This window comes from Peribacillus butanolivorans (assembly GCF_001273755.1).
In the GTDB taxonomy this organism is placed as follows: domain Bacteria; phylum Bacillota; class Bacilli; order Bacillales; family DSM-1321; genus Peribacillus; species Peribacillus butanolivorans.
In genome coordinates, this window is record NZ_LGYA01000001.1 from 2,155,432 (window position 1) to 2,213,102 (window position 57,671).

51 protein-coding genes, 1 other RNA gene and 4 pseudogenes (2 of these 56 only partly in view) are annotated in these 57,671 nt (G+C 33.8%); 47 read left to right on the forward strand and 9 right to left on the reverse strand.

The window, feature by feature from the left end:
- The 10 genes from AKG34_RS10050 to AKG34_RS10090 all read left to right on the forward strand — a co-directional run.
- On the forward strand, positions 1 to 720 hold the 3' portion of the coding sequence (locus AKG34_RS10050) for an enoyl-CoA hydratase (protein ID WP_053345957.1). 63 nt of this gene lie to the left of the window's left edge; 720 of the gene's 783 nt are visible here — the last part of the coding sequence; its start codon lies off the left edge, out of view; it ends in the stop codon at positions 718 to 720.
- Between the two features lie 23 nt (positions 721 to 743).
- On the forward strand, positions 744 to 2,273 hold the full coding sequence (locus AKG34_RS10055; RefSeq protein WP_053345958.1) for an acyl-CoA carboxylase subunit beta: 1,530 nt from the start codon (positions 744 to 746) through the stop codon (positions 2,271 to 2,273).
- A gap of 100 nt (positions 2,274 to 2,373) precedes the next feature.
- Entirely contained in the window at positions 2,374 to 2,670 is a 297-nt protein-coding gene (locus AKG34_RS10060) for a transposase (RefSeq protein WP_053345528.1), read from the forward strand.
- A gap of 8 nt (positions 2,671 to 2,678) precedes the next feature.
- Positions 2,679 to 3,560: an IS3 family transposase gene (locus tag AKG34_RS10065; RefSeq protein WP_053345959.1), complete on the forward strand. Its 882-nt coding sequence runs from the start codon at positions 2,679 to 2,681 to the stop codon at positions 3,558 to 3,560.
- Positions 3,561 to 3,782: 222 nt separating this feature from the next.
- Positions 3,783 to 4,547 (forward strand): NUDIX domain-containing protein, encoded by a 765-nt coding sequence (locus AKG34_RS10070; protein ID WP_053345960.1) that lies wholly within the window; start codon positions 3,783 to 3,785, stop codon positions 4,545 to 4,547.
- Between the two features lie 14 nt (positions 4,548 to 4,561).
- The gene (locus tag AKG34_RS10075) at positions 4,562 to 5,113 is read left to right on the forward strand and encodes a cysteine hydrolase family protein (RefSeq protein WP_053345961.1); all 552 of its coding nucleotides are present in this window, start codon (positions 4,562 to 4,564) and stop codon (positions 5,111 to 5,113) included.
- A 61-nt stretch (positions 5,114 to 5,174) separates the two neighbouring features.
- Positions 5,175 to 6,644 carry a nicotinate phosphoribosyltransferase gene (locus AKG34_RS10080; RefSeq protein ID WP_053345962.1) on the forward strand — a complete coding sequence of 490 codons (1,470 nt, stop codon included), beginning with the start codon at positions 5,175 to 5,177 and terminating at the stop codon, positions 6,642 to 6,644.
- 35 nt (positions 6,645 to 6,679) lie between these two features.
- Complete coding sequence (gene nadE, locus AKG34_RS10085) at positions 6,680 to 7,510, forward strand: NAD(+) synthase (protein WP_053345963.1); 831 nt, start codon at positions 6,680 to 6,682, stop codon at positions 7,508 to 7,510.
- 488 nt (positions 7,511 to 7,998) lie between these two features.
- A complete protein-coding gene (locus AKG34_RS27470; protein WP_152952267.1) occupies positions 7,999 to 8,160 on the forward strand; it encodes an AMP-binding enzyme in 162 nt (53 codons plus the stop codon).
- Between the two features lie 508 nt (positions 8,161 to 8,668).
- Positions 8,669 to 8,908 carry a hypothetical protein gene (locus tag AKG34_RS10090; protein ID WP_152952268.1) on the forward strand — a complete coding sequence of 80 codons (240 nt, stop codon included), beginning with the start codon at positions 8,669 to 8,671 and terminating at the stop codon, positions 8,906 to 8,908.
- Positions 8,909 to 9,091: 183 nt separating this feature from the next.
- On the opposite strand, the gene AKG34_RS10095 is transcribed toward AKG34_RS10090, so the two are convergent.
- Positions 9,092 to 9,502 carry a hypothetical protein gene (locus AKG34_RS10095; protein WP_053345965.1) on the reverse strand — a complete coding sequence of 137 codons (411 nt, stop codon included), beginning with the start codon at positions 9,500 to 9,502 and terminating at the stop codon, positions 9,092 to 9,094.
- A 513-nt stretch (positions 9,503 to 10,015) separates the two neighbouring features.
- Here AKG34_RS10095 and AKG34_RS10100 point away from each other — a divergent pair.
- The 7 genes and pseudogenes from AKG34_RS10100 to AKG34_RS10130 all read left to right on the forward strand — a co-directional run bounded on the left by AKG34_RS10100 (position 10,016) and on the right by AKG34_RS10130 (position 15,075).
- Entirely contained in the window at positions 10,016 to 10,264 is a 249-nt protein-coding gene (locus AKG34_RS10100; RefSeq protein WP_053345966.1) for a hypothetical protein, read from the forward strand.
- Positions 10,265 to 10,638: 374 nt separating this feature from the next.
- Positions 10,639 to 11,067 carry a YwqH-like family protein gene (locus tag AKG34_RS10105; RefSeq protein ID WP_053345967.1) on the forward strand — a complete coding sequence of 143 codons (429 nt, stop codon included), beginning with the start codon at positions 10,639 to 10,641 and terminating at the stop codon, positions 11,065 to 11,067.
- Complete coding sequence (locus tag AKG34_RS10110; RefSeq protein WP_053345968.1) at positions 11,067 to 11,357, forward strand: YwqI/YxiC family protein; 291 nt, start codon at positions 11,067 to 11,069, stop codon at positions 11,355 to 11,357. The genes AKG34_RS10105 and AKG34_RS10110 overlap by 1 nt, the downstream gene beginning before the upstream one ends.
- A gap of 78 nt (positions 11,358 to 11,435) precedes the next feature.
- Positions 11,436 to 12,095, forward strand: coding sequence for a T7SS effector LXG polymorphic toxin (locus AKG34_RS10115; protein WP_083450738.1), 660 nt, complete (start codon positions 11,436 to 11,438; stop codon positions 12,093 to 12,095).
- A 28-nt stretch (positions 12,096 to 12,123) separates the two neighbouring features.
- Positions 12,124 to 12,462: pseudogene (locus AKG34_RS10120) on the forward strand (pre-toxin TG domain-containing protein); the annotation flags it as partial.
- Positions 12,463 to 13,720: 1,258 nt separating this feature from the next.
- The gene (locus AKG34_RS10125) at positions 13,721 to 13,915 is read left to right on the forward strand and encodes a hypothetical protein (RefSeq protein ID WP_053345971.1); all 195 of its coding nucleotides are present in this window, start codon (positions 13,721 to 13,723) and stop codon (positions 13,913 to 13,915) included.
- A 263-nt stretch (positions 13,916 to 14,178) separates the two neighbouring features.
- Positions 14,179 to 15,075, forward strand: a complete 897-nt coding sequence (locus AKG34_RS10130) for a peptidoglycan-binding protein (protein ID WP_053345972.1) — start codon at positions 14,179 to 14,181, stop codon at positions 15,073 to 15,075.
- Positions 15,076 to 15,191: 116 nt separating this feature from the next.
- Here the strand turns inward: AKG34_RS10130 and AKG34_RS10135 are convergent, their stop codons facing one another.
- Positions 15,192 to 16,154, reverse strand: a complete 963-nt coding sequence (locus AKG34_RS10135) for a helveticin J family class III bacteriocin (protein WP_053345973.1) — start codon at positions 16,152 to 16,154, stop codon at positions 15,192 to 15,194.
- A gap of 525 nt (positions 16,155 to 16,679) precedes the next feature.
- Between AKG34_RS10135 and AKG34_RS10140 the strand changes: the two genes are divergently transcribed.
- The 10 genes from AKG34_RS10140 to AKG34_RS10190 all read left to right on the forward strand — a co-directional run bounded on the left by AKG34_RS10140 (position 16,680) and on the right by AKG34_RS10190 (position 25,983).
- Positions 16,680 to 17,192 (forward strand): DUF3189 family protein, encoded by a 513-nt coding sequence (locus AKG34_RS10140; RefSeq protein WP_053345974.1) that lies wholly within the window; start codon positions 16,680 to 16,682, stop codon positions 17,190 to 17,192.
- A gap of 295 nt (positions 17,193 to 17,487) precedes the next feature.
- Positions 17,488 to 17,679 (forward strand): hypothetical protein, encoded by a 192-nt coding sequence (locus AKG34_RS10145; RefSeq protein ID WP_053345975.1) that lies wholly within the window; start codon positions 17,488 to 17,490, stop codon positions 17,677 to 17,679.
- Between the two features lie 701 nt (positions 17,680 to 18,380).
- Complete coding sequence (locus tag AKG34_RS10150; RefSeq protein WP_053345976.1) at positions 18,381 to 18,665, forward strand: YjcQ family protein; 285 nt, start codon at positions 18,381 to 18,383, stop codon at positions 18,663 to 18,665.
- A 100-nt stretch (positions 18,666 to 18,765) separates the two neighbouring features.
- A complete protein-coding gene (locus tag AKG34_RS10155) occupies positions 18,766 to 19,110 on the forward strand; it encodes a YolD-like family protein (protein ID WP_053345977.1) in 345 nt (114 codons plus the stop codon).
- A 745-nt stretch (positions 19,111 to 19,855) separates the two neighbouring features.
- On the forward strand, positions 19,856 to 20,896 hold the full coding sequence (locus AKG34_RS10160) for an Ig-like domain-containing protein (RefSeq protein ID WP_269083731.1): 1,041 nt from the start codon (positions 19,856 to 19,858) through the stop codon (positions 20,894 to 20,896).
- A gap of 7 nt (positions 20,897 to 20,903) precedes the next feature.
- Positions 20,904 to 21,245, forward strand: a complete 342-nt coding sequence (locus AKG34_RS28740; protein ID WP_269083732.1) for an Ig-like domain-containing protein — start codon at positions 20,904 to 20,906, stop codon at positions 21,243 to 21,245.
- Between the two features lie 124 nt (positions 21,246 to 21,369).
- Positions 21,370 to 21,606, forward strand: a complete 237-nt coding sequence (locus tag AKG34_RS10165; RefSeq protein WP_053345978.1) for a hypothetical protein — start codon at positions 21,370 to 21,372, stop codon at positions 21,604 to 21,606.
- A gap of 2,115 nt (positions 21,607 to 23,721) precedes the next feature.
- Positions 23,722 to 24,147: a hypothetical protein gene (locus AKG34_RS10185; protein ID WP_152952269.1), complete on the forward strand. Its 426-nt coding sequence runs from the start codon at positions 23,722 to 23,724 to the stop codon at positions 24,145 to 24,147.
- Positions 24,148 to 24,361: 214 nt separating this feature from the next.
- Entirely contained in the window at positions 24,362 to 24,520 is a 159-nt protein-coding gene (locus AKG34_RS27940; protein WP_161804919.1) for a hypothetical protein, read from the forward strand.
- A 539-nt stretch (positions 24,521 to 25,059) separates the two neighbouring features.
- The gene (locus AKG34_RS10190) at positions 25,060 to 25,983 is read left to right on the forward strand and encodes an HNH endonuclease (protein ID WP_053345983.1); all 924 of its coding nucleotides are present in this window, start codon (positions 25,060 to 25,062) and stop codon (positions 25,981 to 25,983) included.
- A gap of 421 nt (positions 25,984 to 26,404) precedes the next feature.
- Here AKG34_RS10190 and AKG34_RS10195 read toward each other — a convergent pair.
- Both AKG34_RS10195 and AKG34_RS10200 read right to left on the reverse strand, forming a co-directional pair.
- Positions 26,405 to 26,950, reverse strand: a pseudogene (locus AKG34_RS10195) (DUF3898 domain-containing protein); the annotation flags it as partial.
- A gap of 49 nt (positions 26,951 to 26,999) precedes the next feature.
- Positions 27,000 to 28,130 carry a site-specific integrase gene (locus tag AKG34_RS10200; RefSeq protein WP_053345984.1) on the reverse strand — a complete coding sequence of 377 codons (1,131 nt, stop codon included), beginning with the start codon at positions 28,128 to 28,130 and terminating at the stop codon, positions 27,000 to 27,002.
- Between the two features lie 140 nt (positions 28,131 to 28,270).
- Here AKG34_RS10200 and AKG34_RS29440 point away from each other — a divergent pair.
- From AKG34_RS29440 to AKG34_RS10215, 4 genes and pseudogenes are all read left to right on the forward strand, one after another.
- Positions 28,271 to 28,486: pseudogene (locus AKG34_RS29440) on the forward strand (hypothetical protein); the annotation flags it as partial.
- A 282-nt stretch (positions 28,487 to 28,768) separates the two neighbouring features.
- Positions 28,769 to 29,287, forward strand: coding sequence for a DUF1643 domain-containing protein (locus tag AKG34_RS10205; protein ID WP_053345985.1), 519 nt, complete (start codon positions 28,769 to 28,771; stop codon positions 29,285 to 29,287).
- Positions 29,288 to 29,463: 176 nt separating this feature from the next.
- Positions 29,464 to 30,564 carry a type I restriction endonuclease gene (locus AKG34_RS10210; protein WP_053345986.1) on the forward strand — a complete coding sequence of 367 codons (1,101 nt, stop codon included), beginning with the start codon at positions 29,464 to 29,466 and terminating at the stop codon, positions 30,562 to 30,564.
- Between the two features lie 491 nt (positions 30,565 to 31,055).
- On the forward strand, positions 31,056 to 32,309 hold the full coding sequence (locus AKG34_RS10215) for a hypothetical protein (protein WP_053345987.1): 1,254 nt from the start codon (positions 31,056 to 31,058) through the stop codon (positions 32,307 to 32,309).
- Positions 32,310 to 33,263: 954 nt separating this feature from the next.
- Here AKG34_RS10215 and AKG34_RS10220 read toward each other — a convergent pair.
- Together AKG34_RS10220 and AKG34_RS10225 are read right to left on the reverse strand one after the other, a co-directional pair.
- Positions 33,264 to 34,442 carry a hypothetical protein gene (locus AKG34_RS10220; RefSeq protein ID WP_236694919.1) on the reverse strand — a complete coding sequence of 393 codons (1,179 nt, stop codon included), beginning with the start codon at positions 34,440 to 34,442 and terminating at the stop codon, positions 33,264 to 33,266.
- A 165-nt stretch (positions 34,443 to 34,607) separates the two neighbouring features.
- Positions 34,608 to 34,859 carry a hypothetical protein gene (locus tag AKG34_RS10225; RefSeq protein ID WP_053345989.1) on the reverse strand — a complete coding sequence of 84 codons (252 nt, stop codon included), beginning with the start codon at positions 34,857 to 34,859 and terminating at the stop codon, positions 34,608 to 34,610.
- A gap of 537 nt (positions 34,860 to 35,396) precedes the next feature.
- On the opposite strand from AKG34_RS10225, the gene AKG34_RS10230 reads away from it, so the two are divergent.
- From AKG34_RS10230 to AKG34_RS10275, 10 genes are all read left to right on the forward strand, one after another.
- On the forward strand, positions 35,397 to 36,383 hold the full coding sequence (locus AKG34_RS10230) for a site-specific integrase (RefSeq protein ID WP_053345990.1): 987 nt from the start codon (positions 35,397 to 35,399) through the stop codon (positions 36,381 to 36,383).
- Between the two features lie 430 nt (positions 36,384 to 36,813).
- The gene (locus tag AKG34_RS10235; protein WP_053345991.1) at positions 36,814 to 37,392 is read left to right on the forward strand and encodes a site-specific integrase; all 579 of its coding nucleotides are present in this window, start codon (positions 36,814 to 36,816) and stop codon (positions 37,390 to 37,392) included.
- A 105-nt stretch (positions 37,393 to 37,497) separates the two neighbouring features.
- Positions 37,498 to 39,486: a hypothetical protein gene (locus AKG34_RS10240; RefSeq protein WP_053345992.1), complete on the forward strand. Its 1,989-nt coding sequence runs from the start codon at positions 37,498 to 37,500 to the stop codon at positions 39,484 to 39,486.
- Between the two features lie 641 nt (positions 39,487 to 40,127).
- Positions 40,128 to 41,237 carry an MrcB family domain-containing protein gene (locus AKG34_RS10245; protein ID WP_053345993.1) on the forward strand — a complete coding sequence of 370 codons (1,110 nt, stop codon included), beginning with the start codon at positions 40,128 to 40,130 and terminating at the stop codon, positions 41,235 to 41,237.
- Between the two features lie 45 nt (positions 41,238 to 41,282).
- Complete coding sequence (locus AKG34_RS10250) at positions 41,283 to 41,576, forward strand: hypothetical protein (RefSeq protein ID WP_053345994.1); 294 nt, start codon at positions 41,283 to 41,285, stop codon at positions 41,574 to 41,576.
- Positions 41,577 to 41,924: 348 nt separating this feature from the next.
- Positions 41,925 to 43,061, forward strand: coding sequence for a hypothetical protein (locus AKG34_RS10255; RefSeq protein WP_053345995.1), 1,137 nt, complete (start codon positions 41,925 to 41,927; stop codon positions 43,059 to 43,061).
- A gap of 456 nt (positions 43,062 to 43,517) precedes the next feature.
- Positions 43,518 to 43,964: a hypothetical protein gene (locus AKG34_RS10260; protein WP_152952271.1), complete on the forward strand. Its 447-nt coding sequence runs from the start codon at positions 43,518 to 43,520 to the stop codon at positions 43,962 to 43,964.
- Positions 43,965 to 44,277: 313 nt separating this feature from the next.
- A complete protein-coding gene (locus AKG34_RS28745) occupies positions 44,278 to 44,514 on the forward strand; it encodes a recombinase family protein (RefSeq protein ID WP_053345997.1) in 237 nt (78 codons plus the stop codon).
- 85 nt (positions 44,515 to 44,599) lie between these two features.
- Positions 44,600 to 45,979, forward strand: a complete 1,380-nt coding sequence (locus AKG34_RS10270; protein ID WP_053345998.1) for a hypothetical protein — start codon at positions 44,600 to 44,602, stop codon at positions 45,977 to 45,979.
- Positions 45,980 to 47,188 carry a TOPRIM nucleotidyl transferase/hydrolase domain-containing protein gene (locus AKG34_RS10275; protein WP_053345999.1) on the forward strand — a complete coding sequence of 403 codons (1,209 nt, stop codon included), beginning with the start codon at positions 45,980 to 45,982 and terminating at the stop codon, positions 47,186 to 47,188.
- Between the two features lie 594 nt (positions 47,189 to 47,782).
- On the opposite strand, the pseudogene AKG34_RS10280 reads toward AKG34_RS10275, so the two are convergent.
- Positions 47,783 to 48,848, reverse strand: a pseudogene (locus AKG34_RS10280) (DUF3900 domain-containing protein).
- Positions 48,849 to 49,394: 546 nt separating this feature from the next.
- Here AKG34_RS10280 and AKG34_RS10285 point away from each other — a divergent pair.
- Entirely contained in the window at positions 49,395 to 50,801 is a 1,407-nt protein-coding gene (locus AKG34_RS10285) for a branched-chain amino acid transporter BcaP (protein ID WP_053346000.1), read from the forward strand.
- 645 nt (positions 50,802 to 51,446) lie between these two features.
- Here AKG34_RS10285 and AKG34_RS10290 read toward each other — a convergent pair.
- Positions 51,447 to 51,653 carry a twin-arginine translocase TatA/TatE family subunit gene (locus AKG34_RS10290; RefSeq protein WP_053346001.1) on the reverse strand — a complete coding sequence of 69 codons (207 nt, stop codon included), beginning with the start codon at positions 51,651 to 51,653 and terminating at the stop codon, positions 51,447 to 51,449.
- Positions 51,654 to 52,033: 380 nt separating this feature from the next.
- On the opposite strand from AKG34_RS10290, the gene ssrS reads away from it, so the two are divergent.
- The 4 genes from ssrS to AKG34_RS10305 all read left to right on the forward strand — a co-directional run bounded on the left by ssrS (position 52,034) and on the right by AKG34_RS10305 (position 56,336).
- Positions 52,034 to 52,224, forward strand: a non-coding RNA gene (gene ssrS / locus AKG34_RS26805) — 6S RNA.
- 408 nt (positions 52,225 to 52,632) lie between these two features.
- Complete coding sequence (locus tag AKG34_RS10295) at positions 52,633 to 54,000, forward strand: MFS transporter (RefSeq protein ID WP_053346002.1); 1,368 nt, start codon at positions 52,633 to 52,635, stop codon at positions 53,998 to 54,000.
- Positions 54,001 to 54,535: 535 nt separating this feature from the next.
- The gene (locus tag AKG34_RS10300; protein ID WP_053346003.1) at positions 54,536 to 54,727 is read left to right on the forward strand and encodes a hypothetical protein; all 192 of its coding nucleotides are present in this window, start codon (positions 54,536 to 54,538) and stop codon (positions 54,725 to 54,727) included.
- Between the two features lie 265 nt (positions 54,728 to 54,992).
- Positions 54,993 to 56,336 (forward strand): MFS transporter, encoded by a 1,344-nt coding sequence (locus AKG34_RS10305; protein ID WP_053346004.1) that lies wholly within the window; start codon positions 54,993 to 54,995, stop codon positions 56,334 to 56,336.
- A gap of 154 nt (positions 56,337 to 56,490) precedes the next feature.
- Here AKG34_RS10305 and AKG34_RS10310 read toward each other — a convergent pair whose 3' ends face one another.
- Positions 56,491 to 56,817, reverse strand: a complete 327-nt coding sequence (locus AKG34_RS10310; RefSeq protein WP_053346005.1) for a YnfA family protein — start codon at positions 56,815 to 56,817, stop codon at positions 56,491 to 56,493.
- Between the two features lie 841 nt (positions 56,818 to 57,658).
- Between AKG34_RS10310 and AKG34_RS10315 the strand changes: the two genes are divergently transcribed.
- Positions 57,659 to 57,671: the 5' end (the start) of a DMT family transporter gene (locus AKG34_RS10315; protein ID WP_053346006.1), read on the forward strand. 938 nt of this gene lie beyond the right edge of the window; 13 of the gene's 951 nt are visible here — the first part of the coding sequence; its start codon is at positions 57,659 to 57,661; the stop codon falls past the right edge of the window.

The following is a 57,671-nucleotide window of genomic DNA, read 5'->3' on the forward strand; positions in this document are numbered from 1 at the left end:
CCGGATGCTGCCAATGCGTTATCCACAGAACTACTTCATTGCTTATACGAAGGACTGAATGAATTGAAATTACAGTCTAATCTGCGGACAGTCATACTAACAGGAGCTGGAGAAAAGGCATTTTGTGCAGGTGCAGATCTAAAGGAACGAGCAGGGATGAATGACGAGAAAGTCAGGGAGACATTAAAGCTAATTGGTGACACGATTACAGCGGTTGAAAATCTTCCAGTTCCAGTCATTGCTGCAATTAATGGCTCCGCTTTTGGCGGAGGACTTGAGCTGGCTCTTGCCTGTGACATTCGCATCGCATCTGAAACGGCAAAGATGGGACTGACTGAAACTGCGCTTGGAATAATACCAGGCGGTGGAGGTACTCAGCGGTTGCCGCGGATTGTCGGAATGGCGACTGCGAAAGAACTGATTTATACGGCAAGGAGACTGGACGCTAAAACGGCACATGCCATGCAAATCATCAGCCATATGTACCCGCCTCAACATCTGCTTGAGGAAGCGAAAAACCTGGCTGGAGAAATTGCTGTCAATGCCCCTTTAGCACTAAGAGCGGCAAAAGCTGCCATGAATCAAGGGGCAGATACAGACTTGAAAACTGGATTGCAAATCGAGAAGGACTGCTATCAGACAACACTGCAAACCCGTGACCGACTGGAGGGTCTGTCAGCATTCAAGGAAAAACGCAAACCGGTATTTACGGGTAATTGATTTCAATTGAAGGAGGAACATAGATGGTAACGACGGATAAACTTACAGAAACGGTAGAAACGATAAAAAAAGGCGGCTTAGAAAAATATCATCAAAAAAATGCTGAAAAAGGGAAGCTTTTCGTACGTGATCGGCTACAGCTTCTATTTGACGAAGGAGTTGAAATCGAGGACGCCTTCTTCGCAAATTGTGCGAGTGATGGGCTGCCTGCAGACGGTGTCGTTACAGGCATCGGCAAAATCAACGGACAGAGAGTCTGTGTCATGGCCAATGATTCGACTGTAAAAGCAGGTTCTTGGGGAGCGAGGACTGTAGAGAAAATCATCCGCATTCAGGAAACCGCTGATAAGTTACAATTGCCACTACTATATTTAGTCGATTCAGCCGGTGCCCGCATAACGGATCAAGTCGAAATGTTTCCTGGACGCCGTGGGGCAGGCCGGATCTTTTACAACCAAGTGAAGCTATCTGGAAAAGTGCCTCAAATCTGTCTATTGTTCGGTCCTTCCGCAGCAGGTGGGGCATATATCCCTGCTTTTTGCGATATTGTTGTTATGGTTGATGGAAATGCATCCATGTATTTAGGTTCACCGAGGATGGCCGAAATGGTCATTGGCGAAAAAGTGACCGAAGAGGAAATGGGTGGAGCGAAAATGCATTGTTCCGTTTCAGGATGTGGTGATGTACTCGTTAAATCAGAAGAAGAATCCATTGCCTTTGCTCGCCGATACTTAAGCTATTTTCCAGGAAATTATCAACAAAAGCCGAAAGCTACCAAACCTGAGCTACCTGCTGAATTTGAAAAAACGCTGGAAGAGCTGATTCCAAAAAATCAAAATGCTGCCTTTAATATGTATGACCTAATCGACAGGATTATAGACCGTAATTCATTTTGTGAAATCAAAAAATTATTTGCCCCTGAATTGATTACTGGTCTTGCACGGTTAAATGGCCAAACGATTGGAATTATAGCCAACCAGCCGCGTGTCAAAGGGGGGGTTCTGTTCCATGATTCTGCTGACAAGGCCGCCAAGTTCATCAATTTATGTGATGCTTTCCATATCCCACTTTTGTTCCTAGCGGATATTCCAGGATTTATGATTGGAACTAAGGTCGAACAGGCGGGCATTATTCGCCATGGTGCGAAAATGATATCAGCAATGAGCGAAGCCACGGTTCCCAAAATTTCTGTCGTTGTTCGTAAGGCTTATGGTGCCGGATTATACGCGATGGCAGGTCCTGCTTTTGAACCGGATTGCGTTCTGGCCTTACCAACTGCTTTGATTGCTGTTATGGGTGCGGAAGCAGCGGTTAACGCAGTCTATGCTAACAAAATCAGTGCAATGGATGCAGTAGAACGACCTGCTTTCATTGAGCAGAAGCGAAATGAATATAATGAAGATATTGATATTTACCGCTTAGCCTCAGAGATGATTGTGGATGCTATTATCCAGCCAAATGACCTGCGTGATGAATTGAGCGCTCGGTTTGAAGCGTATAGTAGCAAGCAAATGACATTTACTGAGCGTAAACACGGAGTATATCCCGTATAATAAATAAAATAAACAGCCCGGTCATGTTGATATGATCCCCTTTTAGTAGACAGAAAAAAGAAAGCACACTAATCTGTCTATATATGGAGGGGATTTTTCTATGGGTAATATTAAAAGAACGTTTGATAAAGCATTCAAAAAGCAGGCCGTTGATTTATACCTTAATGGAGATATGAGTTATCAATCGGTCGCTGATAAATTAGAAATTGATAAAAATCAAGTCCGCCGCTGGGTTAAGTACTTTGAAGATGAAGGCATACTGGGTTTGGAAGAGAAACGAGGGAAAGCGAAGGGTCTTGGTAAGGGCAGACCAAGAACAGCTCCGGAGGATCCTGAAGAAAAAATCAGACGTTTAGAGGCGGAGAACGAAATGCTAAAAAAGCTCTTAAAGATGTAAAAGGGGGAATGGAGGCAGTAACGACAAGGAAAAAGTATGAGGTAATTAGGGAAATGTCCAAGGAACACTACCCTATTCAATTATTATGCGAAATTGCACATGTATCAAGAAGTGGATACTACAAATGGTTAAAACGTAAAATATCCCCTTCTGAAAAGCAACTGGAGGATGAAGAGATTCAGAAAAAAATTATAGGATGCTACAATAAACTCAAAGGAATCTATGGGTATCGAAGAGTAAAGGTATGGCTGGATAAAACCTACGGTTTAAACCTGAACCACAAGCGTGTCCAGCGTCTTATGCGGGAGCTAGGGTTAAAGTCCCTGATTCGGAAGAGGAAACCTTATTACGGGAAGAAAGAAGCATATGTCATTTCTAAAAACCTTCTTAATAGGGATTTTCATGCATCCGGACCTAATGAGAAATGGGTAACTGACATTACATATTTGATTTTTAATGGACAGAGACTTTACCTATCCGCCATAAAAGACCTCTATAACAATGAAATCGTTTCTTATCAAGTCAGCCGGAGAAACGACTTAAAACTTGTAATAGATACAATAAAAAAAGCAAAGAAAAAACGGAATGTTAAAGGAATTCTTCTGCATAGCGACCAGGGGTACCAATATACTTCCCACCAATATAATAACCTATTGAAAAAATATAAGATGCAATCCAATATGTCAAGAAAGGGAAACTGCTGGGATAACGCTTGTATGGAGAATTTCTTCAGCCACTTTAAATCGGAGTGTTTCTATATGAACTCCTTCCGAACCTCTGAAGAGGTTAGAGGTGCTGTAAGTATGTATATTCGATTCTATAACCATCATCGCTTCCAGAAAAAATTAAACAACCTGAGTCCATATCAATATAGAACTCAGGCTGCTTAATTGGTCTTTTTTATTTCTGTCTATTTGACAGGGGTCACTCCATGTTGAACGGGCTATTTATTTTGCAGTACGGAAGAATATGATGAATGATTTTTCTAATAATATGAAAATTTTACTAAGTTAAGTATTGCAATATTAACCAAGGAAGAGTACTATAATTAGTAATTAATGATTTACTAATTACTATATTTTCAGTCTTAGTAAAAGAAAGTGAGAGTTGCCATGGTTCAGCAGGAAAAAAAGAAATATATTACTCCAGATGGATACACAGCAGATATTGCGATCTTTACGATTACCACCAAGAAGACGGCCGAGAAAGCCCCGCCTGAAATGTTATTAAAGCTATTATTAATCAAACGTGCTGCAATAGATAGGGAAGGAAGTCCGAATGTTGAAGGTGATAAATGGGCTTTACCCGGTGGCTTTGTGAATGCTGGCGAGACAGCCTATGAGGCAGCCAAACGAGAATTAAAAGAAGAAACAGGTGTGACAGGATTTCATGTGAAGCATTTTGGTGTATATGACCATCCGGGACGTGATCAGAGAGGATGGATTATCTCTAATGCTTTTTATGCAATTGTTCAGGAAGAATTTCTTCATCAAAGAAAAGCGAATGACGATGCAGCTGAGGTGGAATTGTTCACGATACAGGAAGCTTTAAAATTAGAACTTGCTTTTGATCATTATACAATTATTAATGAAGCGATAAATTTAATGAAAAAAGATATGGTGCAAACAACGATAGCTCAAAAGTTTTTACCAGAAGAATTTACACTTTCAGAACTCCAACGGGTTTTACTAACAGTTAGGGATGATGCGAAAATCAGTGCAGATTCACTTTTTTTTGCAAAAGCCCCAAAGCTCCCGTTCTTGGAGAAAGTATTGGATGAAAAGGGCTTACAGAAGAAAACTAAACGTAATTCATTTCGGCCTTCACAACTTTACCGATTTAATGCAGAGATTGTCATGGACTCTATTTATTATTAGGAGGAATGAGTGAAATGGGTAAAAAGGCTTTAATCAATATTGATTATACATATGACTTCGTGGCAGACGGCGGTGCATTGACATGTGGAAAGCCTGGACAGGAAATCGAAGATACACTGGTCGGTATAACTAAGGAATTTATCAAGCAAGGGGAATACACGGTATTTGCGATTGATCTTCATGTAGAAGGAGACCGCTTACATCCTGAAACGAAATTGTTTCCACCACATAATATTAGCGGTACAATGGGTAGAGACCTATATGGTACGTTAAAAGAGGAATATGAAACAAATAAAAATCTAAAGAATGTTTATTATATAGATAAAACACGTTATTCGGCTTTTGCAGGAACGGACCTTGATATCAGACTTAGGGAACGGGACATTACCGACGTATATTTAGTCGGTGTTTGTACCGATATCTGCATATTACATACTGCAATTGACGCTTACAATTTAGGCTATAAAATCTTTGTTTACGAAAATGCAGTGGCCTCATTCAATAGTGCCGGTCACGAATGGGCACTTACACATTTTAAAGGATCACTTGGAGCAACCATTCTTTAATATCTATTCACGCAACAGAATAGAAGAGAGGCGGCCGCTTCTCTTTTGGGAGGAACTATCCATGGAAAAAAAGTACAACGACGACAGTTACGCACTACACACAGATCTTTACCAAATCAATATGGCTCAAACTTATTGGCAAGACAACACACATAACCGAAAGGCCGTTTTCGAGGTTTTTTTCAGAAAGCTTCCATTTAACAGCGGATATGCAATTTTTGCAGGACTAGAGAAAATTGTTCATTACCTACAGAACTTTTGCTTTTCAGAAAGTGATATCAACTATTTAAAATCGGAATTGCATTACGATGATGAATTTTTGGATTATTTGCAGAATGTCCGTTTTACTGGAACGATTCGTTGCATGAAAGAGGGCGAGCTTGTTTTTGGCAACGAACCGATTTTACGTGTAGAGGCACCCCTTGGTGAAGCGCAACTCATAGAAACAGCGCTGCTGAACATTGTGAACTATCACACACTCGTTGCGACAAAGGCTTCGCGTATCAAACAAGTAATTGGCGATGAATCTGCACTTGAATTCGGCTCAAGACGAGCACAAGAAATGGATGCCGCAATATGGGGAGCACGTGCTGCCTACATTGCTGGCTTTGACTCTACTAGCAATGTCCGTGCAGGCAAGCTGTTCGGTATTCCGGTTTCAGGGACACATGCTCATTCCATGATTCAGGCCTATAAAGACGAATATACAGCATTTCATAAATATGCAAGCTCTCATAAAGATTGTGTATTTTTGGTGGATACTTATGATACGCTACGTTCTGGCATCCCGAATGCAATCCGTGTCGCCAAAGAACTGGGCGATAAAATTAATTTCATTGGCGTCCGTCTTGATAGCGGCGATTTGGCCTACCTGTCAAAAGAAGCACGCCGTATGCTAGATGCTGCAGGTTTCCATGATGCGAAGATTGTCGCTTCAAATGATTTGGATGAATATACGATTATCAACCTGAAGCAACAAGGAGCAAGAATCGATATTTGGGGAATCGGGACCAAATTAATTACGGCTTATGACCAGCCTGCATTAGGTGCCGTTTATAAGATGGTTTCAATTGAGGACGAAAATGGGAATATGAGAGATACCATCAAAATTTCTTCTAATCCTGAAAAGGTAACGACACCTGGCCTAAAACGAGTATACAGAATCATTAATAAAGTCAACCACCATGCAGAAGGCGACTACTTGGCTATGGAATATGAAAAGCCTCAGGAACAGGAAAAATTAAAAATGTTCCATCCTGTCCATACTTTCCTAAGTAAATTTGTCACTGATTTCGATGCAGTGGACCTGCATGAGGATATTTTTATGGACGGAATTTTAACCTATGAATTACCATCCATTGATGAAATCAAGACCTTTACGGAAAAAAATCTTCAAGTATTATGGCCAGAGTACTTACGTGCACTCAATCCTGAAGAATATCCGGTCGACTTAAGCCAGGACTGTTGGGATAATAAAATGAGAAATATAGATGAAGTAAAAGCCAATGTTGAGAGAATGTTTACTAAATAACGAGTCTATTCTATAAGGAAAGAGGGGCTATGCCAATGCGTCCATTACAAAATGAAATCGTAAAAAAATTACTTGTCCAACCAACGATTAATCCTGAAGCTGAATTCAGAAAAAGTGTCGATCTTCTAAAAGATTATATGAAGAAAAACGATTTTCTAAAAAGCTTTGTACTGGGTATTTCTGGAGGTCAAGATTCAACGCTAGGCGGCTATATCGCACAAACTGCTGTCAATGAATTGAATCATGAAACGAACAGCAAAGAATATAAATTTGTTGCTGTGAGCCTTCCATTCGGTGTACAGGCTGATGAAGATGACAGACAATTGGCTTTGAAATTCATTAAGCCAAGTCAAACGGTAACAGTTAATATTAAGGAAGCAGTGGATGCATCGGTAAAGGCTGTGGAAGACGCTACGGGTGAAAAACTATCCCATTTCTTAAGAGGAAATGTCAAAGCACGTGAGCGGATGAAGGTGCAATACGATTTAGCCGGACTATATAAAGGTGTCGTGCTTGGTACAGACCATGCAGCGGAAGCAATCACCGGTTTCTTTACAAAACATGGTGACGGGGCAGCTGATATCATCCCGTTATATCGTTTGAATAAAAGGCAGGGAAAAGAAATTCTGAAATTCGTCGGAGCACCTGAGCGTCTATATACGAAAATTCCAACTGCAGATCTAGAAGATGACAAACCGCTGATTCCTGATGAAGTGGCTTTAGGTGTGAGTTATGATGAAATCGATGATTACCTTGAAGGTAAGGAGATCAGAACGGAAGCGGCCGAAATCATCGAAGGCTGGTATACAAAAACCGAACATAAACGGAATGAAGCCATTAACGTGTACGATACTTGGTGGAAATGAAGGAATAATGGAGAAGCTTAGTTAAGATAGGACTTCAGCATGTAATTGAATGATAAACGCCAATCACTGTTGAAAATGCAGGATTACGAATCTATTATTAGAGCCCATATTACTATGAAGATGCAGTAGAATACTATGGTTATGGGGAAGCAAACCAATCATGAGATTTCCGAATACTCCCATTTTTCAGCCAAACACAGCAGTAAAAAATGGAACCTTTCCTAAAGTGAAAGGTTCCATTTTTTTAGTCTATATGTGAATAAATATGTTTTTCCAAATTGTTTCTCGAATGCTTCTTTAGTTGTTCATTATAAACTATTGCTTCCTGCGTCAAGAGTAATGGACTTTCTATGTTTTAAAGGAACGGCGATTTTTTATTTAATTGCACGATTGTTTCCAATACTTCAGGATTTTAAAAGAGAAGAAACATCACCTATGTAGTAGGATGATTTAATGACACGTGGCATGACTTTCCATTTCTCGTTTAGATGGAATCGGTTTTAGTACAGCATGATTCTATACTTGAGACAGTTAAAATTGGAGTTCCAGAAGATGTGAAGGGTGAAACGACCATCTGTTTTGTGCCATATTTCATTACATCCGATGCTAGATGCTTTTATTTCATATTGCCTCACTTCTTAATTAATTAAAACCTGAAGACATCACTATCGGGGTCTGTGATTCCTCTGGAACAAAACCCTTACAGTCTTTCTAGTTCTAATTGCTTCTGTTATAACGTCATTCTCTTGTAACGCAGAAACTGAAAACCAGTCAGCCGTCACAGAAGAGATTTCAACAACCATGATGGATATCAGATCTCATGCAAGCCAACTGGCCGAAATGGCACAGAGAATGCTAAAGGGAGAATAATATGAACAAAAAAATCATCGCACACTTTGAGAGGTATGCGGTGATTTTTTTAGTTGTAGACTATAACTCCATTTATAGAAAGACTCGTTATTACAAAGGGATTCTCCATATACAGGTCCAAGAGCGCTTGTTACATCGGAAAATAGTAAACAAAGTATTTGTATATTTATATATCTTGAAGTAGAGTATATTTAATATATATAATTTTAAATGGTTTTCCGATGGAGGTTCTTTTTCGATATGAACTCGAAAACATGAACTTAACACTTAGCAATGTTACTTTACGCAATGCAGCTGACAGTTATGTTTCTTTTGAAAGCGGCAGATGATCATAATAATAATAATGAAATAACGATTAAGCTTTCACACGGTCAAGCAGAATTTCTAGAAGCGGAATTAAGAGAAGTAAACCGCCGTCGTAAGGAAAATAGCTCTGAAATATTTAGACATAATCAGGAAAGTTTAAATGACGACGATTCTTTCAATCTGTTTAGCATTGATTTATTTAATGAAAATGAATCAAAGTAAATCTGGAATTCTGAGATTGTAAAATCTATTTCCACACATAATGCCAGCTCCTCTGTAACTTCTCCCTTTTTCCATTCTAAGATATGCTACAGAGAAAGTTCTCATTATAACCTCTTATATAACTCCAAATGCTAAATTCCGATAAACTAGCGTAAGTAATGTTAAGAGCAAGGTGATCTCTTGTTATCTTTTTTTTGATTGTTTGAAGAATTTTTTTATCAATAAATACAGTGAGGAAATTGCAGCAAAAACTAAGAAAAATACGATGAAGCCCCAGAGGCCTACTGCAGCATCTTGAAATTCCATATTTCCTCTACTAGTTAGAGCTTGTTGTATTTCAATTGCAAATACTAAGACAACCATGACAGTAAAGGTATATAGGAAAGAAAGAATGGTAATCCCAAAACGCATCCGGGATATTAAATTAGATAAAAATAACACAAACAAAAATATAATAATTCCTATAATCCCCATTATCCAAAAATGTAGATCTTTGTCCGTTGCATTTGAATTTAGAGTGTCGCTTACAAATAATAGTATAAAATCGTGAATATTGTTTACGATTTCCGCTAATATCTGGATGAATTCTTTCATGAATAACACCTCCAATCCCTAAATTATAGCAGGTTATAATTTTATATAGAAGGGATAAGTTATTAGGTTTATTCTGCATCATTTTACATAGATGTCATAGAAAATATAGCTAGTCAGATTGAGAAGGAAGGATAGTTTAAATGAATTCAATCGTTTAACGATTAAGCTAACACACTCATTAATATCGAGTGAGTTTTTTTGTTTTACAGTTATTTTTAGCTCAGCACAATGGTCGATCTTTTTTAGGGCAAAACTAGGAAACATTGCCGGTGGCTATACAACATTCGATACATAGAAAAGATAAAGATCAAGTAGAAAATGAAAATAACAATTTTAGCCTTGATTGGATTGATTGGCTTTTTTATTAATAAGTGTTTAAAATAACAAAGAGCTAAATTAGTGAGTACGAGCCTAATTATGTTCTAGTAACAACAGGTATATTGGATTATTATTATAAGTTAGGTTATTAACAATACGTAAAGGCTATTTGATTTATCTGATGGAGGAAAAAGTATGCAAAATGAACATAATCACATGTTAACAATAATTGATTTTATGAAAACTGGACACAAAACTTACTTTGTGAAAATAGTAGGTTTTGATGCTGATGCTGGAAGGGAATTTGAAGGTGAAATCAAATTTGTCCAGAATATGCCTTTTGGAGATTTGATTCACCCTCAAAGATCACATTTATCTTCTACTTGCAGAGAATTTGTCCGTGAAAATTTGATAAACAGATATGATTCAGGTCAATTTAACTGAATTAAGGAAACTACGAGTTCTATTTGAATGAATATCTCCTTGTTTGTTCATAGTTTACCTAGCTTTTCAATATGTCTGATAATAAATTTACTAGAACTTGTAAGACATCATATTCTAAGATAATTTTGTGTTTCAGTAGAGGATGCATCTTTCCATTCCTTAGTTGATGAAGTGTTTTTTTGTTGTTTAATTTTGGTAAAAAACAGGGTATAAAGAATTTGTTGTACCTAAATATAATTATGTCAATTTTCTCTGTTTACAGACAAAATAGCATATTTTTCCCTATTTAACTCTCAGACTTTAATCCTTATAATAGAAAATATGAAAAATATGACAGTTATAATAGAAATATACTATTTTTGAGGTGAGTCTTTATGGTATACGCAGACATATTGAGTAACATGCACTCTGCTATCTCCAGTAAAATAGCTAGTTTAGACGAAAAAATTGAACGTTTAGTGAAAGCGAAAGACGGTATTATAAAAGAACAAAGTATGTGTCTTAACGAGATTAGAAATATTAAAAATCCGGAGCTGGGTAGTAGTTGGACAGGAAGCCGCTCAGATGATTTCCAGGAAGCCCGTGGTGATGCTTATAATGTGATGTTTAGCATCATCCATGACGACTATGACGACTATCAATGGAAAATCGAAGCGATGATTACAAAGCTAAATGCCGAGAAAACTCTTATGAATATAGCTGGAAATATAGCCCAAGAAGCCGATCACCTTTTAGACAAAGGTGAGGAGGCACTTGGGCAGCTGGAAAGTAAAATATCAGATTTAAAAAGGCGGTTGATTTAATGGCGACAATCAAACTGAATCATCCTGCCGTAACAAAGCAAGTTAATCAGGTAAAGACTGCTCTTGGTACAGTAACGCTTGGAAATCTGCCGGCCGACGAGCTTGGGAACAATAAGCTTGAATTTACCTCAAAGTGGATCGACCGTGAAGTAAACCTCGAAAAAGTATTTGAGCGATATATCAAAATCGTTCAAAAAAATGTGGAAGATACCCAGGCGAACATTGATCTATTGAAAGAACAGGACGATGCCATCACCCATTCGTCTACACATGGATTTCAGCCGCGATGAAAATATATGAAGCCAAGTCATTGACGGCCGCAACCAAGTCGCGTGCCAAGCAATATGAAGAACTAAAGAAGGAAGTCGCTGCCAAAGGAATTTCAGGGTATCGTCGGCCTGGATCACGAGTTTCAAGGCGCCGGGGCCGCGGCCATCAAAAGCTTCTATGAAGCACAAATCGATGTGGCGGACGCCTGGATCGAATTATTCACTACCCAGATCAGTTTTTTTGAAGGTATTCCTGCCAGTCTGGAAAAAGCAGACCTTTCCGGAAATACGGTGGTTAAGGTTCCCTTTTTAGATGGCGAAGTTTCGAATGGCATTAATCAAGCGAAGTCGCTTGTCGATGAACAAGCGAGTGATCTTCAAAGGATCCTGAACAGCATTGACGATATCCTTCCTCTTCATATATTCGACCAAAAAGACTTTAATGAAAAAATCACGTTGGCCGGACAAAGACTGGATGACACCATGACAAAGGTCGAAAATGTCGACCGGCAATTGGTGGTGGAATATGATGTCTCCGTCGGGCAGGAAAACGTGGCTGTTGGCCTTTTCCGTGCCTTGCTTGATGCCACGAAACAGGATGGCAGCGTTTCGCCTATGACTTTTAACCAATCGGCCTTTAAGAATAGTGACGTCTATCAAGTGAAGGATGAATTCGCCGGTCAGATGAAGGACTATCAGACCTTCAAAAAGCAACAAGCGGAAGCCAAGGAAATCGAACGCGAAATGGGAAGAACTTGAAAACCGCCCATAGTATGAAAAGGCCTGGGATACGATCAAAACCTTTACAGGGGAATTCACGGGATATTATGATTCAATCAGGGCATCAACCGGAGTCGATCCAGTAACGGGTCGCAAGTTGTCCGAAGTCGAACGAATCGCCGCCGGAGCCATGGCCGACGCTGGATTTATCCCTGTAGTTGGCTGGGCCGGCCGGGCCATCAAAGGCGGCAGCGCCATCTACAAAACGGCCAAAGGACTCAACGCGGCGAATCATGCACTCGATGCCTATAAAATGACAAAAGGCTTTAGCATCCTCCAGAAAACCGAATACGGCCTGTACGGGCTCACCGCAGTTAACGGTCTAGGCGAAGCGGTCACAGGCTAAAGACATGTTTGGAAACCAACTAACCGAAGAACAGCGTCAGAACGGGCTGATGATTGCCCTTGGAATTGGCGGTGTGGCAGGGGCGGCTAAGGTCTTTTCCAGGAGAGGTCCATACATTAGATAATATTACAATATGGCTACCAAAGTATAACTTGTTATTTGGTGATATGATTTTTGCTCTAGAATAGCAGAATCCTGGAATTATTGATGAAGCTAACATGGAAGCATCGCCAAACACTATGAACGTATATAACGTATATAAAGATACAAAAATCGTTGTTCCAGGTCATAAAACTTGGAGAGATTTTAGTTTGCTCCCATACGTTAGATATTGTCCAAAAACATGAAAATTGAGATTACCTATAAATAAAGATTAAAATCCTAATAATGATTAGAAAGTAAAAATCACTTTTGAAATTTCAATAAGTATTTACAACCTAATTATTTTTGAATGCTTTTCTGTACTTGTCCACACCTTCTTTTAGTCTATGCATATACAATATTAAGGAGGGTGTTAGGATGAATTGTTTTATAGAAAAATGCTTTGAGAATAATGATCCAAGTACAGTTTGGGTTCCTAAGAAGCGTTGTAAATGTAAGAACAAGCATCGTTTTTATTAATCACTTAAAAGTAAGAAGAAACCGTTCAATAAGTTTTTTTACAATTTAGAAGCAATTACGTAATAAGAAGCTGATAATAGAGCGTCTATACCAATTATGTTTTAATAGTAATATATTTTAGGGGCAGACTTAGAGACTGCCCTTTTTAAATGATAAAAATATAAAAGGGCACAATATGATATATAGTAATAGGCAAGAAAAGGATTGAACAGGAGTTATAGCTGGATGAATGGAGAAACTGTTGGGATATATTTTAATAAAAGTAATAAACATATTGATTAGGTTTTATCTCATAGGCTCCAAATAGTCATGTTATTGCTTATTTTCGACGAAAGTGAAAATTTGATAAAGTGATGTATGTAAATAGAAAAAAGCACTTAAGCTTAATGGCTGAGTGCTTTTTACATGGTACTATTCTTTTTTTAAAATTTGTCTGCTTTGCAGGATAATCTCATTATTTTTATTGATTGCTTCAACATTGTTTAACTTAACAGGGTCATTAATTAATTCGTTATCTTCCATATATTCAAGTAACAATTATTCTTTCACTCACTAAACATTGGGATTTTTATGTTGTTCTCATTTCTTCCATATATCGGTGCATAATAATAGTATATTTTACAATTAGGGGGAACTTATGGATACAGCTAGCAGTTTAATGGGGATTATTGCAATTATACCCATTTTATTTTACCTCGGACTTCTTTTTTTAAGTGTTTACTTTGTTATTAAGGTGATTAAATTTATTAATGCTAAGACAAGACTAGATCAGGAAAGAAACGAAAAGATGGATGAGTTAATTAGGGTTATCGGTAAGAAGGATCAGGAATAAATAGAAAAACACTTAACCTAAATGGTCGAGTGTTTTTTTTTTGATATATGGAATTACTTTTTTTATTCATGTAATAACATTTGGGCTAGGTTAATAGCTTCTTTTTTTAAACAGTGGGAACAAACTGTACGGTATTTAAAAAATAATAAGTAACAAAATACGAGTCGCCTCTTAATAAGGGGTGGCTTTTTATTATGCAAAGAGCAGTTAGGTGTACAAGCATTTGTGATTAAATAGCATAAAAATAATATGAGGTGAATAAAATGACGGCAAAATTACAAACGTTATTAACCGGATCCGAAAAGAATATGGGCAGTGGTATACATCCAGTGGTGAAAGAATCAGCATTAGAAATGATTAAACGCGCCTATAAAGAAGGTATTTTTGTTCAAATCAGCGCAGGCTACCGTTCTATGGAAGAGCAAGCAAAGTTATATGGTCAAGGTCGCCTAGGATATAGTTATAAAGGTAAAAATTATAGTGATCTATCGAAACCAAAAGTGACAAACGCTCAGCCAGGTCAATCATATCACAACTATGGACTAGCCATTGATTATATCATAGTGAGTGATGATGGGAAGAATGCAATATGGACAGTTGATTCAAAGTGGAAACGAGTAGCTTCTATTGGTAAAGATTTGGGTTTTCAATGGGGTGGAGATTGGGCTTCGTATAAAGACTATCCTCATTTGGAGATGACGGGTGGATTATCCTTTTCACAATTACAAGCAGGCAAAAAACCCAATTTGGTATCAAAAGTGCCTACTGGTGATCAGATTGTAAAACAAATCCAAAAAACATTAAACACTAGGTATAAAACAAGAATCGTTGTGGATGGTATTTATGGCCCTAACACTAAGAAGGCGCTGATAAAGGGGTTCCAAAGGGAGCTAAATAAACAATATAGTGCAAAGCTTAAGGTCGATGGGAAATGGGGTCCTAATACAAAGGCAGCTTCACCCATTATTAGAGAAGGGGCGAATGGGAATATCACATATATCTTACAAGCTATACTTTATTCTGAAGGTTACAATCCAAATGGGGTAGATGGTATATTTGGAAGTGGCACAAAATCAGTGGTAAAAGTATTTCAAAAAGCTAACGGATTACCAGCAGATGGTATCGCTGGTGAAAATACATTTGCTAAGTTGTTTGCATGACATAAAATTGTGTGCATGAATATGCAATAATTTTATGGGTGAATTATTGTATAACTCCCAGAATCACACCACGTTAGAAGCCCATCTCTAAATCGAGAGGGGCTTTTTTTCTCTATCTATTCAAACAGAGTATATAATCGAATCGGTTTTTGGTTTCCAGAAGAATCTAATCCGGGATTTAAACTTAAAAATACAGTCTCTACACTTGAATTATTTGGATTGTTTTCAACTTTTATTCCCTCTGCTTCAAGAGTGCCAACATAACTTCCTGTTATTTTTATGGTGTTGATATGCTCGGCATTACCACCGTTAGTATAAGAATATTTATAGAGTGTAGGTGTATCACCTGCTGCACCGCCATACAGATAAAGGAATTTGTTACCAGAACCTATCCCAGTGATATCAAATCCTTGAAAGGAATTATTGGGTCTTGTGAGTCCTGTGAAATTTGTCAACTGCAATGAGCTTAGATCTTTTATGGACATTTTATTATCTGATGAAGCCTTTAATGCCTTTGTTACGTCACTTAGTTTATATACGGCGTAGTAGGTATTAGATGCTGAAGTTCCAATTTGAATTCTAAAACAAATACGATCTTTGCCATCTGCTATTGCCACAGCACTTCTATAGGCACTACCACTTATTTTTGATGTGACTTCTTCTAGATTTGTTATCGTTTTTACATTTACTACTTCTGCGCCCGTTGGTTTTGCAGGGTTAACTTTATACTCAATAAGAGATATATCAGTAGACCATTTATTGCTATCACCACTATTTACGGTATTCCCTACCCATAATAAAGTTTTTCCATTCTCTTTTATCACTTCTAAAGACTCTCCGTGTCCATAGTCTCCAAGTATTACATAATCTTCTACTTCACATTTTTCACCTTTTATAATGCAGCGTGAAAGCACTGTAGCCGATTTAACTCTCTGAGTAATAAAAACTTCATTTTTATCACCATAATCAAAGTTTTGTATAGCATTTTCATATTTCAGGCCTAAATATTCAAATACCCGGTCTATAGTAGTCGTTTTTGTTGGGACTGTGTTGGCAGCGCTAGTAGTAATACCGGACATATTTAAGAGTATGAGGCATCCAAAAAGTGTTATAAAAGTTTTTTTAAAAAACTATTTTCATTTTATAATCCCCTTTTTATATTCTTATCATTATTATTTGCAGATAATATAATAACATGTTAATTATGTTTAATTTTATCTTAAAAGTTAAAAAATATAAGGAAGTAAAAGAGGATTAAAAGGTGTCGTTTATTTGGATGTATTTATAGTATCTTCTACAAATTCGGGAACTGACTTCACTTGAAGAATATAGACCAAGCGTTTTTTGAACAAGTTTTTTCTCAAGGAAAAACTGCACTTTATTTCATGGGGATCACTACATCTCGAATGGTTAATACAAAGGGTTAACTTTAGGTAGTACTGGTACAGTAACTGATCATGTTATAAGTTAAGTTTAAAATGATTCGATGAACAGAAGGAATCAACTGTGTAATACCAGCTAAAAGATAATCCCCTGAATTGGAACTAGAATAAATGACCATAATGACCATAATAGCCATAGATAAAAATATAAAGGATGATATCATGATTTATATCTATAATGACTATGGTGGGACACATACCACGGCTCTAGCAGCCGCCTATCATTTAAAAGAAATTATCCAATCAGAACGAAAACTAACTAAAGAAGAAATATTAAATGTTAATTACTTCAATAAATTAACAAAAGATGATTCAGGGAAAATTATTTTTCATGGGATAGATGAAAATGGAGACTCGGTATATACTCTAGGACGGCGATCATCCAAAATTGTTGTTCCGGCATTAAAAAACTTAAGCTTCATACTGCAAAACAAACATCAATTTCATGAAAAAATAATATTCTCTAATACATCACCAACTGTACCGTTTGTGATGTCAATTGGGGGTTTTTTATCAAGACAATTAAAAATTGATTTTATTGGTGTACCATTATTAATTATAGGTGCCAAACAATGCTGTGATAATATTTTTCGGTTGGTTGAAAACACCAAACAAATAGGGAAATTCTCAAGTGAGGAAAAAGTGATTATTTTAGAAAATGAAAAATATAAATGATAATAGTTAGTATTTTATCTAGGTGAGAAAAGAGATATCCCTAGCACAGGAAGTCGGTTAAGCAAGATACGTTGAGTCAACCATAATAAATGTTGGCTCTTTGTTGTTACGCATATGAAAGAAACTACATGTTAACAAAAATAAGTAAATTACCACTCATGAATTAATAAAATCGAAAGTTTTTTGGAATCTATGTAAATTTTGTAATGAATATACGTGAATTTCGTAAATTTTTGGAATCCTAGGTATTTTCCTGATTTTTAGTTGTATGATTGAGAAAAAGGAGTTTATTGAGATGAAATTTTCAGAAACTATTGTAAATTTTTTTTCAATCAAACAAAAAGAAATACCCGACACACACTTTCAATGTCATGTCTGTGACGGAACAGGTGCCTATGATATATATACTGACTGTCTTACTTGTAATGGAAAAGGGCTAATAAGTAAAATTGAGTATTTTAGTAGGCTTGAAAACGGTGAAATCTAAAAGTTTTAATGTTGACTGTTACTATGCCTTATCGATTTACAGATAGCGCTACAGAAAAACCTAAGAATAGGGAAAATGAATAATATTGTTTAGTTACACAGTTAGATTTTATTTTTTTATCTTTCATTAAATAGGTAGGATTACAAGAACCTTGTCAAAAATTCTACACTTATATTATTTCCAGTAAAATACATTAAAGTATTTGTAGGAAGCCAACAAGTCACATGATCAAAATAGAATTCCCTAGGAGTCCTTTTAATAGGAAGAAACTGTGGGTATCTTGAAAAATAAATAAGCAACAAATCCAAAGTCGTCCAAAAGGTCGGCTTATTAATTTCGAAATGGGGAGACAAAAGATATTCGAACTTGGATTATCAGCTTTGTTTATTGGCACCCTGTTACCCAACTATTCAAAGCATGGACAAGACTTTTGGGAGTTTTAATGGTCATAATTGCATAGATATTATAAAAGGAAGTACAAAAAAGCTTTATGACAAATGGTTAAAAATCAGAAAAATGTATCAAGCAATGATATTCATTTAAATTGTACGAGTCAGATAACCTTTATAATCTTTTACAAACAAGGATAAGAAAAAGTAAAAGCACTGATAGTTAAGGGTGAGCAATAATTTGTGCTGTAAGGAATTAATTAGAGGGGATTATATCCTTTTGTTGAAATGATTAGAAAGGGGGTGGTGAGTGTGAATAAAGAAAGAGTACGTTTGGCTATTTTAAAGGAATTATACAACGGAAATAACGCCTTTAAACATGTGGATTTAGGGATTGAACCTAATGCCCTTAATGATGCTGTTGAATTCCTACAAGACGAAGGGTATATTGATGGTGCTGAAGTATATCTTACAGGGAATTATGATATATCCAACGCTATGATAATTGAAAAGGGAGAAGATTATCTAGAGGATAACTCCCTATTAATGAAAGCGTACAAAGGGTTGAAGGGAGCGAGAGATTGGATAAAAATTTAGTAACAACGTTAAAGCATCCAATCATTGGATGCATTTTTTTTATCATAAATCGGAACAAATGTTCTATAATATAACTTATAGAATGAATGGAGTTGTTCCTATGTCACTTAAAGATCGCGGAAATATTAAATGGAAATCAGCTATGTTTTTGCCTGAGCACGTTAAATTACTAAAAGATTTAAATAAAGATTATTATCGGCAAGTAAAACCAATATTAGATGAATACCAAATAGAAGAGTTTGAAAACAAAATACACAATGCTATGGAGTTTAGTTCACCAGTAAAGTTTACTGTTTGGGAAGACGGCTTCGATTGGGAGTATACAGGATTATTACATAGATTAGAACCAAAAACTAATTTGATTCATTTAGAGTTGGAGAAAGAAAAGGGATATATTATAAAAATAAAATTTGAAGATATTGTAGAGGTTGAAGTTAAAGAGTAAAGAAATTTAAATGGAAATACCACTTTGTTATATTCTTAATTTTACATGTTACTCACAGAAAAGTTAAAAAATGTGAATGTAAACTTAAATCAAATAGAGGAAAAAATTAAAACTACAAAATCAGTGATAAAAGAAAATAAAAAAGCTAGTGACAATAATATTACTAGACTGTGTTCGGATAAATTGTTGCTCAGGAACACAGTCAAAGTCTAAGAAATGTTGTGTGAAAAGAGATATGAATACACAATCACACGATTTGTTTTTTTGCTTGTTTATCAAGCATAATAAGGAGAAGTGATTTATTATTTTTCAATAGCTGCATTTTTTCAAAACATAGCTTTTTATTTACAATTAAATGAATTTATCTAAAAAAACCACTAGTCATATAGGATTAGTGGTCTTCTTTATTTTCAATAAACTCAACAACTTCCTCAAGTCTACACAGATGTCAGGGACGGTAGCAATTACGTAAAATTTAAAAGGAAGGATTTATCATTTAAAGGTTCTTTTGAATTGAAAGGACCATTAAAACAGCTGCTCAAAGAGTAGTGGATAACCATATTAGAATCTATTTGTATAGAAAACTGCTGAAGTGGCTTAATGAGCAGAGTCGAGAGATTAATGACACTCATTTGAAATGTATTTTTTATGTAAATAAAATATAAACTTATGGTAATCCAGGTACTTATGTATTAGTATAAATATAGATTGTGGTTCTTTATAACGAATTCAGGGGGGAGAAAACGTGCTTAATAGAGGTGTTTTGTCATTGGTTGCTGTAGGGTTATTAGCTTCGACAGTGTCCGTTGGTACTGTTAAGGCTGAAGAAAACGAGAACGCGTTGGCTAGGAAAGCTATAGAAAGTCAAGTTGAAAAGCCACTCCAAAAAGGGATCATTAATTCTAAAACATTTAATCAATTTGAAAAAGTATTAAAAGGTTCTCAATCAAACTCAGTACATAGGTTCAATAAAATGGGTAGGATGAGCAGTGGCTCTTCTGAGGAAGATTACTTGATTGAAAGTGAATATAATGACGACTTTAATTCAGCAAATATATCATCATATGAAAAACCGACAATCGGTCAACTACTTCCTTTGTACGATGTCGATTTTTATAAAGTAGAAGTACCTCAGAGTGGAGTTTTACTAGTAGCTGGGGAAACTAACTCATATGCTATTGATCTACTATTTACTGCCGTACAAAAAGATTTTGTTGAGAATAATAACTTGGAATATTTGGGTAGCGAATATGAGGATGATGTTGAAGTACAAGCATATCAAGCTAAAGCTGGCACATATTATGTGGGTGTTATAGACACTGATAATGACTACATTGACAATAATACAGTAGAGGATTTATATGCTATCTCAACTGGATTTGTAGATAATGTTAAGCCATCTAAGCCAAGTGTTAATAAGGTTGACAATAATGACAAAGTTATAACAGGGAAAGCAGAAGCTAATTCTACGGTTACTGTTAAAAGTGGAAGTAAAGTGTTAGGCTCTGCAAAAGCAACATCTAAAGGAACATTCTCTATTAAAATAGCCGTGCAAAAAGCGGGAACTAAATTGACCATCACAGCTAAAGATAGTTCAGGGAATGTGAGTTCAAGTGTTTCTGTAACTGTTCTAGACGTTGTTCCACCAAGTAAACCTACCGTAAGTAAGGTAGATAATAATGACAAAGTAGTAACAGGGAAAGCAGAAGCTAATTCTACGGTTACTGTTAAAAATGGCAGTAAAGTATTAGGCTCTGCAAAGGCAACAACGAACATTCTCTATTAAAATAGCCGTGCAAAAAGCGGGAACTAAATTAGCGGTCACAGCAAAAGATAGTTCAGGGAATGTGAGTTCAAGTGCTTCTGTCACAGTGTTAGATGTTGTTCCACCAAGTAAGCCTACGGTAAGTAAGGTAGATGATAATGATAAAGTTGTAAAAGGGAAAGCTGAAGCATCATCGACTGTGACCGTAAAGGTAGGTAGTAAATCCCTTGGTTCAGCGAAAGCAGCGTCTAATGGGAGCTACTCAGTTAAGATAAAAGCACAGAAAAAGGGAACTACCCTTTCAATAACTGCAAAGGATAAAGCAGGAAATGTTAGTTCAAAGGCAACTACTAAGGTTGTAAAACATTAAATTCACGGTAATATTACATCTGTTGTTACAGATGAATCATTAAAGACAATGGACATTCTAATAAAACTAAATCAAGTAGGAGTACTCAATATCCGTAATACTTCAAAAACTTGGAGAGAAGAAAATGAGTATAAAGAAAAGTCAAACATTCGTACAGTTAGATGTGAGGAATTGGGATAATACTGAATTAGTAGAAAGTTTATATGAAATTTGCGAGACGAGTAAAGAGTATGAAAATGATGTAGTAGAGGTTCATCAGGTTGTAGACTTAGGGAAACTTAAAAATGATTGGAGATATTTAATCATTCTAAATATTTCACAAGACCTAGATAATCTGGGTGCGCAAATAGACCATTATTAAAAACAAAAACTTCACTTAATTAATGCTTGAAACCACCAGTCAAATTACTGGTGGTTTTCTTCTGTTTGAACTAATTCAATTACTACACTTCTATATTGCATTCAAGGTATTTTCTATGAATATTGCATGTCAGGTTAGAGCCTATTATGAAAATCGTACAGGTAGAATAGTAAAATTCTACAAAAGTCAGGCAAAGAAACATGGTACATGTGCTAGAACTATTCAGAATATTATTCTTGGAGTTTCGTATAAGTAGAAGGTTTAATGAAGGATCCTACATACTTTCCAGAATCCATAAATCAAGCATACAAATTATTTAATGAAGCAATGTGGATATCAGTATACCTAAGTTATTTTTCTATGACTCATTGTGCTCTACAGAATGAGAGAAAAATTTGCTGAGATTAAATAATAAAAATTACATAATACAACGTATTTATTACATAGAAAACCACGATAGAATACATAATATTGATTGTGCAATAGTGGTTAAGATATTTCAAATTAGATAAAATTTACATAATACCTCATTGGTAATGAGCTTGATATTACAATTGATTATTTGCTAGCTTGCATAATAATAATCGAGAGAATAAGTATTGGTTTAAGTGGTTAACTATTTATATGCATGGGGCAATTTATGGCTTTGGAGTGTGCGCAGTACAAGGTTCAAGTGCTAGTTAAAGAGTTCTGAATAATCCGGGCGAAAAGAAAATGAATGAATGTATACCTATACTTAGTAAATTTCACTTAACTCCTGATGATCCATATCCAAATGATCATCCAGCAGTATTGACTGATGATCATGCACTGTCATTAATAAAAAGACTAGCTGAAAATGAAATAAATGTACGTTTCCTACTACTATTAAAAAGGAAAAAAATCTTTCAGTATTAGAAGTTATACAAAATGGTATTGTAAAGAAAATGATGAAACTAAGTTAAACGCAGATTATGCTAAGGAATATGGTCTATCTAATACAGAAATTAATAATCTCCAACAGGCATTTATTGAAATTTCTTCAAATGATTTAAATGAAATTGAAAGTGAAAAAGATTATTAGAGAAGGAAATACTTAAACAAGACGATGTTATTCAAATAGGCGAACTAACAGTATAAGCTGCTGGTAGACATCTGCACCGCCTTCAGTATTGTAAAAAACTTTAAAAATTGTATTTGGAACCGTTGTCGGGTTGACTGTTGCTACTTTAATTGTTCCAGACATGTATAAATTAGGAGCTTATGCAGCTTGCCACAAATGGGGTTAAAAGAAACCTAAAGTTAAAGGTGCGTGTAAAACACTAGGATACTGGTATAATATCCGAAACTAAGGGGGAAACACAATGTTTGACATACCTGACTTTTCGAGAGTAAAAATACTGAAATTATCGATACATTCTTTGCTTATATGCATTTTATTAAGCTTAGTTAGCTTAATTATTAACGATATTTTTTCAATTATCGTTGATGAAAGAATTAATTTGAATTTATTTTTTATTCCAATAATCATGGTTTTTTGGGTTTTGATAGCAATTAAAAAACCAACATACCAAAAATAATTTCAGGATAAGAGTCTGGGCACAATGATCAGGCTTTTTTTATATTTGTTTTACAATAAAAATATCACTATTCACCCTATTTACGAAAGGTTTTTCTTTATTAAATCATCAATGCAGATTTGCATTCGTGAGGACGAAATAAACCTCGACATGGACGACTTAAACATAGCGCAGACCGCGGTTGATAGCGGTCTTGCAGTAGTAAATCGCGTATTCATCATTGGCTACGACGATTCGCAAGTGAAAATTTGGCGTTAATTCCCGAAATTTATTCGGAAGTTTTAGACGGAGCAATCCTGGATGAATCCTTTAATTCCTTTATTTTCTTTTATTGTTACAATAGTTATTTTCTTAGTAGTGCATATGAATACTTATTATCGGAGCACTTGTGATGAACTTCGGCCAGATTACGGAATCATTCTTTCCGAAGAAAAACGAGGAAGGCTAAGGTTTTTTGATAAAAAAATCGGCGCCTGCAAAGAAAGATGAACCCATTTGTAGGCGGATGCGTACATATAACAAACAAGATAATATAAGGAAAAGGGACGGTACTATTATGGGATTTTGGAAACAGGTTTTTAGACCTCGGGTCAGCGTATTGGAGGGCGGTCACGTATTAACTGATAATGTCGAAGGCAAAGGGCTCGTTAATAGAATGTCTGTAATTAAGGGGAGGAAGTCAGGCGAAGTCAAGGTCACAACGGCATTTGGACAGAAGCACTTCACACTTTCACGGATTGAGTGGGAACAAAGTGGAAATCGTAACGTCGGTAAAGCTAATGGTAGTACTATACTTAGTACGGCACTTGTGGGTTCAGTCGGTACAATCGCTGAAGTTGCTGTCAGAGCAATGAAAAAAGACAACTCGACTGCGTACATTTATTTGATTGACGAAGATGGCGAGGAGCACAAAATCCTCGTTCAGTGTACGAAGGAACAATTTGTACAAATATATAAATTGTGTAATTTATATAAAAATTAAATAAAGTGTTTCCTAGGAGTGTGAAAATAATGAGCCCGCAATAATCCCTCTCCTATATACGAGAACTGTGGATAGTAGGTACAGAAGGTCACAAAGTTTTTGTGTGAGAGTAATATTTAAAGTGTACTGCTCTTTGTTGTATTAATACGGTATCATTTACCTATACGTTTCTTTGATGGAGGTGTCAAATTAATCAAATTTAAGGAGATGCCCCATGAGAAAGAGTAAGTTAAAGAATATAAAAAGAGAACATGTATTGAAGGCTATTGAAATTGTAGAAGAAGAGGAAATGTTTCCTTCATTTAAATACGAACTTGCATACAAAGGCAATAGATATTCTCCAGTAGATGTATGTAATAAAGATTGCAAGTAAAGAAGCTAATGGGGTAGAATTTAGCACTCTCTCAGGGGGCAATCAGACAAATAATGTCTTAATCGACCTTGGTTTCACGGTAGTTTTAAAAGGAACAAAGCAAGTTATTGGGAAAGATCACTCATATAGTAAGAGAAAACTTTTTAAAAAAAGTGTATACCTTGAGTTATACAATGTCAAACGGTATAAGCTCGTAAGGTGACCGTTACACTGAACGGAAGAAAAACAGCGGTATATAGAGTAGATTAGCTGGATAGAGCAACGCCCTTCTAAGGAGTCGGTCGTGAGTTCGAATATCTCCCGGGACATCCAAAAGGGTTGATATATTAAGGTTCTCTGGTTAGAAATAATCAAGAGTGTCCGACCTATATCAACCTTTTTTGTGTTGTTTGTAGGTTTTGCCGTCGGCAGGAATCCATTATCACAGAAGACGTTTTTGGCGATCCGTGACGAATTGTATTGGAAGTTGTTATTTTAATAGAATATTTAATGTAAAATAGAATATATCAAAACAGCCACGTTTTTTAGGGGGAAGCAATTTGAATAATTTTATTGTTATGCAAGGTCACACTTATCAGGAAGAAAAAGATCTAGGGATTATTTGGTCGCCACAACAGGATAAGGGAGGAAATGTACCGCACTCTTGGCAACGTATGAAAGAGGTACAAAAAGGCGATCGAATCTTTCATTATGTAAAAGGTTTAATTGTTGCAATTAGCGTTGCAAATGATAATTATAAAAATGCTCCTAAACCTTCTATTATGCAAAATCATAGCAAATGGAACGATGAAGGCTATTTAGTGAAATTAGAATACCATGAGTTAGATGTACCTTTAAATGTTAGGGCTGGGTTAAATGAAATTCTCCCACTACTCCCAATTAAGTATTCGGCATTTCAAAAAAATGGTGATGGCAATCAAGGCTATTTATATCCTTGTAATGAGGAACTGGCTATTAAACTTCTAGATTTGATTAGTGATTTAAATATATATCAAGTAGACCAGGAACAACTTGAGCTATCGATTGATAATGTGAGAAGAACAGAAAGAAATACATTAGTTCCAGTTATTGCAGAAACAGAATCAGAAGTAAAAACAAAAATTCGTTTAGGTCAACAGAAGTTTCGCAAGTATCTTACGCCATTGTGGGATCATAAATGCGCATTATGCAGTATTGATTTACCTGAGTTACTAAGAGCGAGCCATTCGAAACCGTGGAAAGATAGCACAAATGAAGAACGTTTAGATCCATACAACGGCGTACTGCTTTGTTGTAATCATGATGCCCTGTATGATAAAGGGTTAATTGCATTTGATGGACAAGGACGTTTGCACATTTCTTCAGTTATCTGTAATGTAGATTATTTGAAGTATGGATTAGTACCAAGTACTAAAATTCAGATTCATTCCAAAAATAAAGTGTATTTTAAGTGGCACAAGAGGAATATTTTTGAAACAAATTAGTGAAATCTATAAAGATTTATAGTAGGTATACTTACACGACAATCTTTTTCAAAAAAAAGTAGTGATTTGTACTACGATTATATGTGAACATTAATCATAGTAATTTTGAATACATTTAAAGTTATTCAAAATACTGACATGCCAAGAGTTAATGATCGAAAAACGTGAAATCGACGATGTCGTACAGGATGTATATCATAACTTTTAGTTATAAACAAAAAGACAGTAAGCAAAGATAAGCTCACTGTCTTTTTGATTTAATATTATTATTGTACTTAATTAAAGGAAACCCTTATTAACATGTTTTAGAGCATAAATTTGATCACAAATTTGATCACACAAACGATTACAAACGTTTAAATGGCACTGTTTTTATGATCACAACAATGATCACAAATCCCTGAAATAACCCTCAATCCCCTCAAACCTTCTTAATAATCCGCTCCACAATCTCCATCAAATCATCCGGTCTGTGAAATTCAATCGGCGAAACACCTTTATCAAACTGAATCGTATCGGCTTCTATCATTAATACATACTTCCCATTAATCTTCCCTAAATGGATGCTATCGCCAAAATCGGCTAGAAGTCCTTTTATGGAAGTACTGCCAAGCTTCATTCGCAGTTCGGCTTCAGGTGTATGCTCGACAATCTGGGCAGTGGCTTCAACGACTTGGTGGGTTTCAAGGCGTTCCTGGATTTCTCGTTTATCGCTTGTTTCCCAGATTTCCAGGTCCTGTTCGAATTTCTGCAGTTCGTCACTGTTTTCTTCGAATTGTGCTGATACATGTTCATGAACCATGTGGATGACCTGGTTTTTCATGATTTCAGGCATCGATTCACCATATTCGACGAATTTCAAAAAGTCCTCGAAGTAGCGAGCATGTGAAGCCTGGTGGATTTTCAGCTCGGCTTCTTCGACCATTCCTTCTTCGGGCATGTAGGGATAGAAGGTAGCTGAAACATTGATATGACTGCATTAAGGCACTGTAAATGTGTAGTGGTCACTAATTTGGTCACATTCCTATAATTTTGTCCAATTTATCCGAGACAGATTTCTGCATATTGGGCAGGACATGACTATAAGTATTGAGCGTTGTTTCAATATCTGCATGACCTAATCGTTCTGAAATAAGCTTTACATTTACATTCTGTTGAATCAAGATAGTAGCATGTGTATGTCTAAGGTCATGAAACCGAATTTTTGGCAGTCCTATCTTCTCAGATAAATTATAGAACTCTTTGCGGAAGTTTCTTGGTATCATAGGATTTCCGCTTTTAGTGCAGATAATTAGGTCAAGGTCACGATAATTTGAGCCAAGTAATAGCTTTTCCTCCAAGATTTGTTTTCTGTGTGTCCTTAACTCGTCCACTAATTTACTGGGGATGTGAATAGAACGGATGCTTGCTCCATTCTTTGCACCTGCCTTAATCTCTGCGTTCTGTGTAAGTGTCTGCTTCACAAAGATTGTTTGTGTCTCAAAGTCAATATCTTTCCACCTTAGTCCGAGAATCTCTCCTTGTCGCATCCCTGTAAATATTGACATGAGAAATCCGATATGACAGCGGGTGAGCCGTTTTATCTTCTTTGCTTCGCTGATAAAGAAATTGACATGTTCTACAGACCAAACATTTATTTCTTTTCGTTTTATTTTTGGAAGTGTAATCCCAGTGGAAGGGTTGTCCTTTATAAGTTTCAAGACTTTAGCTTTCTTAAGGGATGCACTGACAATTCGAAAGATGAGATGGAGAGTGTGTTCCGAATAAGACGTGTCGTTCACTAGGTCGTTAACAAATTTTTGAATTTGAATTGGAGCAATTTGCTGTAATTTAAGATGACCAATTCTTGGTTTTATAACATTTCGGTAAAAGATGGAGTGAATCTCAAAGGTTGATTTTTGTAGACGACTTTTTCTTTCTTGAAACCATTCTTCCATATATTTACCGTAGGTCATTTTTGTTAGATCAAGAAATTCATTCTCTAAAACCTCAGCCTTTACCCTTGTCATTTCATCATTTGCATCTCGCTTTGATTCAAAGCCTCTTCGGCGAATCTGTTTTCGCTTGCCAGTCAAAGGGTCTATCCCACCATTAAAGACGAAATCCCATTTACCTGTTTTTTTATTTTGGGTTATACTACCATTCACGTTCAAGACCTCCATTTCAGGTCAAAAGATGTGAAAGGTTTCTATTCATTTATATTTTATCATGAAATCAACAGTGGAGAAGTGCCGAAAACATTATTGGTTAACAATATTTTCATCTATATCCTGTTAGAAATACAATATTTATACACAGGTTCTTAATGAATGGTGGTGACGTATTTACACTTCAAAAAATGTTACGTCATAGTAACCTTAAGATGACTGAGAAGTATCTTGCTATTTGGGGTACAGCATTAAGAGAACAAAACGAAAGATTTAATCCGCTTAGCAATATCGAATACAGAAAGAGATCCAACTTAATGAGGTACTATTTTAATATTAAACACACCCACTATTAAATGGGTGTGTTTCTTTGATAGGGGGTAGTTTATCACCAAAACAGCGGGAAAGGTATTGGGAAAAAGGTAGTAGCACTGTAATCACCGCAATCCAACCTCTTTTTCAAGATTGAATTATCTTTTAGTTACATTTTCTTTTCTTTGTCATCCATAAGCATTTGTCTCCTTGATTTTGTTTACTCGACACAATATGACAGTTACATTTAAGTGCAAATGGTAAAATAATCACAAAACTATGCTGGTGATAAGAAGGGACTGGTATGTATTAGAAGAGAAGCGGTTTTGGAAGGAGATTATCGTTATTCCTTAATTAGAGAATGGGATGAATCAAATCAGAGAAGAGTAGTCTTTGTTTTACTTAACCCAAGCACGGCAGATAACGTAGAAGAGGACCAAACGACAAAGGTATGTATCGAATTTGCGAAAAGATGGGGATATGGTTCTCTACAAATTGTTAATTTGTTTGCCTATCGTGCTACTGACCCCAATGATCTTAAGAAGGTGAAAGACTATAACAAGATGGTAGGGGAGCATAATTATGGTTTCTTACAGAATGCCTTACAGAGTGCAAGTAAAATAGTCGTAGCTTGGGGTGAACATGGAAAAATCCAAAAACGTTATATGGATGAATCCCTCAAATCTTTGTTTTCAAATTTTCGTCTGTACTGTTTTCGGGAGATAGCTAACAACCAACCTAAACATCCTTTAGGTGTAAATTATAACATTCCATTAAAAGAATTTACTTTTTATAAGCAGTTTTTGAGACCAGCTCTAGACGAGGGAGTAGTAGATATTATTTAAGTTGCGATAGGAGGTAGTCCACACCGTACTCAAAATAATATTTTTAACTGTATTTTTTTCTGGTTATTACTTCTTTTCTTGGAATGAGAGCCTAAATATAAATTTTTTACAGATTAGCATAATTTTGTTTGGTATAATTTTTATAGAATATTTTTTTATAAAATGGGGGTATTAAAATGGAAGCCTTTATACAACAAATTAAAACGCTATCAAGTAGAATAGAAAGAATAAAAGATAACATTCAAACTGAGGAAGCAACAAAAACCTCGTTAATTATGCCATTAATACAAGCATTAGGATATGATATATTTAACCCGGAGGAATTAGTACCAGAGTTCATAGCGGACGTTGGAATTAAAAAAGGTGAAAAAATTGATTATGCAATAATGGAAAACGGAAACCCTGTAATTTTAATTGAAGCAAAAAGTGTTCATGAGAAACTATATAAGCATGATTCACAATTATTTAGGTATTTCGGAACTACTAAAGCTAAGTTTGCAATTTTGACAAATGGAATTGAATACAAGTTCTTCACTGATTTAGAAGAACCTAATAAAATGGATGAAAAGCCATTTTTTATATTTAATTTACATGAAATAAGAGAAAATCATTTTCTGGAGTTGGCGAAATTTAGAAAGAATTTTTTTAATCTAGAAAATGTATTAACTACTGCATCTGAATTAAAATACACTAATGAAATTAAAAATTTCCTAACTCAACAATGGGATGAACCAAATGAAGAGTTTATTAAATTTGTTTTAAGTGATGTTTATCAAGGTGTAAAGACGAAGAAAGTAATTGATAATTTTCGAGATATAGTAAAAAAATCTCTAAATCAATTTGTTAATGAAAAGGTAAATGATAAGCTTCAAAAGGCTTTAAGTTCAACTGATGGAAATGAAACAAATTTAGCTGAAAAAATAAATGAAGAAGTAGCTCCGACAAAAGAAGAAGAGTTAATTGATGAACTTGAAAAAGTAGTAGATGGACCAATAATCGTAACCACCGAAGAAGAAATAGAAGGTTATGTTTTAATTAAATTAATGCTTAAAGAAAGCATAGATGCAAATAGAATTTACTATCGAGATAACAAAAGTTATTTTAACGTTTTATTAGATGATAGCATACGTAAATGGATTTGTAGATTAGGCTTTAATACAAGTAATAAATATATCCAATTAAATGATGAATTAAAAACTACACATAAATTAGAAAGTGTAAACGATATCCTTTTATATAAAGATGAAATTTTAAGGGTTACCGAACAATTTCATTAATACAAGTGGATGAACTTATTTGTTCATCCTTTTTTTACTGATGAATTTGTCTTAGATCTAAATGAATAGTTCAAAATTTTGTTCAAATAAAGAAGTTTTGAATAAAGGGAAATGTGAGTGCATTAAGTTGCTAGACAATCCTAAATAAGTTAATTAAAGCAAATAGCATATTTGGAATTTATAAAATTGTGATTTAATCAAGGAACCAACAAAAACCGCTCAAATGACAAAATATTAATTGGTCACATCATTAAGAATGCAAAAAAGATTAACCCGAGTAAAAATCGTTAATAAAGCGGTTTCTAAAAAATTTTAATACCACAGGATTATGAAAAATGGTATGGTCCTTCTGAAACAGCAAAAAAAAAACTTCTGGAAAAATTGATGAACAATATATACAAAAATAATAGTTGGAAAAGGAAGGCTATTATTGAAAAATTTGGTATATTATTTGTGAATTGATATAGCTAGATGTTGGGGAGGCAATAAATATGAATAAAATAATATGTTTGAATTGTTTTGACCTAAATGAGACATTTCATCTTTTGGACATGAATCCCTTAGAAAGCATGGTAAATTATGTTGAAGATTTAGAAAAGTATACATGTATTTATAATGAGGATTTATTTTCAAAACATAAGGGAAAACTAAGGTGTTCAAAATGTCAAGAAAAAATCCAATATGAAGATTATTTTCTTGAGAACAGAAAAATTGCAGATTTTATAACTGAAGTCTGTAAGATAATCGGAGGTGAGGTTTCTCGTTATCTTGAATACTGTTCAAAATGTGAAATCATAAAGGAATTAAATGTATTCAATAGAATAAAAGAGGAAGAAACTGGACAAGAAACAAACGATGATGGGTTACCCGTATATGATTTTTTAAAAAATCACTTTATACCTGAAGAATACATTCATCTTGTAACTCCTTTTCTACAGTGTAGATGTTGTGGTACCGGTTATGATAGCCGTGAACACCATGTAAAAAAAAGCAGTTTTGATGAATCGTTTAGAGTATATACTCAACATGATATAAGTAATTATTTAGATGTTGATATTGAAGAAATGGCCCAGTATGCAGAAAAGTATTACATCAACTTAAGAAAAGTAGAAATCACTAACTTTTCCACTTTTTTAAGAAAAAATGCAATGCTTGGGTTAAAACATTCTGTTGGGCAACAATTATATAAATTATTTGAAAAAATGTACATAGAAAAGGATTATTCATTACTTGAAGATATAAAGTTATATAGAGGAAGAACTAGGAATACAGGTACTGAGAAGATTTCTGATTCCCAAATGTGGAATCCCCCTGTTGGAGTTTCCTCTCATGGAAGATATAATTTAGTTGGTTCATCTGTTTTATATTTAACTGATAATATTCACTATATTCCTGCTGAGGTAAATTATATGGGGTATCAGGAATTGGATATTGCAACAATAAGTATCAAGCAACCATTGAAAATACTTGATTTAAGTGAAATGTACGGTGAATTTGGACGCATTTTATCTATTAGCCCTAGCAATAATAATGTATTAAAGTTAGAATATCTACTTACAAATTTTATTGCAGAATGTTGTAAAGAAATAGGGTTTCAGGGTATAAAGTATAATGGAGTAAAAAAGGGAAATTATAAAAACTATGCCTTGTTGAATTATAATAAAGATATTGATATATCTATTGATTCCACAGAAACATACAAAGTTGATATTTCATATAACATCAGTAACCTAAGTCATTCGTGAACATTCCTTTCTAATAGTCACATACGTAATGGGAAGCATGTAAGACCAGATGAAAGATGATTGCTACTTTTGAAGATATAACTCAACAGATTGAGAGTTTTAGTTTTCATAATCTAAGACGGAAGCACAAAGCTCACACAAACAATGAAAATGCAATAATACAAACGGCATAATTTTGAATAGGTTTTAGTAAAGGAAAGAGCAAAAGACCCTTGAAAAATGTCCTCAATTGAGCGGTTTTTTCTTAACTTAGTCTCTTTATTTACACAATTTCTAAAACTTTGTAGGCACTCAATAGGGGTGTCTTCTTTGGAAGGTGAAATTATAAAGAAGCTGTAGCATGCTTGCTTTTTTATACTAGTTTGTACTCACTATGAAGGTCACTTAATTGCTGAAGAGAGAAAGCCATAGTTAGCTATTATAATCGAAGCTAGCAATTTTAACTTTCCTAATAGTAAACATGAAACCAAACTCAAAAAATGGAATTGATTCAAATGATTCGGAGTTCGTCTCCTAGATTGAAGTTTTAACTTTTACAAAATCATTAGACAGAATATGTGAAAACATTTTAGGCACTCGAAAGGGTGTCTATTAGTTTTTTTCTACGTTCGGTGTACCCTTTATTAGCTAAGTATTCAGAAAGCCCAAGAAAGAAGAGAGGGAGAAGAGTTTAAAGATTTACCTTACACTATTTTCCAGCACTAAAACGCAAAGAAATGCACTCATTATCGGATGAGTGTGTTTCTTAATAGGGGGCGTGGATATCACCAGAAACAGGGGAATATTTCTCAATAAAGCTAGTAGTACAGTAACCCTCGCAATCTAACCTTATTTTCATCAATAGATTTTTTTCCCTTGCGGTTGCAACTCCGCTTTTCCGTTCCTTCCTAGACTTTCTAAATATGGGACAACAAAACCCTTTCGCATTTAAGAAAGGGTTTTAATACTTATGTATTAAGCTGATTTTTCTGTTTCTTTTTCTTCTTCAATTTGTAATACTTTCAATCCCTTATCAATTGCTTCTGCATAACAATTGCTCATCTTTAACTGAATGATTTCATTATCAAGCAATTCTCTAATTCCATTATTTCCAACAATCTTGTCACATGCAGTATCTGTTTCTTTATAAATATCACTTTTCTTCTTTCCACCTAATACTTTATGTAATTGGTTGTTATTTCTAATAACAACAGTTTTATTATGAAAAGCATCTTGTCGTTTCTCTGCTAATTTAACTGCAAAATTAATGTGTTTAAATCTGAAAGCATCGGTTAATGGAGTTCTACTGAAATAGTCCTCAATTTCTTTATCATAAGCGATAAGCGTAATCACTTTGGTTTGAAACACTCTACTAAACCCCATGTATAAGAAATACGCTCTTTCATCTCTCTTGTACGCTTTGACTGATTCACTTTTTAGCTTAAACATAATATCTTGATGTGTTACCATGTGTTTTTGTCTTAATTTCATCTGTTGATGTTTCACTGCAATTATTTCATCTATTGTTAGCACTTTATCGTAATTTTTTTGTCCGTCATCAGTTTCAATAACTGCTTGATATATGTCTGCATAGTAGATAATGTTATTTTCTTTCAATTCATCTAATACAGTTTCTACTTGGTTTTTTAGTCTTTCGACTTCTTTAACACATTCATAGAAGACATCCCATCCCATGTTCTTAATCCTACTGTCTCTTTCACACACCTCTTCAAAGTAGTCTTGACGTTCATCTGTACCAATTTTTTTAGATGCTTCGTACATGATTTCAGAAAAACATCCTAACTCATACGCAAGTCTTTTAGTTGTAATTGTTGCTCTATTGTCATTTTGATGTTTATATAAGTATTGGATAAGTGCTGTACGAATATCTTCTTTGTATGGCAGTTGTTCTCTATTACCATTATTAATCCTATTGTCTTTGCGTTCCAACCTATGTTGTCGCTTTTCACCTAATTTATAGCAGTTACTACGACTAACTTTAACAATTTCCCAAGTATCATAAAATTCATCAAGTGTTTTATGTAGACTGTCTTTGTGTCCACCGAGTTTCTTATTGTTTGCGAAATACTCTTTACATTTGTCTGTTCCATACTCTTCAACTACTTCTGCTGTTGTAAAAATCCCATCTACCAATATTATCAATTCCTTTTCTTATTTTATTTAGGATAGGAAATCAGGATACTATATATTTTATATATAATGGTCTGATTTTCTATCCTTAGAACATTTCCCTTAAATCTTCTTCCATTACATATGTACTTTGCCACCATCTTTGTTAAACTGCCAAGTACAGGCAGTTTAACAAACCTCGCCCAAAGTACGCAAAGGGCGAATTAATCTCTTGTTGTGATTTGATCTTTCATTCACACCTCGTAAATTTGTCAGCGATATTTTTGGAGTACCTTTTTGCATCGCAACACTTTGAAACTGCGTTCTTTGCAGTTTTAATGTGCTTGTGTAAAAAGGTACATAATCAACATGTATTAGTCGTTGCTTCTTTTTAATACCTTGTAGATGCTCATACAGGGGCGTGCTATTCACCAACTGCAAAGAATCCCTCCACAAACATGATAATGCTATACAATCCCCACACTCTGTTACGAATATTCGATACTCGTGTGAATGTTACTTAAATGTTGTCAATAGAGTTAATTTATACGTGTGTCATTAATGTTGGATATATTGTTATTGTGGTATAGGTAAATCTATTCTTTTATATCGAAATTTATCATTTGTGTTATGTTGCGTGGTTTATTGATAAGTAGGATTTTGTTGGGTTTCACCAAATTAATAATGTTGTTGATAGAGGGGGGTGTCCTATTAATAATATTATATCACAATTATTGACATTTGTCAAATTATGTACTATTACCTATCTTTTGACAAAAGATTAAGGCGATTTTTTTAAATGAATTTGACTGATGTGAATATAATTCAGACTAATTTACCAGTAAAATACACACACTTGTTGAATTAAATGGTAAAATTTATATAAAATTATTGGGGATTATATGTAACAAAAGAATTAATAGTAAAATAATTGAAAAATAAAAGATACAATACCACAGTAAGGGGATGAATAGGTTAATGACACATATTGAACGATGGGCAAATGATTATCTCAAATCTGATAAGACTTATGAAAATCATATAAACAAATATGTAACGTATATATTAAAAATAGATAAGGGTGATAAACCTACAAAAATCGATACTAACGATGTTGAAAATTGCATTGGGTATTATAAAGAATTAGGGAAAATTAATACCATCAGTTCCATGGAAAATCATATTGAAGGTATTAAATCATTTTATAAGTTTCTTGTTAGTAAAGCTTGGGCAACAGACATTTTTAGTGGTATATATGATTATCAAGGATACAAAAGTAATTTAGCCCAAAAATTTAATTTAGCGGAAAGTGAAGAGAGAGAATACTTTGATAATTTGACAATTAAAGCAATCCTAGAGAACTTAGATAAATATTTTGAGGTAAACAATCTAAGTAATCTTCGTGGTCAAAAAAAGAAAAGGTACAAAAATTATTTAATCTTGAGGATTTTCGTTAAATTATCTCTAATTGCACCAGCGAAGAGATCTAAAGTATGTGATTTAAGGAAAAAGGATTTTTCTTTTGATTTTAGAACTTTAAATATTAATGATTTAATGATTAACATACCCAATGGATTAAGACGTGACTTAATAACAAGTATTAATTTAGTACAACAGTTAAAAAATAATCAAATAAATGAAAATGATAAGGTATTATCCTATATAGATGAAGAAGTATTTCAAGCAGAAAATTTAAATAGATGGTTTTGCAACTTTCTTAAAGAATACAATATCTTAAATATTCCCGATTCAAAAACTACATATTCAGTAGAAGTTTTAATGAACTCAGGTATAGCAGAGCTAATAAAAAAAGGAGTAGATTCAGCCTTTATATCCATGGTAAGTGGGATTAGCATTTCATCTTTGGAAAAAAAATATTTTAAAATAAGACAGTATGAGCCTGAGGACATAAATAGGTTAATAAACGAAGGACTTGCTAAAAGCTCTTACTTTGTTTATGTGTAAAATATAAGATTATATTCTTTAAAAAAATAGAATTTGTCTAAAAGAGTAGTGCATTAAAAAGCATCCACATTAATTTTAATTGGATGTTTTTCTTGTTTGCTTATAGATATTTAATTATTTCTTAGAACATTTCAAAAAAGGATGGACAAGGTAACAAATACAAAAAGACTGACTTTTACAGTCAATCTCTAAATGAAGAAAATAAATGAGTACACAAAATAATTAATTTTATGCAGTAGTTGAAAAAACGTTAAGTAAATGAGACATAATCTAATTATGTCTCATTGAGTAAATCAAATTTACCTTACAGCCACAAGGGATTGACCGATATAGTAGTTAATTTCATTCTTTCTATTGATTTTGAATGGGACAAAAATTATAATTAATGTAAATTAAGTCTCATTCGTTGCTGATAAAAGAGGTGCTGAAATTGGAATTTGTAGAACCGATTCGAGATAGAAAAAAGATTGAAGCTATGAAAAAATTACTTGGTGATTCACCTAGAGATCATTTACTTTTTGTCATTGGAATCAATACAGCGTTTCGGGTAAGTGATTTACTAACATTAAAATATTCTGACGTGATGGATGATAAGAGAAGATTGTTTGAACACTTTACATTAAACGAAACAAAGACAGGTAAAAATAATAAGGTTGCTATGACAAAAGGTGTAAAAAAAGCATTGAAGGAATATATCAGCTGTAACTCTGAAGTTAATATGAACGAATACTTATTTAAAAGTCGTAAACATGACAAAGATGGAAACTCACAGCCAATCAATAGAAAGAGTGCATGGAGAATCATTCAGCAAACAGCGGATCAATTAGGATTAAAAAATATCGGTTCACATAGTTTACGGAAAACATTTGCTTATCATCAGTATCAAATGGGAACAGATATTGTATTGTTGCAGGATATGTTAAATCATAGTAGCCCAGCAGTCACATTAAGGTATATCGGTATTACACAAGATCAAAAGGATAGAGCAGTCAAAGCATTAGATTTATAGCGGATGAATTAGAGGGTTCTGATTATTAGATACTCTTTTTCCATACTCATATAAAGCCACAGGAAGCCTATACAGAATTTTTTTATTGTTAATAGGAGGAAAAATATGGAAAATAATGTGAACAAAATCGATAATATAAAATACCAAGTAAAACAATTGATACAAGAGAATTTACATAGGGAAGTTACACCAGAAACAAAACATACTATTTCAGGTGTATATATGATTTACATAGACCATTTCACTTCTGAGAAAATTGTTCCGATGTATATAGGACAAGCAAAAGATATACAAAGAAGATATAAACAACATTTTAGTGAAATTCTTGCATTGAATAGGCTTCCGTATGAAGAGTATCATAAATATTTCTTTCTAGAATCTCAATCCTTTTATGAAGGGAGTTTTAAATCCTGTAAAATTTTCAAATACATGATTGAAAATAAATGTACTCTACAAGACGTTCATATGATTGTTTTAGAAGAGGTAAAAGAAGAATATTTAGATGAAAAGGAACAGGAATACTTTAAAAGATTATTGCCTTCATTTTTTGGCTTTAACCAATTTAATTCTTTTCTAAAACGACTTAAGTTTCGTTTTTCAAATTCAGAAATGAGTAACTCGGAAATAGAGGATTATTTAAGTATATTGCAGGAAGATATTAAAGGTATTTATTCTTATTACGAATATGGTTTTACAAGATTTAATTTTGAACATTCGATACCTAAAGATATTTCCAATCTATTGAAAGAGAAAGAACAACTAGACAGTGACATATTATTTAAGTTTGATGAAGTAAAATTAAGTCTTTATGAATTGTGTAAACGATACATACCTAATTTTGAAGAAATGCAAAGAATGAGTGAAAAGAAAAACAAATTATATAAAGTGTATAATGTCGCTACAGATGAATGTAATGATATGTTAGATTTACTGAAAAGAGATATTAGCGAGAAATTTGAAGTACTGAAAATCTACAGTGAGGAAGCAATTAAAGATTTCATCTATAGTATAAAGTATAAAGGTAATCCTAAGCATAAAGAACTCTTTCTTAAATATCTGAAATCCAAAAAGTGTAAACTGGATTTTTATAAAATTTTTGAAGAACAGATTATAGACGTTAACAAAAAAATAGAAGAAAGAGATAATAAAAAGGTTCCTTATAAAGAAGTTTTAGATTTATTCCTAAAAAGAGAGAATGAAATAAGACCTAAAAGATATAAAATGATATTTCCTTCATGTCAATTTGAGTCTTTTTCTTTAGGGGACAGGTCTAATAATCTTACAATAGAAATGGATGAAGATTATGATTTATTAAACACAAGTCATATCAAAATATACATTTCAAATAATGGAAATAGCAGAAGTGACGTCAGAAAAGACCTGTATATTATTAGGATTGATTATTGTTACATAGATAATGAAGGGAATAAATTAGAAAATAAGTATTATATTGAAAATGAAACAACAAAAAATTGTCAGTCTGGAATAGAGTATTTTGAGAAAGATTTTTATAATATGTTTGCTTTTAAGAAAACAAAGTTTAGTATATCTAGTTTAATAAATAATAAAGTAGATAATTCTTTTATTTCTATTCAGGCTGAATATAAGCATGGGATAAATGATTACACATTAAAAGATAAAAAGTTGATTAAATTATCGGTTGTTTTGGATGAAATTATGCAAATAACTGATGACGAGACTAGATTTAATATAGATGTTTCAGAATCGGTTAATTGCTTAAAAAAATGTATTATGAATGAAAGGCTACAAAATAATGAATTTGTAGAACAGGTACTACTTACAAAGAAATTACTTAAACTTAAGAAACGAAAAAAAACTCACATCAAGAAAGTTAAGGAAATAGTAACTAAAACTGTTTTGGCGGAAAATAACAAGATAAAAAGGGCCGAAGCATATAAACTAAAAGTATTAATAAAGTCGGATAATGCTGTTAAGGTATTAAATTACGTTTCAAGTAAAGAAAAAGTAACAGCACAATGCACTAGTTGTCGGAACAAGTGGGAAATACGTAGTGACCATTTATTAACAAGACCATATTGTCCGCTGTGCAGAAAAAAGGCTACGGATAATTAATAAGAAAGGTTGGACAAGCTCGTTTAAACACACGTTAAATACAGATGTTTATCTATAAGAAAACATAGATTAAAAGGTTGCCCTTAATAGGGCGTTTTTTTTGTTTCGTAACATCTCTATTTAATAAACTTTACTCCTTCAATAAGGAGTAAAGTTTATTTGAATTAGTGATAGGGGAAGTAGTTGAAGGAGAAGAATTTATTATTACCGATAAACTACACTTTTACGGTAATTGACAGGTGCTAAAAGAAACGTAGTCGTATCAATGGTTTCAAAATACCTTTTTATTACCGTTTGGCTATAACCGTATTTATTGGATAGTCTATTCCTTAGTGGGCGGTACATATCACCAATTTTAAAAGTTCATTAGAATAATAATGTCTTAGCACTCTCACTCCTGCAATCAGAGTTGAAATCAGTACCGTGTAAAACATAAGAAAATACTCTTTTTAAACTGTATTTTAACGTGTGTGTTTTTTTTGCTGTAATAAAGGTATGAGACTTCAGTATAATAAACTAAAGATTGATATAATAATTAAGAGTTGAGGGTTCTGATCAAGTTTGGAACTTTTGCTATCGTTTATATATTCTAGGTTACACACCGTTGAATGTGCGAATAATTAGAGGAAGAAGAGAAGAGTATGAAAAATATAGGTGATATGCTTGGCTATGTACTTGAACACTATGATTTAAGTCTAAAAACCGATGAAGGAAATAACGTCAAATTATTGCTAACTGAATTGATTCCACAAAAAATTGCTTCGATGCTATCAATTGAAAATAATCTAAACTATAAAGTTTATGGTAGTTTTGGTGGAAGACCAAAAATTGCAATTATTCCTTGGGTAGTTATCATTGACAAAACGTTATGTGATGGAGAAAGTGCACAAAAAGGAATTTATCCAGTCTTATTATTTAACGAAGACAGGTCAGAAGTTTATCTATCATTGAATTTAGGTACTACTTTCTTTAAGGATCATGTTAAGAGGGAAAAATTTAAAAATCCTAGAGATTTGATTAATACGACCAAAATTGCATTGAAAAAATTAATTGAAATAGATAGTAAAGACCTAAATGAGATCAATAACCTTGGAGGAAAAAAAGACCGCTACTACCTTGAAGGCAATATCGCATCTATTTCTTATAAAAAAGATCAAATGCCAAGTGACGAAGACTTTAAACAGGATCTATTAAGGATGATGGACTATGTTGAAAAATATAATAAACTGAAAGAATATCATTTATTTGAAGTTTTTATTAATAAAGTTTTGAATAACACTATTAACCTTCCTTCTGATGTTCAAGATGCTTTATATCAAGAAAAAGTTGATATTTCAGATCCCGAAGACAAGGATGATGATTTACCTGTCCCCAAGAATAAAAAGATGAAAAAAATGAGCAATAGGTACATAGGCAATCCAAAAATAACGAAAAGAGCTTTAGTAAATGCTGACTATATGTGTGAATATGATATCACTCATTCAACGTTCGTAAATGATACTACAGGAAAGAATTATGTTGAGGGGCATCACTTAATTCCTCTTTCAATACAAGATGAATTTAAGTATTCGTTAGATGTTCCACAAAATATTATCTCTTTATGTCCAAATTGTCATCGGAAAATTCATAAGGCCTCAAAGTCACAAAAGATAGCAATGATTGAAAAACTTTATCGTAGTCGAGAAAAAGGCCTTATAAAAAGAGGGATAGTCACGACACAAGAACAAATTGAGAGATTTTATTTTAATTAAGAGTTATTGGCAGTACTTACAAAATATATTTTAGGTGGATGATCTATGGCACTTTTTGGAGGAAAAGAAACATCAACAGTAACAGATAAAGAGTATACGTGGAAAAAGAATGAAATAAAAATTGAAGATGGGTATTTAGTTAGTAAAGGGATTATAAATAATATTAGAGTACCGCTCAATGCTATTGAAACAGTAGTATGGTCAATCAACCCAACAAAGCCAACCATTGCACCCACATTAAAAATTATTGGCAAGGGCGTTGTATTAGCAGAAATGGCTGTAGGTATAGATATAATAAATGATATTCAAGATTGGATTTTAAAAAATATAGTTAAGTAATAATAGGCATTGTTTGTGTTAAAAAAATTACAATAATCTGTTAACTTATCTGAATGTCAAAACAATAAGATCAAATATAAAACCACGTTCTCTATTTTAATAGGGAGCGTTTTTTTGATTCAGTAATCAATAAATAAAACAAGTACTTAATGGAGAAATAAGATTCAGAGTATCGGATAGGGAGCCTAAATTTAATTACATTATCACAAAATTAGCATTTGTCATATTTGTGGGTATTATTTGTTTTGTATGAAAATATTGGTATTATTAATGATATACTTTTTGTGAAAAAGAATTTTAAGGGATTCTAGTATATTTAGAGTCATATTGTAAAAGGGAGATAACGCTATGATTAAAATAGGAGAGAAAATACAGGGACAACGTGGGGGGAGTGATTTTTCATTATTGGTTAATGATATGGAAGTTCCTAGAGAGTCTGGGTATATATATAAATTTCCTGATGGAGATTTGTATGCACAAATAAATGATTGGAAGTATCTTAAACTAGTCTTTAACTCAACTTTTATTGGGGTAATGTCGGAAATACCTACTATATATGCAAATTTACAAGTTGAATTTACAGACTTAATTGATGGGATAAATATAAAAAAAATTCAAGAAGTTGGAATTGAGAAATACATTCTAGCTTTTGAAATGAGTTTTAATGATTTTGAAAATTGGAAAAATCCTTTTAGTATTCAGGAATTTGCTGATGTAATAAGTGAAAGAATAAACCGTGATAGTGATTTAGAATTTAAGTGGGAACAGGAAGAGGATATGGTTGTAAACGGTTGTGGGATAGTTTTTGAGGTATATGATGGAAATGAATCAATTAATTCTTTTGTTGAGAGTGGATTGGCTTCAATTAAAAAAATATATGATGAGGTAATTAATATATTACTTTCTCAGGGTAAGAATACAGTCCTAAGTATATTTAATTTTCCTGAGCAGGTTCGAACACCATGTGAACAATATCTCTTATATTTTGTTCAATTTCTTAAGGAGTTAGGTATTGAAGCAACAGCTGATATTAAGCATCAAGCGGGAGATGTATTATTTTCAGTCAACCCTATCTCAGGTCATACAGCACTAATTCAAATTCGACACGCCCTTGAGATTTATTTGCAGATGCCTGATATATTGTCTAACACTAATAATATGCAATTTCCTATAGATCCTAAAGTACAACAATTAATGGCTAACATTCAACATCTGAACGGTCAACTTATGCTAAGCAATGCAATTTCTCAAGCAAGGGAGGAAACTATTCAACATCAACAAGTTACAATCAAACAACAACAAGAAATAATTGATGCAACAATAATTCAACATTCACTTCTTTCTATTAGTCAAGGTGAAAATAATGAAAAAGAGGAAATACTCGGTGGTACAGTCTCCCTAACAAAAATTCAGGGTAAGGGCTTTGAGGTTAATCTTCCAACAATTTATCGTTGGATAAGGAATACGCTTGTGGGAAATAGGTAGATACATTTGGAGGGTAAAGACATATTACGCTAAATGTCTTATTTGATACTTTTAAAGTAGGGTCACACAGCACCATTAATTTAAAGCTATACGATGTTTAAAAGGGAGTTGAATAACTCTAGATTGGAGTATTAAGTGATAAATTCAGATGTTTTATATTTGAGATAATACTTGTAAGAGTGTTATCTCTTTTGTTTGTTCTGTTTTAACTAATATATTTATAACTAGGATGGATAAAAGAGCGGTTTTAAACACATATATATAGTGATACATCCACACAATCTTGTTAAATAATACATACGTGTGAATGTAAAAGGAAATCCTCTTAAAACACCTTAGTAGACATGGTTTTCACGTGCGATAGAAAGTGAATTTCTATAAGAAAATATACCTATTTCTGAAGTATCATGGTATATTAAATTCAGAAGATAATTGAAAAAAATGGAAGGGTTGGATGTGCTTGTGAGGAAAATGGCGAGTATGGGTTTAATGTTTTTACTTTTAACTTTAGGGGCATGCTCCAGCAACACAAACGGTGATGCACTAGAAGATGCTCCAGATTACATAAAGGAAACATGGGAGTATTTTAATGTAATGAGCAAAGTAACAGATGCTGTAGAAAATGGTGAAAATGTTGAGGTTGCTTTTGATAAATATTTTCCAAATGAGAATGAAGTAATTTCCTATATTGATTCCGCTTCAGCTGAATCAGAGGAAGAGCAATTAGTTATAGATAACATTCACTTGATTCACCTTAAAGTATCAACAATGGCAATTGAAGACTTTAACGCTTCTATGGGAGGTGACCCTGTTGACATTGACCAATTTGTATATGAGTTACAAGTCCCTAGAAATGAACTTGCGAAAATATACAAAGAGTATGGTCTAGAATATAATAAATAGTAAAAAGTTATTGAGCCATATTCCACTTTGGAGTGGCTTTTTGTTTGGTATTTACCGATAGACCACACTTTTAACGGTAATGAACAGGTAGGAAATTATACCTAGTAATATAAAGGCTTCGAGACTCACATTAGTTACCGTTTGACCTTACCGTAATTATTGGTAAAATAAGCTTATTAATGAAGGTAATGGAGTGGTTTAAATGAAGACTGTGGCTTATATCCGTGTAAACTCAAAACAAAGCAAGACAACAGAAGTCATTGAAAGAAGCAAGTTGCACAGAGTTTTATATTAAAAGCTAAGTGGTGCTACAATGGAACGTCCAGAGTTACAAAGAATGCTAGAAGAACTTGAAGAAGGTGATATGGTAATTATCCATGAAATAAGCCGTCTATCACGTTCAACTAAAGACTTATTAGCTATCGTTGGAACGATTCAAAGCAAAGGTGCAGTATTCAATTCTCTTACCGATAAATGGTTAGACCTCTCTGATGACAGTCCTATTAGTAAGCTACTTTTCACTATTTTTTTCAGGTCTTTCACAGTTTGAACATAAAATGATAATGCATCGTTAAAAAGAAGGCATTAATTAGCATGAAGTAAAGGCAAATTTTATTTTGAAGGGAACATAGATAATGAATTTATATTTAGGCGATTTGATGAATTTGAAGTCCTCTACAGATATTGTTGAATATATTCGTAATATATATGTGGGAGTAGAAGATATTTATATCCCAGCACTTATTAGTGAAGGAAATTATATTCGTGATTTGGAGGCTGACTTCTATTTAAAATTAATTATAAAGCATAAAGAAATACCAATTAAAAAAACATGGTTATTAGATAATTTACAATACTCATTACCAACAGAATACAGTTTGAATGAATTAGATAAAGAACAACTAAGTGAGCTGTTTACTCATAATTTAATTGTGTATAGAAATCATAAAAATTCTAGTGTATACCAAGTAAATCCGCTTATGACAACAAGTGAAGCCTATCAAGAACATGGAGTAAAAAATTTAAGATATGTAGAAGCATATTTTAGTGAAGAATATTTGCAAAATAAAGGTGATTTGGTACTTGAATATACAAAAAAAGAAAAAGATGAGTATCTAAATATATTAAAAAATTTCTTAAAAGAATTTATTATATATAAAAAAGATGAAAAATGGGGTAATTCTTACGAGTTAATAGCTGAATTTGAATATAGAAATAAAAATCATAATGCAATACAGGATAATTATAAAAATACTAATGAAGGATATATAGAATACTCTCATTCAGAAAAACACGGATTGTATTTAAGAGGAAGTATTAAAGTGCCATTTGAGTATAGTATATCAAATAAACGTGCAATTAAAGTTATAGATTTAGGTTCCAAGCATGTTCGAGAACATAATCCTGAAAATTATAATGGAGATACGGAAGAAGGTTTTATAGCTTTTTCTTCAGATGTAATTAATATATTAAAACAAGATTATTTCTTTTATGATATACAAATGATTGAAAAAGAAAATCCAGATAATACAGTTTTGGTAGATTATATGGAAAATAAAGTTGTGTTTTGGGAAGCGGAATATAATAAGTTATCAATTCGTTTGAAAAATAAAATTGATGATTACAATATTATTCCTAATATTGAAAAAGAAAGTATTATTAGTAAAGCAATGGCTTCAATGCAATTAGAAGCATCATGGAATTGGGACAAAGAATTAGAACCAGATAAAAAATTAGCATACCTTATAAAAAGTCAGATGTTTGAAAAAGCAGTTGATATGAATATGAACTTTTTATATCCTCAAAATATTAACCAATTAAAAGGTTTTATTTTACAAATAGAAAAACTGACTTCAATAACTTTAGAACAATTTAATGTGAATGCCAAAGAAGTTCAATTATTAATTGATATTAGAGCTGATAAGGAAATAGAATCTATGGAAAGTGAAAAAATTACAGATTTATATTTGAAATATTGCTATGCTATCGGGCGAATTTTAGAAGGTGGAAATTAAGTGGATATTCAATTCTTTGTAGGAGTAAATGGTGCTGGAAAATCATTTAATTTAAATAAGATATATAGTGAAAGTGAAAATTCACTTTATGTAAATGAGGAAGGGCTACCATCTTTTTCAATACGAAAACCTAGAGTGAAGATTGACTTGGAAAATAAGATGTATCATTTTATAAAAGATTCACAGCGTGGTACTGGAGAGTATGAAGAACCTTCATCAGAACACATACAAGAAAAGTTTCTTATATTACTATATGAAGCATTAGAATTACAAAAGAAAAATGAAGTTTTCAAAAATAATAAATCAAAAGGTCAAGAAAAATTCTCCAATTTATTAACCATATTTACAGATTATAATTTCAATAATTTAGAATATATCTGTTTAGACGAACCTGAAAATTTTTTAGATGAAGATTATATTAAATTGATTGGAAGGTTAATTTTAAATTTAGCAAAAGTTGGATTTAAAGTAAGAGTAGCAACACATAGTGTACGAATATTGACAGAGTGTCGTGCATCTATAGAACAGATTATAATTTTAAATAGAGCAGAAAAGTATAATATAGATGTTAGAGCGATTGAAGAATTAATGAGAAATGTGAGCGATGAAGTATTAAAATTTGAAAATAAGCATATGCAAGTTGATTCTAGAATGAAAACAAAACTAAAATCATATGAATATCCAAGGTTATTTAAATCTTTAATTTCACAAACTATAGAAAATGAAGATTTTTATAAATGTTTGTTTAATAAAACCATTATCCTTGTTGAAGGAGAATCAGAAGTAGTTGCCTTAAAAGCAATAAAAAATCGTTTTGAAAGTTCAACGGAATTTTTCACACCTCATGGTAAGGTGTATATGCCGTTTTTTGCAAAACTTTTTAGTGTTTTAGGGAAAGAAGTAGTTGTAATAATCGATGTAGATACGGAAAAACAGACCATGCCTTGGGTTTTAACACAGTACTTTGAAAATGAAAGGCACATAAATGATTTAAAGCTCATTTCTCATCAGCCTGATTTTGAAGAATATTACAATATACCTTGGAGAGAAATTGCCGAGGATATAGGTTTGAAAAACAAGATTTTGACAGGAGAATTGAAACCTCTCGTTGCTATGATTTTCTTTGATGAAATACAAAATCAGCAAGTCTTATATGATAATTTGCAAAGAGTAACAGAAAAAGATACTTCAATATTCCAATTTGTTTAATAAGTATTTATATTAACAAAAAACAACAACTACTTTTATAATAAAAAATGTAAGATATTATTTGGAAGCGGGTATGTTCAACACAAAATAGCTTAAATGTTAATATATCAACTAAAATACAATTATTGAAGTGTCAATCGCTAGGACTTCTGAGGCTTCCTTAACTAACCTGTATTGTTGACAAGCCAAACCTGCTCGTGAAATGCCAGTTAAGTTCTATTTTGAGAAAGTGACTGAAGGTTCGTTTTATAATAAAAGATTCTTTAAAAGATGATAAATATTCCATTAACTTATAACTTAGTTTGTACTGTCCTCATAACAGATTTGGGTCCTAGGCTCTAGAATCTTTAGCATTAATAAAAGAAGTTCCTTAATTTAGGAACTTCTTTTTGGTTTAAATGAATAGAGACCTTTATCACAAATTTTAAGACCGTATTTTTAGTTTATTTGATACAGGAGCGGTCACAATTTTGGTCACTAGTAAAGTCATAAATGCTTTAATGGTGCGTGTTTAGAGGTCATATCAGCGGTCACTAATGCGGTCACTAAACCTGTTAAAATCGCCTCATTACACTATTTTTTTGTTAAAAGCCTTTACTCCCCAACACTTTTCCTACTAATCCGCTCCACAATCTCCATCAAATCATCCGGCTTATGAAACTCAATCGGCGACACGCCTTTATCGAATTCTATTGTATTGGATTCTATCATTAATACATATTTTCCATTAATCTTGCCTAAATGGATGCTTTCGCCAAAATCGGCTAATAGTCCTTTGATGGATGTACTGCTTCATTCGCAGTTCGGCTTCAGGTGTATGCTCGACAATCTGGGCTGTGGCTTCGACGACCTGGTGGGTTTCAAGGCGTTCCTGGATTTCCCTTTTTTCGCTTGTTTCCCAGATTTCCAGGTCCTGTTCGAATTTGTGCAATTCGTCACTGTTTTCTTCGAATTGTGCGGATACATGTTCATGGACCATGTGGATGACCTGGTTTTTCATGATTTCTGGCATCGATTCGCCATATTCGACGAATTTCAAAAAGTCCTCGAAGTAGCGGGCATGTGAGGCCTGGTGGATTTTCAGTTCGCCTTCTTCGACCATACCTTCTTCGGGCATGTAGGGGTATTGGATGGATTTCATATTTTTAGTGGTGATTGCCATTTCAACGTGTCGAATTAGTGTTCGTTCATCTGAAATGGAAGCAACCTTCGGCTCGAAATCACATTTTAATAAGAAGACGAATGGTTCATCTAGATATTTCGTTAATTTAGCAGATGCGACTAGGAAGACTCCGCCACGCACTGCACTTGTATCTATATAAGACTGAGCGAATTGTTCATTTTCCTGCTGGAAGACTTCTTTTGTACCGGCAAAGCGGACACGGTTAAATACATTGTAATTAGGATTGGAATCAAGTGCATGGCCTTCTTCAACAATAAAAGAACCGATTTTTGTGGGTATTTGTTCAGTTTTTGGATGACGGTCTACTTTTCGTTTGGAGATTTTTATCAATTCCCCATCCAAAAAATCCTTTAAAGGACTTTCTTCGTATTCCTGGGTATCGAGTGTTTGAAAATGTTTAAATCGTTTATCAGCCTGATCGCCTTTTCCTTCAACCTGTATTAAATAAAAAGACAGATAGGTAATCGTAAAATCCATGAAAGTCACCATCTCCAATTAAGCATATTTCCCGTACTTTTTAAGACTTAATAAGTATAGAGATGTACATCAATTTCGTCAAACCATTAGTTCTTGAATGGCTAGAATAATTATGGTGTATTATTCCATAATAATAAGAGTAGGGAACATAAATTGGAGTCTCAATCTAAAATTTGGATATATTAGGAAATAGAATCAAATGAAGATCTAAAAGGGTAAGTAGGTATCCCAGCTCAGGATTTGTCAAATCCATTCATGTAAGATTATAAAATTTGGATATTTATTTTAACGTTCTATATGTAAATGCGCCTAAACATTCGATAGAGAATTATGTCGAAAAATCACTAGAGATATTCAGCGAATTTTCAAAATAGAAATTCTACTATAATAAAACCATTGACGTATAAGGGTTTAATACGTATAATTTGAAAGTCAGATAATTCAGGAATTGTTGAATTTTGTCGAAAATTCTCTAATAAAAAAAGTAAGTGAATTCATTTATTTGTTATTTTCTGAATAGTTTTTTAAATTTGTGGAGGAGAAAACATGAGTATTTTTAGAAAGAAGTCTATTGAGGACTTATTGAAAAACGCTGGTTCCAACAGTAAGGGGTTGAAAAGGGAACTAGGTGCTTGGGATTTAACGATGCTTGGAATTGGAGCAATAATTGGAACTGGTATTTTTGTATTAACGGGAACTGGAGCAGTTAATGCTGGTCCGGCGCTTTCGTTATCGTTCGTCATTGCCGGCCTTGCTTGTTTATTCGCAGCACTTTCATATGCTGAATTTGCATCATCCGTGCCGGTATCTGGTTCAACTTACACTTATGCGTATGCAACACTAGGTGAATTTGCTGCCTGGATTATAGGGTGGGATTTAATCCTTGAATACTTATTGGCAGTTAGTGCCGTATCGGCCGGCTGGTCTGGTTATTTCCAATCGTTTTTAGGTGGATTCGGGATTAACTTCCCGGAGAAACTCACGGCAGCACCTGGTTCAATTGAGGGTGTTACAACTTACATGAACTTGCCAGCCTTTTTAATAGTTATGGCTATTACTTTATTGATTTCTAGAGGTACGAAACAAACTACAAGGATCAACAACATTATGGTTGTTATTAAAGTGATCGTTGTTTTGTTGTTTATCGTCTCTTCTATTTACTATGTGAAACCTGAAAACTGGCAGCCATTCATGCCATTCGGAATCAGTGGAGTATTTTCTACAGCCGCTTTAATGTTCTTTGCATTTATCGGCTTTGATGCAGTAGCATCTGCTGCTGAGGAAACAAGAGATCCAGGAAAGAATTTACCACGAGGAATTATCGGTTCATTGATTATTTGTGTTGTACTTTATATGATTGTTAGTTTAATTATGACAGGTGTGGTACCGTATGCACAGTTCGCAACGGCACTAGATCACCCGATTTCTTTAGTACTACAAAGCGCAGGCCAGAATTGGATTGCAGGAATTATTGACCTTGGAGCCTTTATTGGAATGACAACGGTCATCTTGGTAATGTTATATGGACAAACTCGTATCATGTTTGCGATGTCACGTGATGGATTGATGCCAAAATCTTTATCAAAACTTCATAAGAAATATAATACGCCTTATGCGGCATCATGGATGTTTGGTATAATTGCCGCCTTACTAGGAGCCTTTGTACCACTTGGTGAATTGGCTGAATTAGTTAATATTGGAACATTAACAGCGTTTACGATGATTTCGGTAGCGGTAATCGTTTTACGTAAAACAAGACCAGATATGAAACGTGCATTCTATTGTCCGGCCGTACCGCTTGTGCCAGGTTTAGCCATCGTTTTTTGTGTATTCCTTATGTTACAACTAGGTAGCCATACATGGATACGCTTCTTAATTTGGATGGCTATTGGTATCGTGATTTACTTTGTTTATTCTCGAAAACATTCCAACCTTAATCAGCAGGAAAAATAATAATTTTAAAAAACACTCATCGGAGTGTTTTTTTGTTTAACTCTAAATTAAAGGTGGATAAAGTCAAAGTAGTTTAAGACTAATATTCAGTGTTATGGTTGAAATAAAAGAGGCAAGTATATATTGAAGCTTGAACAACAATGATTAAGCTATTTTAAATGGAGTTGAAGTTAATCAGAAATAACAAAATGTTGGATTTTAAAAGTAAATAGGAGAGAGGTCGTCTAAAAGATGATGCAAAAAGGAGTGTAGTATTTTTACAAGAAGGCTAATACCTATTTTTTGCCAGCAAAGAATATAGATATTAAATTTTATATTTGACAAGTTTCCTCGGTAGAATATTTAATTGTAAAACATCAACACGGGTTACTAGGATAAAATTACATGGTTTTATTAATTTATACCCAATTACAGAAAAGAAGCGGTTTTACACTAACATCTTACAACAATGAAATTTCTTTAAGAAGTTTCAAAAATTCTCTTGAAATAATAAAGGATAAATGTTATATTAATAAAGCGATGAGCTAATTTGTGTAAGTCGAAGAACATGCTTTTTAAGCTAAACGTCGGGATGTGGCCTGACGGTTCCCGCCTCAAACGCATCAAATACGCCTGCTGCGTGCAGGCGTATTTTTCATTGTTTTTTTATTTTACCGATTCTTTTCTCGCAGCTTGAACGTCTTCTTTAAATTCCTCTTGAATTTCATCTGTTATTCCCTTTGTTGCATCCTTAAACTCTCGAAGCGATGTACCTACAGCGCGTCCGATTTGAGGAAGTTTTTTCGGCCCAAAGACAATTAATGCTAAAAGAAAGATTAGAATTAAACCAGGAAAACCAATGTTTGAAAGCATAGCTAGTCACTCCTATCAAATCTGATATCTAATATTATAGACCCCTGACGAGCATTTGCAAATGTAAATTACTATTAATTGTAAGAGTCTGTATCTAAATAGGGGAAAATAGTACCTTAAAAACCTTTAGATTCTACCTCCTATATCTTATAAATCATATAAAATTCTATAGATCTTTCTTCATTATAATGTTTGTTACATAACATATTATACTTTTTTGAAAAAATTAATGTCTTTACATAGTTAGTCTTTAATGGAAGAATTACAGAACCCACTATTAGAGTCTCATTTCAATCAATAACTAACGAAATACAAAAAAAAATTTGTTACTTGGGAATTATTAGTCTTGCAAGAGAGAATGAATTTATGTATTATAACTATACAAGCTGCGTTGTTCGTAATGATAATTAAGTTTTAACCTTTAAGCTGTAATAGGGAGTTTTACATCGAAACAGGAATGTTATGCCTCGTCACTGACTTGGACAACAGGATTGGCAANTCTGCAAACACCCACTTTGAGGAGTGGTGGTTTAAAACTTTCTTACGTGAATACGGCAATGGCGGCTCTATCTTTAGAATTAGAAACCAGTTCCGATCAGGGACTGGTTTTTTTCTGTTTTTTTCATCCTGTTGAGCTATTGAATAACATATCTATAATAAATAGTTGTTGTATTATAGTGTGAAAAAAATTTTTAATACAGGTAACTTGGAAACGATTTCAAACGAAATCATCTTAATTCTCCATTACACTCATGAATTCTTTATTTTTCAAGATGGCTTATGCTTTGGTGTTTTGATGTTTATGACTAATTTGTGAAAATTTTTATTGAAATATCAGATAATTGCCTATTATAATAACAATTAGATAACTCGGTTCACTATTTGTATAAAGTTAGTGAAGAGTTATCCTTTTTAATTAGAAATTCCGTAAGCGCTATCATGTGGATTTTTGGTAGTCACCTAGAGAGGGGAAATTTTTATGGCTAGTATTAACACGACAGAGGTAATTAGTAACAGTAAATTTAACCGCTTTCATTTCGGTTTGTTGGCATGGTGTTTCATTATCATCCTTTTTGATGGGTACGACCTTGTCGTTTATGGAACGGTTGTCCCAGTGTTAACAGAGGAGTGGAATCTAACTTCAGTGGAAGCGGGAGCAATGGGTAGCTATGGTCTATTCGGTATGATGTTCGGTGCCATCTTTTTTGGGACATTAGCGGATCGGATTGGAAGAAAAAACGTCATTGCCATTTCATTGATTTTATTTAGTTTATTTACATTGCTATGTGGATTTGCGAGTACACCTACCATATTTTCTACTTTTCGATTTTTAGCGGGGTTAGGACTGGGAGGCATCATGCCGAACGTCATCGCTTTATTGACGGATTACGCACCGAAAACAATGAGAAGCATGGTCGTTTCGATTGTATTATGCGGCTATTCATTCGGGGGGATGCTTGCACCGATACTAGGTATCCTACTTATGCCTTCATTAGGCTGGGAGTCCATATTCTGGTTTGCCGGCATACCTTTACTATTTCTACCAATCATGATGAAACATTTACCAGAAACCTCCACACATCTCATTAGAATTAATAGAAAAGAGGAATTAATCAGAGTATTATCCAAAGTCAGTCCTGATAGCAATTTCACCATACATGACGAAATTGTAGAAGTGAAAAAATCAGATGAGAAACTGCCGATTGTCGGATTGTTTAAAAATTCCCGCGCTTTAAGTACTTTGATGTTCTGGGTTGCCTTTTTCATGTGTCTATTGATGGTATATGGGTTGAATACATGGCTACCAAAGCTAATGATTGAAGCGGGGTATGCTTTGAATTCAAGTCTAGGTTTCTTAATCGTTCTTCAAGGTGGAGCTATCGTAGGTACTCTTATCATAGCTAAGCTTTGTGATCGATATGGTTCTAAAAAAATGCTTGTACCGTTGTATGCACTAGGTGCAATTAGTTTGACACTGTTAGGAATGGGTGGAAGTTCCTTCATGATTTACACATTAGTTGCGATTGCAGGTGCCTGTACGATTGGCGCCCAAAATCTTGTACAAGCCTATGTTTCCCAGTACTATCCACCAAATATTAGATCGACTGCACTTGGGATGGCATCTGGAATAGGAAGGATTGGTGGTATGCTCGGACCCATCCTTGGTGGATTCCTATTATCAATCTCACTACCAATTCAATTGAATTTTATTGCTTTTGCTATTCCTGGTCTTATTGCCGCGATTGCTTTATCCTTTGTTCCAGTGAAGATGGCTTATTATAAAAATAATCAACCAGAACAAAGTGAAGAAATAATGGTAGACTCCAATAAAATGAATATACTGTAAGAATAAACATGAAAATGGCAGCGTAGGAGATATCTACGCTGCCATTTTCATGTTTATTTTATGTTAGGAGAGCTTGTATAGTTACTTCTGATTAAATTTCTTTCTTATTCTTATAATTAGTTTCATCGCAGATCTGCTCAAAGGACACAATGTTCTAAATAACGAAGGGTGCTGCCTGGATAGAGTGAAATCATTACAAAAATGACATTCAATAGATGACTGATGCAAACTATATTGTAAACCCCATTATCTATAAATTCCTTAAATGACATTTAATTATTATTAGGAGTGGAAAATGTATATTTGTCAATGATAGGTTGTAAAAATAAATGATCTCATAAATAATGTGGTCTAAGTTTTAGAGCAATAATAAAATTTCTATGAAAAATTGCTTAATTGTTCATATTTCGCAATATGATTTACTCCATTATTTAAAGGATAAATGTTAAAATGAAAGAACGGATAATAAAAATTCCTCCTTGAAGTGGAGCGAACTAGAATAATTAATCTCATCTTTTGAGAGGGAGTCATTACTTTGAAAAAAATTCTAAAACATTTAATTTTTTGGTTATCTATAATAGGAACATTATTCTCAATGATATATTTCTTTGTAGCGGATATTCCGTTATATATTAAATTGTTAGGCGCAGCCATTATCCTTTATCTTGGTTATGATCTTATAACAGAATCTAAAAAAAGAAAGAAAAAAGAAGCATTAGATGCCTAAATTCTTTATTTTCAAAAAAGTCCTCTTTTGACTAGAGGGCTTTTTTTTGCCTTTTTTTCATAAAAAGTTTTTCCTAGCTATGAACCTTAATGAACTTTGATAATTGACAATATTCTAAAAATTAAGTTAATATATAGTGAACTTAGTTCTATATAAGTGTAATTTAAGTCTTTATTGTTATTTTTTAATTTGGTGGTAAGCTGGTTTTAAAAAACTTAGAACGTTCCTTTAGACAATAAAGGAAAAGAAGAAAGAGGCGAAGGAAATGCGCACAATCCGTGTATCTGAAATGATTGATGAACAAAAATTTAACCGCTTTCATTTACAGATTTTATTAAGTTGTATCTTTATCATTATCTGTGATGGATATGATATGTTCATGCTTGGAACAATCCTACCATCTTTGATGACTGAGTGGAAAATCACTGCTGTAGAAGCAGGATTATTTAGCAGCTATGCTTTGTTTGGAATGATGATAGGCGCGTTAGTCTTTGGACCAATAGCTGATAAATTTGGAAGAAAGAAAGTCATCTTAATTTGTACGGTCATTTTTTCTATATTTACTTTTACTTCAGGGTTTGCAGATACGCCAACTACTTTTGGAATACAACGTTTTATTGCAGGTTTAGGATTGGGGGGAGTCATGCCTAATCTAATAGCAATTATTACTGAATATGCTCCGAAAAAACTTCGTAGCACACTGGTTGCTATTATGTTCAGTGGACATGCTTTAGGTGGTGTTGTTGCATCATTAGGTGCGATGTATCTGATTCCGAACTTTGGATGGCGCGCAGTTGTATGGCTTGGTGCTCTTCCACTGATCTTTATGCCGATTCTCTATAAAATGTTACCAGAATCATTGAATTATTTTATATTAAAAAACCAAAAAAGCCAATTGGCGGACGTACTGAATCAAGTAGATGTAACCGGGAAATACACTGCGAATGATCATTATGTTCTTCATGAGAAAAGTAAAAATGATTCTACTGGTTTCCCGGTGAAACAATTATTCAAAAAAGGTCGGACAGTTAGTACAATCATGTTCTGGGTCGCCTTTTTCATGTGCCTGTTTGTGATGTACGGATTGAGTACATGGCTTCCAAAAATTATGGGAGGGGCAGGATATGAATTAGGATCCAGCTTAACATTCCTAGTGACACTTAACCTCGGCGCCGTATTTGGGGCAATTGTCGGAGGAAAGCTTGCTGATCGATTTGGATCTAAAGTGGTTCTGGTTTCCTTCTTAGTCATAGGGTTTGCAGCACTTACGATGCTGAGCTTTAAACCAAGCATGATCATGCTCTATGTGTTGATTGCCATTGCGGGAGGAACTACAACTGGTACACAAATCGTAACGAACGCTTATGTATCACAGTTTTATCCTAACGAAATCCGTTCAACGGGAGTAGGCTGGGCATTAGGTGTAGGAAGAATAGGTGGAATTATCGCTCCTACTTTCTGCGGGGTCTTGCTTGATATGAAATTGTCATTGCAGATTAATTTCTTAGCATTTGCCATTCCATGCATTATCGCGGCAGTTGCGATTTGGATTATACAGGAAAAATCCAGCAATATGGCTGTTAGTAGTAAGGAAAAGAAATTGGTTTAGAAAAACATTCATTCCAAGGTTATCTGAAGATATGTAACACCTAAATAATGATCCCGTGAGGACGTGAGATTTTATATTGCGTACGCTTATGATCGAAAAATATTTAATCAATCGGCTGCTTTGAGTAAGTAAAGGGCTTTAAAGCCCTTTACTTCTAATGTCTCGGCGCCCAAATGATGACAGACACCCCAATTAAACAGATTGCAGCCCCAATCCAATCATATAAATCAGGCGTTTTCTTATCGATGCCCCATCCCCATAATACCGATAACACAATAAAAACACCGCCATATGCAGCATATACACGCCCGAAAGTTGGAAACGTTTGGAATGTTGCAATGATGCCATATAAAACTAAAACGATCCCTCCAATAAATCCTAAATAAATGGATTTTCCATCTCTTAACCAAAGCCAAATAAGATAACCCCCACCAATCTCAGCTAGACCGGCCAAAAGAAATATAATAGTGGTCACTAACATATGTAAACCTCACTTTCTCCTTGAAATTTTATCATAAGTGAAAATGGAAAATAATCATTATTTAGTAATATTTTAATAGTCGTTTCTATTACTTTGTGAATAAATAGTGATAATAACGAATCTCCATCTATTCTAACTTTGTTAAAGAAAATGAAGTCATGCTACATCTAGACTAGGAAATTCATTATTGGGTTTCTTCGAGATATTCAACCGTGTTTTCGGCAAATCGAAGCTTTTCAATATAATTAAAGGTATCACCACAAAGAGGTACGTTACCAAGTAAACTTTTTTTTGCTGAATACCTATTATTATCAAAATCCGCAGACCATATTTTCAACCGACCATTCACCCTAAAAGGGTTTTAATTTGTATCACACTAAAATAAATTAAATATCCTGATTTGCTTTGAAGAAATCAGATTGTATTACAAACATCGGAATTGGAACTGATCAAATATTTAGTACTCAGGTATTGTTTCAAGTTATGTATTATTTGTATAAGAACAGAAGAAGCAAATCCTTTACCTACGGATTAGCTTCTTCTGTTCTGTTTTTTTTAGGTATCTTAGTTTTAGTCATTCATATAATACTAAAACCATCCAAATATAATAAAAGCCAAAAGTTATATGGAGATATAACCAAGAGTAAAAACTTCGCTAATCGTAACAATTTTTGTCCTTCCTAAGAATAATAAGATTACTGAAGCTTAAAATAACCTGCAATATTTAAGGGGAGGATCGAGGGACCTGTATCCTTTACCTTTAAACTTGGGTTGCAATTCAGATACAAAGGGTACTATACCTAAAATGGATATATAGTAGTCTAGTTGAGGAGCTGCATCTATGAAATCCCAAT

Coding starts and splice junctions, on each gene's coding strand:
- AKG34_RS10055 (WP_053345958.1), top strand. CDS start 744: ATGGTAACGACGGATAAACTTACAGAAACGGTAGAAACGATAAAAAAA.
- AKG34_RS10060 (WP_053345528.1), top strand. CDS start 2,374: ATGGGTAATATTAAAAGAACGTTTGATAAAGCATTCAAAAAGCAGGCC.
- AKG34_RS10065 (WP_053345959.1), top strand. CDS start 2,679: ATGGAGGCAGTAACGACAAGGAAAAAGTATGAGGTAATTAGGGAAATG.
- AKG34_RS10070 (WP_053345960.1), top strand. CDS start 3,783: ATGGTTCAGCAGGAAAAAAAGAAATATATTACTCCAGATGGATACACA.
- AKG34_RS10075 (WP_053345961.1), top strand. CDS start 4,562: ATGGGTAAAAAGGCTTTAATCAATATTGATTATACATATGACTTCGTG.
- AKG34_RS10080 (WP_053345962.1), top strand. CDS start 5,175: ATGGAAAAAAAGTACAACGACGACAGTTACGCACTACACACAGATCTT.
- nadE (WP_053345963.1), top strand. CDS start 6,680: ATGCGTCCATTACAAAATGAAATCGTAAAAAAATTACTTGTCCAACCA.
- AKG34_RS27470 (WP_152952267.1), top strand. CDS start 7,999: ATGGAATCGGTTTTAGTACAGCATGATTCTATACTTGAGACAGTTAAA.
- AKG34_RS10090 (WP_152952268.1), top strand. CDS start 8,669: ATGCAGCTGACAGTTATGTTTCTTTTGAAAGCGGCAGATGATCATAAT.
- AKG34_RS10095 (WP_053345965.1), bottom strand. CDS start 9,502: ATGAAAGAATTCATCCAGATATTAGCGGAAATCGTAAACAATATTCAC.
- AKG34_RS10100 (WP_053345966.1), top strand. CDS start 10,016: ATGCAAAATGAACATAATCACATGTTAACAATAATTGATTTTATGAAA.
- AKG34_RS10105 (WP_053345967.1), top strand. CDS start 10,639: ATGGTATACGCAGACATATTGAGTAACATGCACTCTGCTATCTCCAGT.
- AKG34_RS10110 (WP_053345968.1), top strand. CDS start 11,067: ATGGCGACAATCAAACTGAATCATCCTGCCGTAACAAAGCAAGTTAAT.
- AKG34_RS10125 (WP_053345971.1), top strand. CDS start 13,721: ATGGATACAGCTAGCAGTTTAATGGGGATTATTGCAATTATACCCATT.
- AKG34_RS10130 (WP_053345972.1), top strand. CDS start 14,179: ATGACGGCAAAATTACAAACGTTATTAACCGGATCCGAAAAGAATATG.
- AKG34_RS10135 (WP_053345973.1), bottom strand. CDS start 16,154: ATGTCCGGTATTACTACTAGCGCTGCCAACACAGTCCCAACAAAAACG.
- AKG34_RS10140 (WP_053345974.1), top strand. CDS start 16,680: ATGATTTATATCTATAATGACTATGGTGGGACACATACCACGGCTCTA.
- AKG34_RS10145 (WP_053345975.1), top strand. CDS start 17,488: ATGAAATTTTCAGAAACTATTGTAAATTTTTTTTCAATCAAACAAAAA.
- AKG34_RS10155 (WP_053345977.1), top strand. CDS start 18,766: ATGTCACTTAAAGATCGCGGAAATATTAAATGGAAATCAGCTATGTTT.
- AKG34_RS10165 (WP_053345978.1), top strand. CDS start 21,370: ATGAGTATAAAGAAAAGTCAAACATTCGTACAGTTAGATGTGAGGAAT.
- AKG34_RS10185 (WP_152952269.1), top strand. CDS start 23,722: ATGGGATTTTGGAAACAGGTTTTTAGACCTCGGGTCAGCGTATTGGAG.
- AKG34_RS27940 (WP_161804919.1), top strand. CDS start 24,362: ATGAGAAAGAGTAAGTTAAAGAATATAAAAAGAGAACATGTATTGAAG.
- AKG34_RS10210 (WP_053345986.1), top strand. CDS start 29,464: ATGGAAGCCTTTATACAACAAATTAAAACGCTATCAAGTAGAATAGAA.
- AKG34_RS10215 (WP_053345987.1), top strand. CDS start 31,056: ATGAATAAAATAATATGTTTGAATTGTTTTGACCTAAATGAGACATTT.
- AKG34_RS10230 (WP_053345990.1), top strand. CDS start 35,397: ATGACACATATTGAACGATGGGCAAATGATTATCTCAAATCTGATAAG.
- AKG34_RS10240 (WP_053345992.1), top strand. CDS start 37,498: ATGGAAAATAATGTGAACAAAATCGATAATATAAAATACCAAGTAAAA.
- AKG34_RS10245 (WP_053345993.1), top strand. CDS start 40,128: ATGAAAAATATAGGTGATATGCTTGGCTATGTACTTGAACACTATGAT.
- AKG34_RS10250 (WP_053345994.1), top strand. CDS start 41,283: ATGGCACTTTTTGGAGGAAAAGAAACATCAACAGTAACAGATAAAGAG.
- AKG34_RS10255 (WP_053345995.1), top strand. CDS start 41,925: ATGATTAAAATAGGAGAGAAAATACAGGGACAACGTGGGGGGAGTGAT.
- AKG34_RS28745 (WP_053345997.1), top strand. CDS start 44,278: ATGGAACGTCCAGAGTTACAAAGAATGCTAGAAGAACTTGAAGAAGGT.
- AKG34_RS10270 (WP_053345998.1), top strand. CDS start 44,600: ATGAATTTATATTTAGGCGATTTGATGAATTTGAAGTCCTCTACAGAT.
- AKG34_RS10285 (WP_053346000.1), top strand. CDS start 49,395: ATGAGTATTTTTAGAAAGAAGTCTATTGAGGACTTATTGAAAAACGCT.
- AKG34_RS10290 (WP_053346001.1), bottom strand. CDS start 51,653: ATGCTTTCAAACATTGGTTTTCCTGGTTTAATTCTAATCTTTCTTTTA.
- AKG34_RS10295 (WP_053346002.1), top strand. CDS start 52,633: ATGGCTAGTATTAACACGACAGAGGTAATTAGTAACAGTAAATTTAAC.
- AKG34_RS10305 (WP_053346004.1), top strand. CDS start 54,993: ATGCGCACAATCCGTGTATCTGAAATGATTGATGAACAAAAATTTAAC.
- AKG34_RS10310 (WP_053346005.1), bottom strand. CDS start 56,817: ATGTTAGTGACCACTATTATATTTCTTTTGGCCGGTCTAGCTGAGATT.